Below are 57,671 nucleotides of genomic sequence, written 5' to 3'. Positions count from 1 at the left end.
ACTTCATTTTACCGGATTGCCACCATCCTGTTACCCAACTCACAGCACCAAAGGACATCAGAACCCAGGGTGCGCGCGGAGCGCCGGCAAGATAAAACAAGCTTGCACAGATAAATAAGGTTGCGCCGACACCGAGAGCAAAATTGACTTTCCGTTGTGTCGCCTGCTGTTGTTTCATCTGCTCAGTCAGCCGTTCAACGCCTGACAACAAACGGCGCTGCTGCCTGAGACTGTCATACACCAATTCAGGTAACTCAGGAAGTTTTTCAGCCCAGAAAGGCGCTTTCTCTTTTATCCCGCGGATCACTGCTTTGATACCAATCTGACTTTTCAGCCATGATTCCAGGAACGGTTTTGCTGTTTTCCACAAATCCAGCTGCGGATAAAGCTGACGTCCCAGACCTTCGACATACAGCAGTGTTTTCTGCAATAAAACCAGCTGCGGCTGTACTTCCATATTAAACCGGCGGGCAGTATTAAACAGGTTCAGCAGAACATGCCCGAATGAAATCTCCGCCAGCGGTTTTTCAAAAATAGGTTCACAGACAGTACGGATGGCAAATTCAAAATCTTCAACATTCGTATCCGGAGGAACCCAGCCGGAATCGACATGCAATTCAGCCACTTTCCGGTAATCGCGATTAAAAAAAGCGATAAAATTTTCAGCCAGATAGCGCTTATCTTCTTTATTCAGTGAGCCGACAATGCCACAGTCGATACCGATATACTGCGGATCGTCCGGATGCTCGCGGCTGACAAAAATATTGCCCGGATGCATATCCGCATGGAAAAAACTGTCACGGAATACCTGGGTAAAAAAGACCTGTACGCCACGTTCAGCTAACAGCTTCATATTAGTACCCTGCGCATTCAGTGCTGCAATATCAGATACCGGTATTCCGTAGATCCGCTCCATCACCAGCACATTTTCGCGGCAGAGATCCGGATACACTTCCGGAATATACAGCATCGGGCTGTTTTCAAAATTGCGCCGCAGCTGAATCGCATTTGCCGCTTCACGTTGCAGATTCAGTTCATCCAGCAGCGTTTTTTCATATTCACGCACCACTTCTTTCGGGCGCAGACGTCGTCCATCCGGTAACAGCGGGATCATACTTGCCAGCCGGTACATCAGATGAATATCTGCCTGAATAACCGGCAGAATATCAGGGCGGATAACTTTAAGGACAACTGCCTGCCCGTTTTCTTTCAGAACCGCAGTATGAACCTGTGCTATTGAAGCAGATGCCAGCGGAGTGATATCGAAATCATCAAACCAGGTTTCAACCGGCCCTTCCATCGCATCTTCAATCGTTTTCTTTGCCAGCGCACCATCAAAAGACGATACACGATCCTGCAACTGAGCCAGTTGGTCAGCAATGGCCGGTGGAAACAGATCCCGTCGGGTAGAAAGCATCTGCCCGAATTTAATCCAGACCGGTCCCAGTTCCTGTAACGCAAGGCGCAGGCGTTCACCTAATACTTTATCTTTATGCTTATTCGGCATCCAGAAAAGCGAGTGACGCCAGAGGCGGATAGCCCAACTCAGCCGGTTTTTCGGGATGAGTTCATCCAGACCGTAAGCGAGGAGAGTACGGATAATAAAATAAAGGCGTTTAATCTCACTCGGTCTCATGCCCTGTTCCTGCTCTCTTTTCCAGACGGGAAAGCCGCGCATCAAGTTCTGCTGCGGCTTGTGCCGCTGAGGACACTTCATCACAGAAATGAGCGGCTTCCAGTGCCGATGGCGCTAATGCCCATTCACGGGTCACCGCACCTGACAGATAATCTTTCTGACGATAAACTGCGTTGCGGATAAACTGCCCGCCTTTCGCGGCAATCTGTGTCAGTGTTTGTGCAGCAACATCACCCAGATACGGTGCAAGATAATGAGCAGGGTCCCACTCAGCCATATCCAGCAATGCTGAAAAATGCTGAATCACCTGCATATCTCCGTCAATAGTGACATCACCACTGCGGATCAACGCTGAAAGCTGTTGTTTATCTCTCAGTTTCAGAAGGGTCACAAACCGGGTTTGCAGCACACAGTCTGCCGAACCGTCCCAACGGGAGATAACATCCAGCTGTTTCTCACTGAAAATCAGTGTAAATTGCATTTCCGGCTCAGTCAGCCGGAGAGCCAGCGTTTTCCCGGTCAGCCGGACACGAGCCTGTTTCAGGACAGCTTCCCGGTAAAGAAGCTGATTCAGTACGGTTTCCAGAAAGCCGGCAATAACAGGATAAAGCGCGTGCGGACTGACGGAAGACGGTGCATTTTCAGCAAACGTATCAGTCATATCAGAATTTGAACCCTTTATGCAGTGCGACAATACCGCCGGTCATGTTGGTATAGGACACCTGTTCAAAACCGGCATTTTCCATCATCCCTTTCAGCGTGCCCTGATCGGGGTGCATGCGGATAGATTCTGCCAGATAACGATAGCTTTCGGCATCATTCACGACCGCCTGCCCGATGCGCGGCAGAATATGGAATGAGTAGGCGTCATACACTTTGCTCAGCGGCTCAATAACCGGCTTGGAAAATTCCAGCACCAGCAGACGTCCGCCCGGTTTTAATACGCGGAACATAGAACGCAGTGCTTTGTCTTTATCCGTGACATTGCGCAGCCCGAACGAGATGATAATGCAATTGAAGTAATCATCCGGGAACGGCAGCTCCTCCGCATTGGCCTGAACATAATTGACGTTACCGACAATTCCGTTATTACGCAGTTTTTCGCGCCCCATTTTCAGCATGGAATCGTTGATATCCGCGAGAACAACCTGTCCGGTTTCACCGACCATACGGGAGAATTTTGCAGTAAAATCACCAGTTCCCCCAGCTAAATCAAGCACCCGCTGACCACGGCGCACACCACTGGCATCAATAGTAAAACGCTTCCAGATACGATGGATGCCGAAAGACATCAGGTCATTCATCAGGTCATATTTTGCAGCAACAGAATGAAAGACGTTTGCCACCATACCTTCTTTTTCGCTCTTGTTAACAGTGCGAAAACCAAAATCGATTTTATCCCGGGATTGCTCTTCCATTCTCTATATTGCCTGTTTTGCCTGTGCACACGGTTTAATAATCGGAAAAGTGTATCAGCCTTTACCGCAAAACCCTATGCGCATTGTGTTGTTCTGCGAAATTAGCCGGATCTCCGGAGGACGCATACTGCTGCGTTTCCTGCTCTTCACTCAGCCGCGCTTTTTTTACCAGATTTTCATCCAGCGGGCGTTTTACTTCCACACCCAGTTCACGGAAACTTTCTGCCTGTAACAGCAGATTTCCTCTGCCGGTGGTCAGTTTTTTCATCGCGTCGTGATAGGTGCCCTGTGCTTTATCCAGGGCGCTGCCGATGCCTTCCATCTCGTCAACAAACAGCCGGAGCTTGTCATATAACCGGGCGGCACGCTGCGCGATAGCCTGACTGTTTTCATTCTGATGTTCATAGCGCCAGAGATTGGATATTGTCCGCAATGCCACCAGCAATGTCGACGGGCTGACTAACATAATGTTACTTCTCAGCGCATCATCCAACAGTGTGCTCTCCTGCCCGATCGCTGCCAGAAACGCGGGTTCGACAGGGATAAACATCAGTACATAATCCAGTGAATTTATCCCGTTCAAATCCTGGTAAGCTTTGTGGCTCAGCCCGCGAATGTGCTGGCGGACTGAGTTAATATGCTCGGTCAGGGCCGCCCTGCGGGCATCTTGTGTATCACTGTTAAAGTAGCGTTCGTAAGCAACCAGAGAGACTTTTGCATCCACAATAACCTGTTTATTCTGCGGCAGATAAATCACCACATCCGGCTGATAACGGTTTTGCTGCTCACTTTTCAGATTTACCTGGGTGGCAAATTCATGACCTTCGCGCAAACCGGAAGCTTCAAGGATACGGGCGAGAATGGTTTCCCCCCAGTTTCCCTGCATTTTATTGTCCCCTTTCAGGGCATTGGTGAGATTTACCGCTTCCTGTGCCATATGCAGGTTCAGCTGTTGCAGGCGCTGGATCTCATGAGTCAGTGTATGCCGTTCACGGCTTTCCTGGCTGTAGCTCTCCTGTACCTGACGATTGAAATTATCCAGCTGTTCCCGAAAAGGGTGCAGAAGCAGAGAGAGGCTCTGCCGGTTCAGTTCATCTGTCCGGCGGCCGTTTTGTTCAAAAATGCGGGCGGCAAGATTTTCAAATTGGGTATTCAGGCGTTGTTCACTGTTCAGCAGCAGGCGCTGTTTTTCTTCTGCCGCCAGACGGCTCTCTTCCAGGCGGGTGCTCAGCTCACGAATTTCAGCTTCCTGTTGCGCACTGATATTGCGGGCATTTTGTAATGCCTGTTCACTTTGTTCATGCGAGTGCTGCCAGTACACAGCCTGACGCCGGGTTTCTTCCAGTACCGCAAGCTGTCCGGTATTTTCATTCAGCATACGGTTTTTTTCTGCCAGCCGCTGTTGCAGGCTGAACCAGACAATACCGCCGCCCAGCAGAACACCACTTAAAATACCGATAAAACCATAAAGCCACTGAATATCCACGATGGCTGTCTCCTCTGCGTATGACTTACGCCGCTTACGGTAAAATACCACTGTACAGATGTCCACCCTCTTTTATCCGGCGGACTATTTTTTCGGCGCATCACGCAAAAACAGATGTAAACCGGTGAAAACGAAAAATTATACACCCATCAATTTTGCTATCCAGTGCAGCCCGAATGCCCCGGGGGCTAATAATCCGAACGCCCAGACCATGGCAGACAGCAAATTGGCTATCTGAAAATAGCGCTGAGGCATAGCGCAAATTCCCGCCACCAGCGGGATCACGGCACGGAGAGGACCAAAAAACCGGCCGATGAATACGCCCCATATCCCCCATTTTTCAAAGAACTGATGCCCTTTGACCAATGTTTGCGGGGAGCGGGAAATCGGCCACATTTTACGGACACCATCTTTATAATAGTAACCGACGTAATAGGAGATCCAGTCGCCGAAAAACGCACCGGAGGCCGCTATCAGCCAGACTGACCAGAAGCTCAGCCCGCCTTCACCAATCAGCGCGCCGACCCCCAGCAGGATCACGGTTGCCGGAAAAAGCAGAGAGAGAAACGCGAGAGATTCACCGAACGCCAGCACAAAAATGACCGGTAACGCCCAGTACTCGTGCTCACGGACAAACGCGGTCACAACAGTGATAATGTCAGTCAGTGTCAGAAAATCCCCCTTACCATGCAGATATTATTCGAGGAAGTGATTGCGGATGTTGTCGCGAGCCGCCGTCGTCAGACCGATGTCTTTCGCCAGCCAGCTATCAATGCTGCCATAATGTGAGTGAATGCTTTTGAGAGCCGTATTCAGGAAATCAGTCTGAACAGAGTACACATAGGCAAATTTTTCCACCACATCATCCGGCATGGTTTTTGCGTGCTCAGATAACAGCTCATCACGATACGGCGCCAGAGTGTCATTAGTCAGCAGATAATCTTCCATCACCATGTCCGTATCCGCCCCCAGCGCAAACAGTACCAGCGCGGAACCGACACCTGTTCTGTCTTTACCGACCGCACAGTGCTGCACAATGCCGCCTTTTTCCGGCTGACACAGCATGTTGCCGAGTGCATGGTAAGCCGGATTGTTCAGCGGCAGCAGCTCATACAGGCGCAGCATAAAGGCTTTCGGGTCAAATTCGGTCAGTGCATCGTCACCGAGTTTCTCGAGGTTAGCATCCACTTCTTTTGACATCGGATTTGCCGGGGCATTAGTGTACAGCGCGCCATTCCACAGGCGATCCGGTTTATCAGTGATTTCACCGCGATCACGGTAATCGAGGATCTGAAATAAATTTTGTTCAGTCAGGCGGGTTAAGTCATTGTCACTCAGGCGATCCAGAGCCCCTGCGCGATACAGCAGTCCCGGTTTAATTTTGCTGCCGTCCGGCAGAACTTTGCCACCCAAATCACGGAAATTGATCCCGCCGTCAAGCGGCAGTACCGACGGATGCAGTGTTTGTCTGGTCATTAATTCCTCTTTATCATTATTATCAGTGTGATCAGAGCAATTACTTTATCAGATTTGCATTATGAAAGATGAATAAAAAACCGCAGCCCCGGAAAGACCGGAGATGCGGCAGATTGACTGAAAGCAGGTTGATTAAATAAGATGACGGGCGGCTGCCACCACGATATCCAGTGTATTTGCTTCCGTTTTCTTCATCCGTGCTTCATCAGGAATTTCCTGCTGAGTGCGGTTAACGATAACCCCTGCGACCATCCCGGCGCGCAGCCCCTGGCTGGCACACATGGTCAGCAGTGTGGCTGATTCCATTTCAAAATTCATCACGCCCATTTCCTGCCACTCTTGCATCGAGCCTTTGAAACGGCGGGTGACACGACCACTGAAGGTGTCATAACGCTCCTGACCCGGATAGAAAGTATCAGAGGAGGCAGTTACGCCGATATGTACAGTTGCTTTTGCTGCTTTCGCAGCATTGACCAGCGCGGTGGTACATTCAAAGTCCGCCACCGCAGGAAATTCCATCGGTGCAAAGTGCAGGCTCGCGCCATCAAGGCGCACAGCGGCTGTCGTGACCAGTACATCACCGACATTAATATTTTCCTGAATCGCCCCGGTGGTGCCGATACGCAGGAAGGTGCGGATCCCCAGTTGCGCCAGTTCTTCTACCGCAATAGAGGTTGAAGGACCGCCGATACCGGTTGAGCAGACAATCACTGCTTTGCCGTCAATCTCACCGCGCCATGAGGTAAATTCACGCAGGGAAGCGAGGTGAACAGGCTTGTCCATCAGACGGGCAATTTTTTCGACCCGGTTAGGATCGCCCGGCACGATAGCCAGTGTTGCACCTTGTAAGTCACCTTTGGTCAAACCTAAATGAAACACATCAGCCATCCTGAACTCCTTATCGAAAAAATGATTATTAAAGACACTGTAACGTGCTGTCATATGTAATTTAGTGATTATTATCACCACTTTGAAATTCAAAAATGAATCAATTACATAAAAATGTGACATAAATCACTTAATTGCAGTGTGTAACCTACCATTAAGCATAATCGGAATTTACTGATGAGCAATAAAAAGCCGGTCAGGCGATAAACCTGATCAGCTTTTTTCTTCTGTTACGGTATCAGCGGGAGCTGAGCGGATTTGCCCGCAGGCGGTGTGCCGCTTCCACCATGTTTGCCAGGGCTTTGCGGGTTTCATCCCAGCCACGGGTTTTCAGACCACAGTCCGGGTTGACCCACAACCGCTCAACAGCAATTTTATCCGCCGCTTTGCGCAGCAATGCTTCTATCCATTCCACTTCCGGGACATTCGGTGAGTGAATGTCATAAACACCCGGTCCAATCTCATTCGGATAGTCAAAATCTTCAAATACTTCCAGCAGTTCCATATCGGAGCGTGATGTTTCGATAGTGATCACATCGGCATCCAGCGCAGCAATTGACTCCATGATGTCATTGAATTCGCAGTAACACATGTGGGTGTGGATCTGAGTGTCATTATCTGCAACTGAGGCATTCAGACGGAATGCATCCACTGCCCACGTCAGATAATCCGCCCATTCCGCGCGACGCAGCGGCAAACCTTCGCGCAGTGCCGGTTCATCTATCTGAATAATGCCGATCCCCGCTTTCTGCAGGTCATCCACTTCATCACGCAGTGCCAGCGCAATCTGTTTAGTAATAGTTTCGCGGCTGATATCTTCACGCGGGAACGACCAGCACAGAATGGTGACAGGCCCGGTTAACATGCCTTTTACCGGCTTGCCGGTAAGGGATTGTGCATACGTCGCCCATTCGACAGTAATTGGCTCCGGACGACTGATATCGCCGATGATTACCGGTGGTTTAACACAACGTGAGCCGTAGCTCTGTACCCAGCCGTTTTGGGTGAAAACGTAGCCGTCGAGATGCTCACCGAAGTATTCCACCATGTCATTGCGCTCCGCTTCACCGTGTACCAACACATCCAGCCCGAGTCGTTCCTGCTCATTAATTGCCTGCTTAATATGTTCTGAGATATTAGTGCGGTAGAACGCTTTATCGATATTCCCTTTTTTGAAATTCAGCCGCAGCCCGCGAATTTCCGTAGTTTGCGGGAAAGAGCCGATGGTGGTTGTCGGCCACAGCGGCAGATTGAAACGACTACGCTGGGCTTTTGCCCGCACTTCATACGGTGCATCACGCTCACTGTCCCGGGCGGTGATGGCTGCCAGACGTGCCGCCACATCCGCATTATGCACACGTTTTGAGTGACGCCGCGCGGTGATTGGCGCACTGTACGTATCCAGTGCGCCAATATCATTCGCTGAACCACTGTTGACCGCCCGGGTCAGCAGCGCCAGTTCCTCGCATTTTTGCTGTGCGAATGCAAACCAGCTTTTTACTTCCTCATCTAATTTTGTCTCTTCGCGCAGGTCAATCGGGCTGTGCAGGAGAGAGCAGGAGGTTCCGATCCACAAATTGCGCTTGCCGGCGATCGCCTGTACTGAATCATATTTGGCACGGAGATCCGTACGCCATACATTGCGCCCGTTGATAAGCCCCAGAGAAAGCAGCCAGTCTGCCGGTAATGCATTATGAATTTCCTGAATATCATCATTGCCCGCAATGAAATCGACATGCAGCCCCTGCACCGGCAGTTCGCGGATCAGCGGTAAATGATGACTCACACTGTCAAAATAGGTGGTCAGGAGTAATTTGCTGTGTCCCTGTAATGCATCGTATGCCGTGCGATAAGCATCCTGCCACTCTTTTGGCAGATCCAGCACCAGCGCGGGCTCATCAATCTGGACCCATTCAATGCCGCGCTCTGCCAGTTTTACCAGCACTGTTTTATAGGCTGCTAACAGTGATGGCAGTAATGATAAGCGGTCAAATAATGCGCCTTTCACTTTACCAAGCCACAGATAGGTTACCGGTCCGAGCAGTACCGGCTTGATATTAAAGCCCTGCGCCAGTGCTTCATCCACTTCGTCAAACAGTTGCTGCCAACTGACACTGAAGGTTTGCCCGCGCTGAAATTCCGGCACAATATAGTGGTAATTGGTGTTAAACCATTTGGTCATTTCAGATGCGGCAGCCGGTTTGCCGGTTGGCGCACGACCACGGGCGATACGGAACAGGGTATCAAGGTCAATCTGACCATCGGCATTAGCATGACGCGGCGGTACATTGCCGAACAGCAGGCTGGTGCCCAGCACATGGTCATACCATGCGAAATCACCCACAGGCAATAATTCAACTCCTGCCTCTTTTTGCTGCAACCAGTGACGCAGACGCAGTTCCCGCCCGGTTTCGTGTAATTCGTCCTGTGAAATTTTTCCTGCCCAATAACTCTCAAGTGCTTTTTTCAGCTCTCTTTTCAAACCGATACGCGGAAAACCCAGTGTGTGATTATGTGTTGTCATAAAAAATCCCCGTCATTTAGCCATCCAGATGTTTACACATCCATAATCAGCGGGTACTGTATAAGAAACAAGCGCAGATTCTTCATTGCTAACCTGAAGGTTTCTCATGATAGAAATAAAACACTTAAAAACGATTCAGGCTCTGAATCAGTCCGGCTCACTGGCGGGTGCGGCAAATACGCTGCATCAGACACAATCCGCCCTTTCTCATCAGTTCAGTGAACTGGAGCACCGGCTGGGCTTCCGGATTTTTATCCGCAAAACACAACCACTACAATTTACGCCGCAGGGACAGGTACTGTTGCAACTTGCAGGGCAGATACTGCCGCTGGTTAAAGATGCTATCCGTGAATGCAATGAACCGGGGCTGACCGCACTTCGGGTCGCAATTGAGTGTCACAGTTGTATTCAGTGGCTGACCCCGGCACTGGCAAATTTCCGTGAGAACTGGCCGCAGATCAATGTGGATTTCACCTCAGGAGTCAGTTTTGATCCGCAGCCGGAACTGCTCAAACGGGAGCTGGATGTGGTGCTCACCTCTGATATTGATGAGCAGCACAACGGCAAACTGACTTATACGCCGCTGTTTGATTATGAAGTGAAACTGGTGGTCGCACCGGAGCACCCGCTGGCACAGCGCCTGATTATCCAGCCACAGGATCTGAGCAGTGACACGCTGCTGATATACCCGGTACAGCGCCAGCGCTTTGATATCTGGCGGCGCTTCCTGCAACCGGCGGGTGTATCCCCGCAGGTGAAAACGGTGGATAACACACTGTTGCTGATTCAGATGGTTGCCGCAAGGATGGGGATCGCCGCACTGCCTCACTGGGCGGTAGAGAATTTTGAAAAACAGGGATTGGTGGTGACAAAAAGCTTAGGGAACGGATTATGGAGCCGGCTGTATGCCGCAAACCGCAGCGGAGAACAGCGCCAGCCGGCTATTGAGTCATTTATTCGTTGTGCGCGTCAGCACGCGGTGGACAATCTGCCTTTTGTAAAGACGGCTTCAGTATCCATACCCGGTGTACCCACAGCGATGCAACAATCAGGCTTGCACCTATGCTGAATGTGAGCCAGTCAGGATGCTGCTGCCAGATGGCAAAGTTAACCAATAGCCCCGCCGGAACCATCATGTTATTCATGATAGCGAGTGTTCCGGCGTCAACCTGAGTGGCACCATAGTTCCACATAAAGTAACCAACACCGGATGCGCCGATCCCCAGCCACAACAGAACACCCCACTGTAACTGTGTTGACGGCATTTTGGCGAAATTACCAAACAGCAACCAGCCCGCCAGCGCCACCACACACGCGCCGAGATAGAACCACGAAAACGCCGTGCGCTGTACCAGCGGATGGGTTTCCATCAGTCGTTTATACCCCACCTGCCCGATAGCAAAGAAAATATTTGCCAGCTGAACCAGGATCAGTCCTTTCCAGAACGAGTCACTCAGATGGTCATAGCGGATAACCGCCGCACCAATCACCGCCAGCAGTGAGCTGAATACATAGCCCCAGCGCAGCCCGCGCCGCTCAAGCAGATCGTAAATCAGCGTCACATAGAGCGGAGTCAGTACAGTGAACAGCAGAAATTCCGCTACTGTCAGATAATTATAGGCATGAAAAACAAACAGATACATAATGCCGAGCTGACACGCACCCACGGCCATATAGAGCAGAATGACTTTCGGGGCAATCCCGCGCCAGCGCAGAAACGGCAGAAAAATCAGTGCCGCCAGTGATACACGGACTAATACAGAGAACCAGCTGTCAACCTGACCGGCGAGATATTCGCCAATCAGGCTGAATGATGCGGCCCATAAAATGGTGGTAATAATCAGTAACGGCATCGGTTATGTTTCTTTCTCGACAAGCAGGGCTTCCAGTAAATCCAGATCATGCAACAGCAGTTGCAGTGTTTCATTACTGATATTACGGGTCGCGCGCTGGTGATACAGCTCCCCGCGCTCGGCACGCAGCGCGGTCAGCCGGAAGCGCCGCTCCAGGTCTTCCACTTTCAGGTTATATTCCATTTCATCATCATTGGCGGTACGCCGCCGCAGATGACCGGCAACCCTCGATGCCACCTCACTGATGGCTTCCGCATCCAGCGCTTCATCAGAACTGGCTGACAAACGCTCTTCCATTTTACCGATACTGACAATCGCGACTTCGGCCATTGCCGCTCTTGCGACGCGGATTTCATTAGCATCAGCGGCTTTATCTCCGACATGAACACCTTTGAGCAGGAACGGCAGGGAAACCACGCCCATAAACAGTGACAACAAAATGACACCGGCGGCGATAAATATCATCTGATAACGCGCCGGGAATGGTGTGCCGTCAGGCAGAAACAGCGGGATAGAAAGCACACCGGCAAGGGTTATCGCCCCGCGCACACCGGCAAATGATGCCAGCCACAGTTCACGGGTTGTATAGTGACTGAAATCCAGCGGTTTGCGTTTTAAGGTCAGGCGGCTGACGGTTTTCATCATCCATAACCAGCAGAAACGCAGCACCAGCAGAGCAAAATAGATAACAAAAACGGCGGTAAACAGCATCCAGGTTTCAACCGTCGGGTCTAGTTCTGCTTCAATAACAGATACCTGCCAGATCCCCGGCAGTTGCAGCCCGAGCATGATAAAGACCAGTCCGTTAAAGACAAACTCCAGCATGCCCCAGACATTATCTGCCCGCAGGCGCATTGCCAGTGGTGCATTACGGATAACACCGGATTTACTGATGGTCATCCCGGCGGCAACCGCGGCGAGGATACCGGAAAAACCGATGTGTTCCGCAATCAGATAAGAGGCGAACGGCAGCAGTAACATAAAGACGATTTGTGTTGCAGGGTCATCCCCGCTCCAGCGGCTCATCAGGCGCAGGGATTTACTGTACAGCCAGGTGACCGCGATCCCCGCCAGTAACCCGCCAATCGCAACTTTAAAGAATTCTATCGTGACGCCGGTGACAGTGAACACCATGGTACCCATGACGATTGCCACAGCAAACTTCAGTGCAACCAGACCGGAGGCGTCGTTCATCAGCGCCTCACCTTCCAGTATCCCCATCATCTGTTTCGGGATACGCCCTTTACCAACAATGGAAGAGAGCGCCACCGCATCTGTCGGTGACAAAACTGCTGCCAGCGCAAAGGCAGGTATCAGCTCAATCCCCGGCATCAGCCAGTAGATAAGATAGCCAATCCCGATAACCGTCACCAGCACCAGGAACAGCACAAGAATAGAGATTTCCCGCCCCTTTTGCATAAATTCCCGGGTCGGGGTTTTCCAGCCGTCAACAAACAGCAAAGGCGGGATCAGCAGAACAAGGAACAGTTCAGGGTCAAAGGTGACATGCAGACCAAATTGCGGGAAGGCAAGCAAAGCTCCCATCGCTATCTGAATGATAGGTAACGGAATGCGATACGGGATCATTTTGGTGAGAACACCTGACACCGACACCATCAGAATCAAAATAAGAATCGTAAAGAATATTTCCATATTGCCCTTACTGAACTGAGGGCAATGTGCCCGCTGACCAAAGAAAGATACCTATACCCTTATTCATTCAAACCGTAGGTTCGTTGGCGGTACTCAGCCCGCCGGGTCACATACTAATGTATGCTCCCCGGCGGTCGGAGCTTGCCGCCTGCCTGCATCTTGAATGACGTTGGGTATAATAACGACACAAAAAGCCGTAATAAGATGCCAAAGGAGAAAAATATTACCGTCTTCTGTCACTATCATACAAAAAAAACAGCGACGAATGCGTTATCCGTCGCTGCTATTTTATCTTCTCATGCCATCAGGGCGGGCAATTAATTAACATTTTAAGATAAATCGTACAAATACAGTGCATCGTCACCACCAGTCAATGTTCAGTGGCGGCTTATCACTCAGATGGACCAACCACCAGCATAAAATGCTACTAATGCAATCGCGATCAGAACAGTGCCGACATTCAGCTTGCGCCATTCCCCGCCGACAATCCGGCCAATCACTAATGATGCAAAGCCCAGCATGATCCCGGTCACAATGTTCCCGGTCAGAACAATAAAGACCGCACACAGTAATCCGGACATTGCGCCGACGAAATCACCAAAATCCAGTTTGCTGACATTGCTTAACATCAGCAGACCAACATACATCAGTGCCGGTGCGGTTGCATAAGCAGGGACCAGGTAAGAGAGTGGCGAGAGAAACAGGATAAGCAGAAACATGACGCCGACCACTGTCGCCGTAAGCCCGGTACGACCACCAGCTGCGGCACCGGCAGCTGATTCAATATACACCGCCGCAGGTGCAGCTCCGACCATACCAGCCAGAATGCTACTGACGGAGTCTGTCGTCAGTGCGCGCCCGCCGCTGATAATCTGATTGTCTTTATCCAGCAGATTCGCCTGACCGGCAACCGCACGGATTGTCCCGGTAGCATCAAATACCGCTGTCATTACCAATGCCAGCACGGTCGGCAGAACAACCGGCTGCAAGGCACCTTTAATATCCATACTGAAGAAAAGAGACAGACCATCATCCCCGAGAGAAGGAAGCTTAAAGAAGCCCTGATATTTAACTGACGGATCAAAAATCAACCCGATAACGGAAATGGCGATAATCACCAGTAATACCGCGCCCGGCACTTTCAGTTTTTCCAGACCAAAAATAACCGCCAGACCCGCCAGCGCCATAATGACCGGAAATGAGGTGAAATCACCCAGGACAACCGGCATTCCGGCGAACGGGTTTTTAATGACTAAATTAATATTAGTTGCCGCGATCAGCAGCAGGAACAGGCCGATACCGATCCCCGTGCCGTGAGCTATTCCCAGGGGAATATTGCGCAGGATCCAGGTGCGGATGCCGGTCACGGAAATCAGGGTAAACAACACCCCCATCAGGAAAACAGCGCCGAGAACAACCGGAATAGAAATATTCTGTCCGATAACCATACTGAATGCGGTAAATGCAGTCAGGGAAATGGCACAGCCGATAGCCATCGGCAAATTAGCCCATAACCCCATCAGCAGAGAGCCTAATCCCGCGACCAGACAAGTTGCGATAAAAACAGCCGTATGCGGGAAACCCGCCTGACCTAACATCCCCGGTACAACAATAACGGAGTAAACCATCGCAAGAAATGTGGTCATCCCGGCTAATACTTCCCGGCGGACAGTTGTGCCGCGCTCGGTTAATTTAAAGAAACTGTCTAATTTGCACCCACTCTCTGGCTGTGTCGCGGACATGTAATCACCTGTGTTAATGAATTCGTTTCACATCAGCGTAAACGATTGCGTTTTACTGAAAACTGACATGTGCCGGATAAAAACAGAACCGGACAGACAGGACGCAAACGTTTGGCTTTTAACTGACAAAAAGATGTGATTTTTGAAGCAAACGATTATCTTAGGAAAAATCACTATAATCAAGGCTCAAACCGGGAATTTTTTCATATAGAATCGCCCCGCGCGGTACTATCGTGTTTTCCGGTTACTGACAGCAGGTTTAATAATGAAACTGATAATCATAAAACTGAGTACATCGTTCTTACCTGCTTTTTTACTGTTTGCCGGGCTGAAGGCTGCACAGGCGGCGATCACCCCACTCAGCCCGGATACCTGCCGCGCCCTGAGCGCGCTCAGTATTATTGCGCCGGACAACCCGGTGCCTTGTAAACGTCTGGTCAATGTGGATGTGAAATTTATTAATTTTCAGGGCGAAACACAGACCGGAACCATCACTGTGCTGGATGTGACAGCACCCGAAACACAGGCGCTGTTTGCGGATTTGTACCGGAAAAAATTCCCGCTGCACACGGTACAGCCCATTGATGTCTTCGGCGGGGATGACGAAGCGTCTATGGCGGCAAATAATACCTCTGCGTTTAACGGACGCCGCCAGGTCAACCAGAAAGCCTGGTCAAAACACGCTTACGGCGTGGCAATTGATATCAATCCGCAACAAAATCCTTACCGCTTCCGGGACAAGAACGGACACATCACCCTCAGCCCGCCGGGGTCTGCCGGCGCACTGAATAACAGAGAAAATATAAGCAAAGGCAGGATTGAAGCTGTTTTACCGCTGATTTTCAGTCATGGTTTTCTGCGCTGGGGTGGTGAATGGAAAAACCCGGTGGATTTTCAGCATGCCGAGATTGGCAGTTTTACCTTTATTAATCATCTTATTGCACAACCGCTGCCCGCAGCACAAGCTGAATATGCCGCGTATGCGGCCCGTTACCGCGACTGTTTCAGTAAAAGCCGGGTAACGGATGAACTGCAACGCGCCCGGCAATGTGCTAAAAAAAATCTGCGCTGAACATCTGTGGTGCGCCGAACATCAGCGCACCAGATTACTGATAAGCAAAGTCAGCCCCGCCAGCAGAATCACAATATTCAGGAAGCGGAAAAACGCCTCTTTCGGGATGCGCATGGTAATGTGCCGCCCCAGTACAATACCGGCAATCATCGCGGGCAGAAACATCAGAGCCGTAATCGCGATTTCACTGTTCCAATAGATCCCCATAATCAGGAAAATAATCACGCGGGTTAATGTACTGAAGCCAATCAATGTCGTCTGCGTGATACGAAAGCGGTTTTTGTCCTCGATCCTTCCGGCGAAATAGATGGCATACACAAACCCGCCCGCACCGAACAATGCACTTAAAATCCCCCCGCCTATCCCGAACGGAACAATATATTTCTGCGAATAATGCCGAGCGCCCTTCTTAATAAAGAGGGAATACAGGGCATACAGCACAATAAACCCGCCGAGGAACACCGCGAGCATATCCGGATGCGTTTTCAGTAATATCGCCGCGCCTATCAGACTCCCGCCTATCATCAGCGGTACCATCCACTTCAGTTCACTGAAATCCGCTTTGCGCCCGTCGCGGGTGACATTAATCACTGCTGCGCCCAAATCCATCAGCGCCAGCATCGGCACAATATGAGAGACCGGGATAAAAAAAGCCAGAACCGGGCTGGCTATCAGCGCCGAGCCGAACCCGACCATGCCAAAAACCCAATAACCAAAAAAGAGTGTGACAAAACAAATCAGAAAATCTGCCCATGGCAGGGTGTAGATCATAGTGGGAGTCCGTTTATTAACATATATTAATTATACCCATACCGGATTTCTTCATCCGATAAAATCACTATCTGATACATTTTCTCCGGATAATCGCGGCTTACCGTCGTATAGCAAGTATGCAATACTAACAGGATTATCCTGCTGACTTCATTGGTATCCATTCAATTATGCATAAAACCAGTGCCCATATCGGCCAGAAAGTGAAATTACTGCGCCAGGCGCGTAACCTGTCGCTTAATGACCTTTCAAAACTCTCCGGCATCTCGAAAGCCGCATTATCCAAACTGGAATCCGGTGATTCCAATCCGCGCATTGATACCCTGGAAGCCATCGCCGTTGCTCTGCGTTTTCCGCTGGGTGATTTGTTTACCGCCAGTAATGAAGGTTATCCCCGCTATGAACAAAACAAAACGTTCAAAGGGGAGTATGCAGAAGATTTTAAATTCCGTGTCGGAATGGGGAATATTTCTGAGATCTGGCACCTGAAAATGATCCGTGGCGCGATTATTAACAGCCCGGCGCACAGTACCGGCACTCACGAACACATCCTCATCCATCAGGGCACACTGATGATGCGCTTTAATGAGGATCTGACTGTTCTGCTGGAACCGGGTGATTTCTATGCCTTTTCCTGTGATATTCCCCACTCCTATATCTGCATGGAAGGGGAACTGAGCGGCACGCTGGTTATGTCCTATTCACATATCGGACAAACATCACCTTAGTAACATTCTATACCCAACGTCATTCAGGATGCAGGGAGGCGGCAAGCTCCGATTGCCGGGGAGCATACCCCGGCTAGCGGAGTACGGCCAACGAACCTGCAGTTTGAATGAATAAGAGTATAAAAGAAAAAAACCGGGCGGGTCAGCGTCCGGTATTATCACTCTGCGGAATGTATTTGCTTAGTTGCTCGAAAATACTGATATCTTCGTTGTACTTCACACCCTGCACATCTTCCAGTTTTTCCACCTGACTGACCATCTGGCTCAGACGATCATCAGATTTCACCAACAGCCAGATATGGCTTTCATCCTGTCCCGGCAAAGGCAGACAGAGAATTCCGTCTACGTTGAATGCTCTGCGGGCAAAGAGTCCGCAAATGTGAGTCATGACGCCGGGATGGTTGCGTACAACCAGTTCCAGCGCGATTGGCTGATTATTTTTTTCCATTATTTTATTCTCCGTCATCAGGCACTGACCATATCGATATTGGCATCACCGGGCAATACCATCGGCCACACTTTTTCACAGACATCGATTAACGCGTGGATCAGACACGGACCGGGGCGGGAAATCGCCGCCTGCAATGCCGCCGTCGGGTCATTCTCTTTGTTCAGATCACAGGTCTGCAACCCGAATCCTTTCGCTATCGTAATAAAATCAGTCTGATATGGATAGGCAGACGCAACAATATGCTCATTAAACATCAGTGTCTGCTGCTGGTGAACCATTCCCAGCGCCTGGTTGTTCATCAGAATAATTTTGATATCCAGATTATGCTCTGCGGCAGTCGCCAGCTCCTGAATATTCATCATAATACTGCCATCCCCGGTAAAGCAGATAATTTTACGGGAAGGCTCTGCCAGTGCCGCACCAATAGCGGCGGGTAATCCGAACCCCATAGTGCCCAACCCGCCGGAGGTTAACCACTGACGCGGACGGCATAACGGATACGCCTGCGCCACCCACATCTGATGCTGCCCCACATCCGTGGTAATAATGGCATCATTGTCAACCGCGTCGGCTACGGCGGCGATCAGCCCGAAATGCGATAACGGATCCTCATGATTTACCTTAATCAACGGAAACTCATGTTTGATCTGTGCAATATGGTCGTTCCACTCCTGACGCGGATTAACCTCAATCTGTGGCAGCAGCATTGCCAGCACCTGTCCGGCATCCGCATTCACCGAGAGATCCGGTTGCTTGATCTTGCTTATTTCCGCCCGATCAATATCCACATGAATAATTTTGGCATCAGGACAAAACTGCTCTGCCTTGCCGATAGCGCGATCATCAAACCGCGCGCCGATCACAATCAGTAAATCGGATTCCTGCAAAATCATATTGGTATAACGCGCGCCGTGCATGCCCAGCATACCGAGATACAACGGATGCTTCTGCGGGATGGTTCCCAGACCCATCAGAGTCATGGTGACCGGCAACCCGGCACGCTCAGCAAAGCTCTGAACCATCTGCTGAGATTGCGATGCCACAATACCGCCGCCGATGTAGAGGATCGGGCGCTTAGCCTGATTAATCATCGCCGCTGCTTCAGTGACTTTTTCAGCATCAAACAACGGCAGCGGATCTTTCGGCATGATTGGCGGTAATTCATCAATTTCAATGATAGCTGACTGAACATCTTTCGGTACGTCAACCCACACCGGTCCCGGACGCCCTGATTCCGCGATCCGGAAAGCATCAGCAATAATTCCCGGCAAATCCTGTACGTTACGAACCAGATAGTTGTGTTTAGTGATAGGGATGGACATACCGTAAGTGTCCACTTCCTGGAACGCATCAGTGCCTATCATCGGAGAAGAGACCTGAGCTGTGATACAGACCAGCGGAACAGAATCCAGCTTGGCATCGGCAATTGCCGTCATCAGGTTCGTCGCACCCGGCCCGCTGGAAGAGATACACACCGCTGCTTTCCCGCTCGTTCTGGCTATCCCCTGTGCGATAAACCCGGCACCCTGCTCATGACGCGCCAAAATATGCCGGATACGGCTTTTCCCCAGTGCATCATACAGTGGCAGCGCCGCTCCCCCCGGGATACCGGACACCGTCGTGATGCCGTGTTGTTCTAACATGCGGATAATTAATTCCGCACCCGTCATCCGGGTTTTAGCCTGAGTGTCTTGCGAAGCTCCCATAACATAATCCTTCTCTTACAACCGGTTCAGTTTCGCGGAGCCTGATATAAAAAAACCCCGCTCGGTTTACGCCGGCGGGGTTAGTGATCTTCTTGCTGATCCCAGCCCGTTACGGCGCGTTGCCGACCACCACCACTACCACACGCACGACGACAACCGCGTCTGATAGCGCGGTTGTTAGTAGTACATTTTGTGGACGGATGAATGGTTTCACGGGGTATCTCTCAACAGTAATTGTGTATGAATAAATATCGTTGTGTATCTTAAAAAAACATAAGATCGAAAGCGGTACAAGCCTTTTCTGATTTATTTTGTAATCCGATGCTAAATTGTGATGAGCATCACATGTAAATCACTGCTGATAAATTGAAAAATAAATAACACATTGATTTATAATAACATTACAAAAAACAGGCTATTGAGTAACAGATGAAAATAGTATCAATCACACAGAAAAGCAGAGGTAAAAAAGGATATACGTTCCATTATCCGGAATAAAAATGGCATGTTTATAGAAATAGCAGAATTATCGGTTAGTACTCAGGAGAAAAAATCAGCATCCGATCACAAAATCATCTTTAGTGACTAAAAAATTATATTTTATTACTTTTACTGCTCATCCTGCTAAAAACAGCAGTTTACTCATACGATGAGCGGAGTAACTTAACCATTATCAGTTTGTGGTATTTTTGTTATATTTGGCATAATAAGTTACATTTAAGTTACAAATAACGTTTGAGTAGCCATATTTTCGTGATACAAATCACAAAAAATAAATACAATGATTGCCACCTTAAACTATTACCGGTAAAACGGAATCCGACACATGCTCTTTTAAACCTCTTATCATACTTTAATAATAAACAGATACCATAATGCATAATTACCCAATGATTTCATTGGGTTTTCTTTTAAAAAAATAAAAAACATCAGATAACACTATATTAAAAATACCCGTTACGATTAAAGAATAGGGCTGACAGGATAAAAAAGGTAGTTAAAAGATAGTTAAAAGGTAGTTTCGATATCAAAAGTAAAATAATGCACCCGTTAACCCGGGCTCCTCATGTATTCATCCAACGGCATGAGATATTACCCCTTAATTTATCACCCGATAAATAAGGGGTATTCTTTTAGCAATCAAAAGTTTTAGCTGTCAAAAAACAGAACGAAGCGGGTGTATACCCAACGTCATTCAAGATGCAGGCAGGCGGCAAGCTCAGCCCGCCGGGGAGCATACATAAGTATGTGACCCGGCGGTCGTCGTTCCGCCAACGAACCTGCAGTTTGAATGAATAAGGGTATAGCGTGATTGCGTATGTTCAGATTGTCCTGATATCCCGGCGGCAAAACACTTGTTATATTTTATTCACCCACAAAAAACACCTACGTGATATTACGCAGAAAAATCGTACTGATGCTGGTTTCATTAATTCTGAAAAAGAGTCTATTTCATATTTAAATTCATGTGTAACGCATCAGATGATGAAATTCCGGCAGAAAAATACAAAGGATCCACATTAAGACTAATCATTATTTATCTGCCTATATAAAGGAATATATTCATTACTCATTCAGAACAAGGAGCGTTTTCATGTTAAAAGTCTATGTTTGGTTACCGACAAAGAAATCGGCGGGTCATACCTCTATTTCATTTCGCAATAGTTATGTCAGTATCCGCACCACAGAAGGTGCCGGTGTCAGCGACGTAAATATTCAGGCCAGCCATCAGGGCTCGTTTATCGGCGCACTGAAAGAAGATGTCACTGCTGAAGGCGGCCGCCAGCCACAAGTTATTACTATCAACGAAATCAATACTGAAAAACTCGCATTCTTTATCGCGAATATCAGTAACCATATCCCGCAATATCAGTTCTCACGTTATAATAACGCACACGTTGTAGCGGATTGCTTAACGGTTGCATGTAATTCAGGCTCCGGTGCCGCAGGTCAGTATTCAAAAACGGCCGGTGGCGCGCTGGGTAAAGGCGTTTGGACATCAACAGATGTTCTGCGTTATGCAACAGAGCTGTCTCTGAAGGCGTGATGTAATTTGCCTGCGGGCAGAATATCGTATTAATTAATAAAAACACCCCGTGAATATTATATATTCCGGGGTGTTTTTTTAGGTTTCATTTAAATACAATATAATAAGAATATATTATTCAGACAAAAAAAATACCCTGCATAAACAGGGTATTTTCAATGATGCCGAATCAGAACGGAATATCGTCATCGAAATCCATTGGTGGTTCATTGCTCTGTGGTGCAGCCGGTTGCTGCTGAGCCTGCGGGCGCGGAGCACTGCCGCCGCCGCTGAACTGCTGAGATTGCTGCGGCTGCTGTGGTTGTCCCCAGCTTCCGCCCTGCGATGGATTGTCACCACCGCCACTGTTACGTCCGCCCAGCATCTGCATGCTGCCGCCGATATTGACCACAACTTCTGTCGTATAACGTTCCTGGCCGCCCTGATCCTGCCATTTACGGGTCTGGAGTGAGCCTTCGATATAAACCTGTGAGCCTTTTTTCAGGTATTCGCCGGCGATCTCTGCCAGTTTGCCGAAAATCACCACACGGTGCCATTCGGTTTTTTCTTTCATCTCATTGGTTTGTTTATCACGCCATGATTCTGATGTCGCCAGTGTGATGTTAGTAACCGCACCGCCGTTAGGCATGTAACGCACTTCCGGATCCTGACCCAGGTTCCCGATAAGAATGACTTTGTTGACGCCTCTGCTGGCCATGAAATGCTCCCGATGAAATTGTTTAGAACGTATAAGGATCCAGTCTAACACGTCTGAGTGATATTTTTGAAACGCTAATCCCCTGCCACGATCCGCTTTTCAGATTTGCGACTCCTCTCTGAAATCCACCGCACAAATTGCAATCATCTGACAGGGAAATTCTGCTGAGATTATACACAGATTTCTTCCGGTACTGGATATCCATTCAGTAAATTGTATGTAATAATGTCAGGCTGAATTAATTAGTCGCTATCTGAAACTCCCGGGAAATGGTACATGGATAATATCGATATACGGGGCGCTCGCACCCACAATCTGAAAAACATCAACCTTATTATTCCGCGTGATAAACTGATTGTTATCACGGGGTTATCCGGATCCGGGAAGTCGTCCCTGGCCTTCGATACACTGTATGCCGAGGGGCAGCGCCGCTATGTGGAGTCACTCTCCGCTTATGCACGTCAGTTTTTATCACTGATGGAAAAACCGGATGTCGATCACATCGAAGGGCTATCCCCTGCGATTTCTATTGAGCAGAAATCCACATCCCATAACCCGCGTTCTACAGTCGGGACAATTACTGAAATTCATGACTATCTGCGCCTGCTGTTTGCCCGGGTGGGTGAGCCGCGCTGTCCGGATCATGGTGTTCCGCTGGCGGCACAAACTGTCAGTCAGATGGTCGATAATGTCCTGAAATTACCGGAGGGTCAGCGCCTGATGCTGCTGGCGCCGGTAGTTAAAGATCGTAAAGGCGAACACACTAAGCTGCTCGACAGCCTGGCGGCACAAGGATATATCCGCGCGCGGATCGACGGGGAGATTTGCGATCTGTCTGATCCGCCGACACTGGAACTTCAAATCAAACACACCATTGAAGTGGTGGTAGATCGCTTTAAAGTCCGTGATGACCTGGCTCAGCGCCTGGCGGAATCATTTGAAACCGCACTGACGCTCTCAGGCGGCACCGTTGTGATCGCCGATATGGAAGACAAAACCGCAGAAGAACTGGTGTTCTCAGCAAACTTTGCCTGTCCGGCATGTGGTTACAGCATGAGCGAGCTGGAGCCGCGCCTGTTCTCCTTTAATAACCCGGCAGGAGCTTGCCCGACCTGTGACGGTCTGGGTGTTCAGCAGTTTTTTGACCCTGAACGCGTGGTACAGAACCCGAATTTATCCCTTGGCGGCGGTGCTATCCGTGGCTGGGATCGCCGTAATTTTTATTATTATCAGATGCTGATGTCCCTGGCTTCTCATTATAAGTTTGATATTGAGTCGCCTTATTCTGAGCTGCCCGCGAAAGTACAGAAAGCGATCCTGAATGGTTCAGGTCGTGAATCAATCGAATTCAAATATTCAAATGACCGGGGTGATGTCACTGTCCGCCATCATCCGTTTGAAGGTGTGCTGCACAATATGGAGCGCCGTTATAAAGAGACGGAATCCATGGCGGTGCGCGAAGAGCTGGCCAAATATATCAGTAACCGCCCGTGTATTTCCTGCGGCGGAACACGCCTGAAAAAAGAAGCGCGTTTTGTATTTGTGGAAGACACCACGCTGCCGCAGATTTCTGATTTCAGCATCGGGCATTCACTGGAATTCTTTAATAACCTGAAATTCAGCGGGCAGCGCGAGAAAATCGCCGAAAAAATCCTGAAAGAGATTCAGGATCGCCTGAAATTTCTGGTGAATGTCGGGCTGAATTATCTGACACTTTCCCGCTCAGCCGAAACCCTGTCAGGCGGTGAAGCGCAGCGTATCCGTCTCGCCAGCCAGATTGGTGCGGGGCTGGTCGGCGTAATGTATGTGCTGGATGAGCCGTCAATCGGGCTGCATCAGCGCGATAATGATCGCCTGCTGGAAACCCTGGTGCATTTACGTGACCTCGGTAATACCGTGATTGTTGTTGAGCATGATGAAGATGCTATCCGCGCCGCAGATCATATTATTGATATCGGACCGGGTGCCGGTATTCACGGCGGGGAAGTTGTCGCGCAGGGTTCGCTGGACGATATCATCAATACGCCGGAATCACTGACCGGTAAGTTTCTCAGCGGCGAGCGCCGGATTGAGATCCCGGAGAAACGCAATGTGGCAAACCCGGAAAAAATGCTGACCATCACCGGCGCATGCGGTAATAATCTGAAAGATGTCACACTGAATCTGCCGGTCGGGCTGTTCACCTGCATTACCGGGGTTTCCGGCTCGGGTAAGTCCACACTGATTAACGACACCCTGTTCCCGATCGCACAAACTCAGCTGAATGGTGCAACAACGGTTACCCCCGCGCCATTCAAATCGGTGGAAGGTCTGGAACATTTCGATAAAGTGATCGATATCGACCAGAGCCCTATCGGGCGCACACCGCGCTCGAACCCGGCGACCTACACCGGTATTTTCACCCCAATCCGCGAACTGTTTTCCGGCGTTCCGGAATCCCGTTCACGCGGTTATACGCCGGGACGGTTCAGTTTTAACGTTAAAGGCGGGCGCTGTGAAGCCTGCCAGGGTGACGGCGTACTAAAAGTGGAAATGCACTTTCTGCCGGATGTGTATGTGCCGTGCGATCAGTGCAAAGGCAAACGCTATAACCGCGAAACCCTGGAAGTGAAATACAAAGGCAAAAGTATTCACGAAGTGCTGGATATGACGATTGAAGAAGCCCGTGAATTCTTTGATGCGGTTCCTGCGCTGGCGCGTAAATTGCAGACACTGATGGATGTGGGATTATCCTATATCCGCCTGGGTCAGTCCGCGACCACGCTGTCCGGCGGTGAAGCGCAGCGCGTGAAACTGGCGCGTGAATTATCCAAACGCGGCACAGGTCAAACTCTGTATATCCTTGATGAGCCGACAACCGGTCTGCACTTTGCGGATATTCAGCAATTACTGACCGTACTCCACCAGTTGCGCGACCAGGGCAACAGTATTGTGGTTATTGAACATAACCTTGATGTGATCAAAACCGCAGACTGGATTGTGGACTTAGGTCCGGAAGGCGGCAGCGGTGGCGGCGAGATCCTGATTGCCGGTACGCCGGAAGAGGTCGCAGAGTGTGAGCGCTCACATACAGCCCGCTTCCTGAAAACTATTCTGGAAAGAGGCTATTAATCTTTCGAAGATCTGAACATACCGCAGCCTGTCTGCGGTATTTTTTTGTCCGCATTCTTTGCTGATTGAATTTTGAGCACCCGGTGGTAATCTTTAAAGATATGCAACACGACTCAGTACAGGAGGCAATAATGGCAAGCGGCTGGGCAAATGACTCCGCAGTGCAGGAACAAATTGATGCCACACTGGATGATGCCGTTGCACGGGTGCGCAGCCAGTTAACACACGGAGAAAGTGCGCTGTTTTGTGAAGAGTGCGGTGACCCGATCCCACCCGCCAGGCGGCAGGCAATTCCGGGTGTGCAGTTATGTGTGAAGTGTCAGACGGAGTCTGATAAAAAGCAGGCGGTATACAGCGGATATAACCGCCGTGGCAGCAAAGACAGTCAGTTACGTTGAAATTATTCAGGAAGCCATGCCAAAAAAATTGTGAGGACGCCACAGTACCGCGAACAGTACAGCATACAGTGACTACCGGCGCCATCAGGAGCCACTTTGCCTGTGCGGTTTTTTGTATCAGCTGGTTAAAGTAGCCCCCCGGAACAGATTAACGAATAGTGAGTAAACACATACAGCAAAATGTGTATATCGCACGATTTAACCCGGTAATACGTTATAACGGTCTGAATCACACTATTTCAGTCATATTTGTGAAGCGCAGGAAGCCACAATAAAATAGTTATGGCATTATAACTATAAGCATCAATATGTGGTGCTAGATGATATTGCCAATATAAAACTTGGATAAACTGACATCACCATACTGAAAACATTGCTAAAAATAAGGGGCAACCCTAAAGATAGAGTAAATTTTAATGTGGATTCAGATGTCTCATGGGATGAAAGCACTGCTTCTGCCTAACTAACCAGGTTGACATAATGGGTCTTATCAGAAGTCAAAATGTAGCACCAATATTGGGATTATTTTTAATGCAGAGGGTCAGAAATGCCGGAAAACAGATACATCGGAAGTGCAACTGGTAAATCAAATTTAGGATCATCAATAACGCCCGTTTATGTTACCGTACCAAAGTTGCGTTTTTTTATGGAGCCGAGAGCATTATCATTGGCACCCGCGCAATCTATACCTGTCACCTCATCCCAGATAGCCGTACCAAAGCCCGTACCATCCACTTATCCGAAGGAAACCGCAGAGATTTTATCTCAGGTAGTTAAAGTCCCCAACCCGATAACCGTATTGTTCATGGGGATGTTTTATTCTCCGGCTGTAGCCGATGCGACACTCGATCGGATTGTTATTGGTCGTCCATTCGAAAAACGGTCGATTGTGGGCGGTTTTTCCCGGTCTGCATCGACCGTGTCCACGTATGATTATACGTCAGAAGCATTTCTCAGAGAAATTGCAGAAGCCGAAAGCACGGTGACAACACGCGTTCGTTTTCGGGTAGTTGAAGATGAAAACAGCGGAAATCCGAAAATTGTCGGATATGCGGTGGATGAGCAGAGCGGGTTAGATCGCGTTCGGGTACGTTTTGCTGAACGTCATGATGATGGAACTGTAACCTTTTCTGATCCGAATTTTACCGGTCAGTTTGTTTGGGATACCCATAACAATACCGCAGAGTACAACGATTATACGGCTCAGGATGTCGCTAAAAATCCGGATTTAGCGTTTCAGTCGGTGAAATTCAGCCTTGATAGCGGAAAGCGAGGCTCCATTATTCATGATGGCGGCGGGATTGGCAGCTATCTTCCGCCTACGCCGCTTCCTGAACCACAAAAAATCTGGAGTCTACCTACCCCGATTATAGAGCAACACGGCGCCTGGAGTTTACCGGGGCAACCGATAGAGCCAGCTACTGGCTGGACAGAATCGCTGCCTATTCATGAAACCGATTTTAATGATTACATCATTGTCGATCCGTTAGGAGAAGTATCGGCGATCTATGTTTTTTTTCAAAAAGAGCCGGTGACTGATTTGGAGGTGGATTATTACGAAAATTTTAAAGGGCGCTCCCGAAAAGGTCTGTATGAAATAGATCATATTCCCTCTAAAGCGGCTGTCAGACTATATTTAAAAAATAAATATCCAACTTTAACTGAAACACAATTAGAAAAAATAATTAGTCAGGTTGCATCAATTGCCATTCCTAAAGAAATTCATCAAAAATGCAGTGAAACTTATGGTGGTCGTAATAATGGTTGGGTTGACTTTGAGGGAGAAACACCTTTACGACGTAAGGAATTCGATGCTACAAATTTAAGGGAAGCCGTTGATCGAAACTGGGAAGCCAACAGGAAATGCCTGAGAAACGAAGGATATTCTGACGAATTACTGGATGAGAAACTGGCTAAAATTCATGAATTAAACGAAGCAATAGGATTATACAAATGAGTGTCAATATTGAAGCACTGGTACAGCGTTTAGGTGATACCTATGATGAACTTTATAAAGATGGATTAATCCCTTATAAAACTAAGCCACAAGGAAATTCTGGCGATGATGTTTTAAGTCTTAGAATGACTAAAGAGTATGTTTTTTTATCATTTGATAACCCATCTAAAAAATTATCACAAATCACAATTACTGTCATTCCGGATAATGTACGAAACGGATGGGTTTTTCCTAATAAAATTCCATTCGGACTAGAACAGGTTATGACTGACCGTTGGTTGTATAAGCATATAGGTAACCCAATAAGGCAAGCACCGGAAGATATAATTTTGAATATTCCTATAGGTAAAACAGAAGTTTTCAAAATAAAGTGCACGACTAATTCAGGTAAAGAACTCGCTATGATCATTAGTTTTCATCCAGAAATGAAACATTTTGCTCAGGATGTGACTTTTGAGTTATTAGAAGATCTGGAAGAACGTTGGAAAATATAGACTTATAGATGATGCTATCATTATCTATACAAATAACTTCCTATAGTTTTTTTAAAATCCGGATATGGTTATTAAAACCAAAAATCAGATAGAGAATTAGCGAAATGAAGCAAGGGGATTATACAAATGAGTGTGAATATTCAAGCGTTAGTGCAACGTTTAGGGGATACCTACGATGAACTTTATAACGACGGACTGATCCCTTACAAAACCAAGCCTCAAGGAAACTCAGGGAATGATGTTGTCACGTTAGATATGAAAAAAGAGTATGTTTTTTTGGCATTTGATAATCCCTCGAAGAAGTTAAGAGAAATCACAATAACAGTTATTCCTGATGATATGCGAAATGGCTGGCGATTTCCTAACGATATTCCTTTTGGACTAGAGCAAGTAATGACCAAATGGTCGTTGCGTGAACATTTGGGTTCTCCTATTCGCACTGCTAATGAAAAAATAGTTATGGGTATACCTTTAGGGAAAATGGAAGTTTTTAAGTTTAAAAATGATTCCTTAAGTCAGGATATTGCTATTTCTTGTCGTTATGGTTTTAAAAAGGTTAACGTAAAAGAAATTACTTTTGAATCTCTTGAACAACTAAATAATGAATGGAAGCAATAGAAGCACTAATGCCCCGTGGCAGCAAAGACAGTCAGTTACGTTGAAAGTGCGCGGAACCATATTATCCCGCGCATAACGGTTTTCTGTGCAGGATCAGCGGCTGACCGCTGCAAATGCCTGTGCGATCACATCCACATTATGACGATTCACCCCCGCCATACAAACGCGACCCGAGCCGACCAGATAAACCCCGTGCTGCTCCTTCAGGGCGGTAACCTGCGCCTGACTGAACCCGGTGTAACTGAACATGCCGCGCTGATGCAGAAGATGATCAAAATTTCTCTCCGGCAGTGTCCCTTTCAGGGTTTCCACCAGCACAGTGCGCATATCGGCTATCCGGCGGCGCATGGTCTCCACTTCTGTTAACCACTCCGCTTTCAGTGCTGAATCATTCAGCACTTCAGATACCAGTTTTGCACCATAAGACGGCGCACTGGAGTAGACACGGCGAACACCGGCTTTCAGTTGTCCCAGCACACACTCTGCTTCCTGCTGTGTCGGGCAAAGGACTGACAGCCCGCCGACGCGCTCGCCATACAGGGAGAAAATTTTCGAGAAGGAGTTACTGATAAAACACGGGATACCGGCTGCCGCCATGGCGCGGATAGCATACGCATCTTCTTCCATGCCTGCCCCGAAGCCCTGATAGGCAATATCCAGGAAGGGGATCAGCCCGCGTTTTTTCACGACCGCAGTCACTTTATCCCACTGTTCAGGCGTCAGGTCAGAGCCGGTCGGGTTATGGCAGCACGGATGCAGTAAAATGATGCTTTTTTCCGGCAATGTTTCAAACGTTGCCAGCATTTCATCAAATTTTACGCCTTTGGTCTGCGGATCAAAATACGGATAATAATGGGTTTTAAATCCGGCACCGGCAAAGATCGCCTGATGGTTTTCCCATGTTGGATCACTGAGCCAGACATCTGATCCCGGAAAATAACGATGCAGAAAATCAGCGCCGATCTTCAGTGCGCCTGATCCGCCGAGAGTTTGGATCGTCACTACCCGCCCTTCGCGGATCAGCGGACTCTCATCACCGAGAAGCAACGCCTGAATAGCGCTGCGATAAGATGCCAGCCCTTCCATCGGCAGATAAAGTGATGCGCCGTTGTCCTGCGCGATATAGCGCTGTTTCGCCAGTGCAATGCTGTTGAGTTGCGGAGTTACCCCGGATTCATCGTAATACAGACCAATACTGAGATTGACCTTATCTTTCCGGGGATCCTGTTTAAAATGCTCGACAAGCGTTAAGATCGGGTCGCCGCCGTAGGCGTCTACATGTTCAAACACAAGCGATACTCCTGATAGTTATTTTTCTCACTTCAGACCATATCGCGTCGTATTTTATTCGTCCAGATATTCCATCGCCACACGCGATGTCAGCTTGGTGATAAGCTCATAGGCGCTGATACCACTGACATCTGCAATATGCTCAACCGGCAGCGAATCCCCCCATAAAATCACTTCATCACCGGCTTTATCACTGCAATCCGGACCTAAGTCGATAGTAATCATATCCATGGAAACCCGTCCGGCGATCGGCACATTGCGCCCGTTAATCACCACCGGTGTACCTGACGGTGCACTGCGCGGATAGCCGTCACCGTAACCGACCGCGATCACACCGAGGCAAGTATCGCGTTCACTGACCCAGGTGCCGCCGTAACCTACCGGTTCGCCCGCTTTGTGTTTGCGAACGGCAATCAGGCGGGATTTCAGCGTCATCACCGGTTTCAGTCCGTACTCTGATGCATCGGTGCCGGTTTTCGGGGAAACACCGTAAAGAATGATCCCGGGGCGTACCCAGTCAAGATGCGCCTGCGGCCAGTAAAGGATCCCGCCGGAGGCAGAAATGGATTTTTCACCTGGTTTGCCATCGGCAAAAGCCATAAAGCGGGCAATCTGTGCTTCTGTCGGTTGAGGATCGTCTTCATCTGCCCGGCTGAAGTGGCTGATGAGATTCACCGGCTGCTTCACATTTTTGCACTGACAAAGGCGCTGATAAAATGCTTCGGCTTCTTCAGGACGCACACCCAGGCGGTGCATCCCGGTATCTATTTTCATCCAGACTTTTACCGGGTCTGATAATTCTGCCTGCTCCAGCGCCTGTAACTGCTCTTCAAAGTGAACCGCGACTTCCAGACGACTCGCAACAATAACCGGTAAATCTGATGCATCGAAAAAACCTTCCAGCAAAATGATAGGTTTTACAATGCCACCCGCGCGTAATGCATGTGCTTCACTTAACCGCGCCACGGCAAATGCATCGGCATCAGTGAGTTCACGGGCAATTTCGACTAATCCGTGACCATACGCATTTGCTTTGACCACGGCAACATGGCGGCTATCAGGTGCAAGCGCCCGGATCTGCTGCCAGTTGTGGCGCAGCGCACCACGGTCAATGACGGCTGTTGCCGCTTTCATAGGGGTTCCTTGGTTATGTGTGTTTGCTGTTGGTTTTATTGTCCGGGGTAATAATCCGCCTGCACTGTATTCAGGTGGATTATTCATCGTCATAACTCGGTCCGGCGTAGTTATCAAAGCGCGACCACTGCCCGTTAAACGCCAGGCGGACGCTCCCGATAGGACCATTACGCTGCTTACCGATGATAATTTCAGCAACGCCTTTTAAATCACTGTTTTCGTTATAAACTTCATCACGATAGATAAACATAATAAGGTCGGCATCCTGCTCGATAGAACCGGACTCACGTAAGTCTGAGTTTACCGGACGTTTTTCAGCGCGCTGCTCCAGACTACGGTTTAACTGAGAGAGAGCCACCACCGGCACCTGTAACTCTTTTGCCAGTGCTTTCAGGGAGCGGGAGATTTCCGCAATTTCCAGGGTTCGGTTATCGGACAGAGACGGCACCCGCATCAGTTGCAGGTAGTCGATCATAATCATACTCAATCCGCCGTGCTCGCGGAAAACCCGCCGGGCGCGGGAGCGCACATCGGTCGGCGTCAGGCCGGAAGAGTCATCAATATACATATTGCGCTTTTCAAGCAGAATACCCATGGTGCTGGAGATCCGCGCCCAATCCTCATCATCAAGCTGCCCGGTACGAATCCGGGTCTGGTCAACGCGGGAAAGAGAGGCGAGCATACGCATCATGATCTGATTGCCGGGCATCTCAAGGCTGAAAATCAGCACCGGCTTATCTTCTGTCATCGCCGCATTTTCACATAAGTTCATGGCGAATGTTGTTTTCCCCATGGATGGACGCGCTGCAACAATAATTAAATCCGAGGGTTGTAAGCCGGCCGTTTTTTTATCCAGGTCATGATAACCGGAAGAAACCCCGGTCACGCCGTCATGCGGCTGCTGATACAACTTTTCAATTCTCTCAACAGTTTCTTCGAGAATCGCATCGATCCCTTTCGGCCCTTCATTTTTATTGGCACGATTTTCGGCGATCTGAAACACGCGGGATTCAGCCAGATCGAGCAGATCTTCACTTGAGCGCCCCTGCGGATCATATCCGGCGTCGGCTATCTCATTGGCGACTGAAATCATATCGCGGATAACAGCACGTTCGCGGACGATATCTGCATAAGCGTTGATATTCGCGGCACTTGGCGTATTTTTTGATAATTCTGCCAGATACGCAAAACCACCGACATTATCCAGCTCGCCGCTCGTATCCAGTGCTTCAGACAGCGTGATCAGGTCAATCGGGCGGCTCTGCTCCAGCAGGCGCTGCATCTGGCTGAAAATAGTCCGGTGCGGGCGGCTGAAAAAGTCCTCGCTGGTCACACGCTCAGAGACATTATCCCAACGTTCGTTATCCAGCATCAGTCCGCCGAGAACAGACTGCTCAGCCTCCAGGGAATGCGGCGGTAATTTCAGCCCTTCCATCTGATGGTCGCGGGGTTTGTCGTTCTTGGTGTCCTTGGGATATCTGGCCATGAAACTCTCTTACTTGTCGATACGTCAGTCGGGGAGAATAGTCTGGTCCCGGAAGGGGGACTGAATGGGCTAGTATAGCCCTCATTTGCCGCCGATTGCACGAAGCTTGAGAAATTTTCAGTGACATGCAATTATGCAAAATACAATAAATCATCTGATTATCTCTTCTGCTTACTGTTTCCGCGGGATCCCGCAGTCAACCTGCATGTAATCCGCATGTAAGTAGCCAGTTTCTTTTCCGAATGAGGTTCCCTCCATGGCTAAACGTATTGAATTTGATGCTCCCGGCGGCGCTGATGTACTCGTATACCGCGATTTCACCCCGGCAGATCCTGCACCGGGTGACGTTCAGGTCGAAAATAAAGCGATCGGTGTGAATTATATTGATACCTATTTTCGCAGCGGACTATATCCGGCACCGGTTTCGCCATCAGGTGTTGGTTCAGAAGCCGCAGGTGTTGTGGTAAAAATTGGTGCCGGTGTTAAGTACATTAAAGTGGGGGATCGCGTGGTATACGGGCAATCTCCGCTGGGTGCATACAGTGAAATTCATAATGTACCGGAAGAAAAACTGGCTGTTCTGCCTGACGGGATAAGCTTTGAAACAGCTGCGGCCTGCTTTATGAAAGGCATGACCGCCTTTTACCTGCTGCGCAAAACCTATGAAGTAAAAGCCGGAGAAATTTTCCTGTTCCATGCCGCCGCCGGTGGTGTCGGACAAATTGCCTGCCAGTGGGCGAAAGCACTGGGCGCCAAAATGATTGGTACGGTCGGCTCTGATGAAAAAGCGCAGAAAGCAAAAGCCGCCGGAGCATGGGAAACCATTAACTATAATAAAGAAGATATTACTGAGCGCGTGCTGGCACTGACTAACGGCGAAAAAGTGGGTGTCGTTTATGACTCTGTCGGGAAAGATACCTGGCTGCCCTCTCTCGACTGCCTGAAACGTCGCGGTCTGATGGTCAGTTACGGTAATGCATCCGGCCCGGTAACAGGTGTTGATTTGGGCATTTTAAATAAAAAAGGTTCACTGTATGTGACCCGCCCTTCTGTCTTTGGTTATATCACTAACCGTGAAGAATTAAATGAAGCCAGCAAAGCCATTTTTGACCTGATCCTGAGCGGCAAACTGACTATTTCCATTCCGGTGGATCAGGTTTATCCGCTGAAAGACGCAAAATCAGCTCATCAGCGCCTGGAAAGCCGCGCAACAACCGGTTCCAGTATTTTAATTCCGTAATTACATTATCTGATAATCAAAAATGCCCGGCGCTTCAGTGAAAAGCCAGGCATTTTTTTAATGAATGATTTGCACGAAGGTATTCTGTGTTGTTATTCCGCGTTATCTTTTCGCGTAACAAATGCCAGCGCCGCTTCAATGACTTTCACATCCGCTCCCGCTTTATGTGCATTTTCACTCAGATGACGCCGCCACTGACGCGCGCCGGGAATGCCCTGGAAAATACCCAGCATATGACGGGTGACATGACCCAGATACATCCCCTTCGCCAGTTCTTCTTCAATATACGGGTACATGGATTCAATCGCCGCGATAGTATCAGTGACCGGCAACGCATCATCAAATAACGCATTATCCACCTGCGCCAGAATCGACGGGTTCTGATACGCTTCACGTCCGACCATTACCCCATCCATATATTGCAGATGAATTTTTGCTTCTTCTAAGGTTTTAACCCCGCCGTTCAGCGCCATTGTCAGGTGCGGAAAATCTTTTTTCAGCTGATAAACACGCGAATAATCCAGCGGCGGGATCTCGCGGTTCTCTTTCGGGCTGAGTCCGGAGAGCCAGGCTTTGCGGGCATGGATAATAAACATCTCACATCCCCCGCGATCCGCGACTGTACCGACAAAATCACAGAGAAACTCATAGCTGTCCTGATCGTCGATACCAATCCTGGTTTTCACTGTCACCGGGATATTCGTCACATCACGCATCGCGGCGACACAATCTGCAACCAGCCCGGCATTTCCCATCAGACACGCACCAAACATGCCATTTTGCACACGATCAGAAGGACAACCCACATTCAGATTGATTTCATCATATCCGCGCGCCTGTGCAAGCTTCGCACATTCAGCGAGTGCTGCCGGGTCACTGCCGCCCAATTGCAGAGCAACCGGATGTTCTGCCTCGTTATACGCCAGATAATCACCTTTACCGAACAAGATAGCCCCGGTCGTCACCATTTCTGTATACAAAAGGGCATGGCGACTGAGTTTACGGTGGAAATACCGGCAATGACGGTCAGTCCAGTCCAGCATCGGTGCAACGGAAAAGCGGTTGAGGTTCTTATAGCCGCTGATGGCGCGTGGTTGCTGGTTTTCGGTGGTTTTTTCTGTTGGCGTATTTTGGTGCATATTGGGTCTTTTATGTAAGTTTGCTTTATTGGCCCCCTGTCAGCCCCCGGAGAGACGGAATACAAATAAGGAAGCACATAACTGATGAGTGATTGTATCACAGAGCATGAGCTGCACACTGATCTGCAATCAGGACCGGATGCACAGTATATCCAGACACAATACATCACTCCGGGCGGAGGTGCCGGGCGGATATAACCCCGGATAATAAACGTGATGAATTTACCTGATAAATCGGATGACATCAGACTGATTACAGTAATGATGCTGCACGCGTTGGTCTGAGTTATTCTTATTCATGGGTAACAGTGGCTTGTAAAAAAACAAGCCCCGGAATTTTTCAGTGGCTTGTTTTTCTGGTTTGAAACTAATTAACCTATTAATATTATAAAATTATTCTTCTCTCTTTTTTATCTGCTCATTTTTACTGACCCGGTATGCATTCCACGCCAGCAATCCGCCGCACAGCATAACAATCGCCAGCGCTGATTTTGGCGGTAACGACGATACTATTGCGAGGAGTGCGAAAAATGCCCCGCCCGCCATCTGAATAAATCCGACTAATGCCGAAGCAACACCGGCTGTCTCTGAATAAGGTTCCAGTGCATAACTGGTTGCCGGACCCATAATAAACGCCAGTCCTGAACATGAAATAACCACAGGTAACATATACACCAACCAGTGGCGCTGAATATCAGCGGGCATCAGAAATAAACTTATTACCAGCACGGCACAGCCTGCAATCATCATTCCTCCGCCGGTAAACAGACAAACAGGACGGCCGGCTTTTTGAATAATACGGTTAGCAACCATACTGACAGCCATAATCCAGAATCCGTTAAAACCAAAAACAACTGAAAATAGCAGCGGACTAAGCCCTGCATCTCCCATTAATACTGTTGGTGCCAGGGAGACATACGTTAAAGCCATTCCCATAGTACCGGCATTTACCAGTGAGAATATTAAAAACCGCTTATTACATAAAATTGAAATCATAATTTTAAGCGGTTTTTCTTTTACCTCATTTTTATTTACAGGTCTGGTTTCAGGAAGATATTTAGTTATAAGAACCAGAACCACGACTGCATATAATGTCAGGAATCCGAAAGGTGCCCGCCATCCGTAATATTCAGCTAATATCCCACCCAATAACGGTGCTAACGCAGGAACAATATTTAGCGTTCCGTTTAAAAAACCAAAGGCACGAGCCGCTTCATTGCCGTTAAAACAATCACGTACACTGCTGAATGCAACAACAGACGTACAACAAACAGCAAGTCCCTGTAATAAACGGGAAATAATAAACATCGCGGGTGTGACAGAAAATACGGCTGTCAGAGAGCCGGATATATACAGAATAATACCGATGACAGCCATCGGCCTGCGTCCGAACCGATCAACAAGATACCCGGTTACCAACTGTCCAAGGCCTAATACAAGAATAAATAAGGATATTGTTGACTGGATCAGTGACTCGCTGCTGCCTAATCCTTTTGCTATCGCGGGGATAGTCGGCAGGTACAGATCGATACCTAATGGTCCGAGCAAAACCATAACAAGTAATAAAGGTAATAGATTTCGCATATAATAAATAATTCGCTAATTCTTTGACAAACATGAAGAATACACTAAACACTGCTTTTTTCAACAGTTTCACTTTCCGGACGTTATTACCAATAACCAAGTGAATACGACATTATCACACAGGAATATTATTTTCGTTTCATTTTATTTGTTTTTTACAAAATATGATGATCACCATAAAATAACACGTGCATGATGTACAAATAAAATAACAACCAATCAAGCCAAGATAATTAAATAGGATAACCTGTCAATATTACATTAATATATCCACATATTTACAAGCAGATATATTTATATGTTATTTCTGATAAACCGAAGCATAATGAAATTATTATTACAATTTATGGAAATTTTTTATATTATTTTATCTATTATCTATACCGGTATCCGCTCAATGGATTTAACAAATCTGCGTATACGCTGTGATGTATCCGGTATTTGTACCTCACTACATCAACCATGATGGCAAAGCCTGTCGCAGTAGTTTAATCACCCATTATGCACACATATCCAGCATCAATATCTTTATATTAGGTATAATCCCGAGTAAATATCAGAATATTCCCCTTACCCGTCATTCATGTAAGATGTTAAAACCCATGGATTATCCATAACAATATGAAATAGTTGAGGTTACCGTGTTCATACCTAGTTACGCCCGGGTGGATGTTTATATTTTGTTGATTTTTTGTATATATTACATATTAAAATGGTATCGATTATACTTTTTAAAGACCCCTTTTGAGGAAACAAATCCGTCAAGTTAAATTTCAATATTATTAATGACAACCGTTTATCTAAAATAATTTATGACAACATATGATAAATATGAGTTGGCGATGTTTATTGGCAAAAAAATAAAGTGTCAGCGTATTTCCCGATGCCTGACAGGAAGAGAACTGTCAATGAAAATTAATATCTCACAGCAACAGCTATCCCGATATGAAACGGGAGCGAGTTTAATTCCTCTTGATAAGCTATTAATGCTCGCTGACGTCCTGAATATTAATGTTAATTATTTTTTTGATGATACCCGTTGTGATGAAGAATAGGCTTTAATTTGACAAACATTAATATGTAATTAACCAGACTGACAGATGATAATGAGTAATAAAACAGATAATAACCTGAACATCAGCATCAGCGAGATGTACAAAATGGTCGGCGGACAGATTCGCAAGATACGTAAACTCACCGGTATCACCTCAACCGAACTTGCCGGGATGATTGGCGTATCACAACAGCAAATATCCCGCTATGAAAACGGCAGTACCAAAATTTCATTAGATATTATTCTGAGGATCTCACGGGTATTAAATACCTCTCCCTACTATTTTATTGACGATGGTCTGCTCTTTTTTATCCACCATCACCTTCCGGAGGAAAGTACTGTTCTGCACGACACAGATACCCTGCTGCCCGTAATAATAATATAGTCACCCCCGGATACCCGCTGCAATAACACAGCTCAGTGTTATTGCGGCCTTTAATTATGCCGGCAGTGTCGTGACATCAATCCACTTTGCATCAGTCAGTTCCGCCAGACGGGCAGGAGCAAGCCGTACTGCTGAATTAGCCGATCCCGCTGCCGGTAAAATAACCTCATACTGTTTCAGAGAATGATCCGCATAAACCACCAGCGGTGCGGGTAACCCGAAAGGACACGCACCGCCGACCGGATGCCCGGTAAAGAGAACAACATCATCAGCAGTCAGCATTTTAGCTTTGCAGCCAAACTGTAGTTTAAATTTTTTATTATCCAGACGGGCATCTCCTGCCATAACCACCAGGATAGCGCTCTCATCCGTCAGTTTAAATGAAAGCGTTTTACAAATTTGTCCGGGAGTCACACCATGAACCTCTGCGGCCTGTACCACTGTTGCGGTAGGCTGTGCGGTTTCAATAATCGTTATCTCCGGGGCGTGTGTGTTAAACCAGGTACGGACAGCATCAATACTCATTCAGGAACTCCTTTTGATTATTATTTGTTTTATTGTGTCTGCCCCTGAAAGCTCAACATAATTCGCCCTGAATTGGCAGCAGTTTTTTCGACAAAATAGTACCGGTTCCGGTTATTCTGCCGGAATTCATGCTAGAGTGAGTCGTTTATCTATTTATTGGTTAACGGAAGGCAATGTCATGCAACCTGTTGATATAACATCTTTATTAAAAAAAGCAGAAGCACTGTGTCAATCACGCAGTGTGCGCATGACCTCTCAGCGTAAAGCTATCTTACAACTGATTGCCGGGCAGCACGGCGCCATCAGTGCGTATGAATTACTGGATTTACTGCGGGAAACAGAGCCGCAGGCAAAACCGCCGACCATTTACCGCGGGCTGGAATTTCTGCTGGAACAAGGGTTTATCCACAAAATTGAATCAACAAACAGCTTTGTCATGTGTCCGCATTTTGATAAACCCAGCCACACCTCTGTTTTATTTATCTGTGATCGCTGCAATAGTGTGACTGAGCGGGATGGTGAACAGATTGATTCACAAATTAATCTGCTGGCAGATGCCGCACAGTTTCATATCCGCCATAGTGTGATTGAAGCGCACGGCTATTGCCGTCCCTGCTATGATATCGAATCCTGCACACACAGAGATAAATGTCTGCACGACCACGAAGAGCCGCATAAACGCGGGCGCTGAATAACAAAAAACCACAGGACCCGTCTCCGGCGCACTGTGGTTTTTTAAGCGATTTTACGTATTAACTCATTTCTGTCACTGAATCAGTTCCAGTCGCTGTTACGGATAACCCCGACAGCCAGACCTTCAACAATAAAGCTTTGTTCCCGTAAATCGACAACAATCGGGCTGAACTCTGCATTTTCAGCGTGAAGCTCAATTTTATTGCCTACTTTCTTAAACCGCTTAACGGTAACTTCATCTTCAATGCGGGCAACCACAACCTGGCCGTTATGCACGTCCTGGGTTTTATGCACCGCAAGTAAATCACCATCCATAATACCGATATCTTTCATTGACATGCCATTTACCCGTAGCAAAAAATCGGCGCTGGGTTTAAAGAGTGACGGGTCAACCTGATAATAGCTTTCGATATGTTCCTGCGCTAATAAAGGTTCACCTGCAGCCACGCGGCCAATCAGAGGTAAACCTGCATCGTCTTCTTCTTCCATAAGCAGACGGATCCCCCGGGATGCACCCGAGATAATTTCAATTACGCCTTTACGCGCCAGTGCTTTCAGATGCTCTTCCGCCGCATTCGGAGAGCGAAAACCCAGGCGGGCCGCAATCTCTGCACGCGTTGGTGGCATGCCCGTCTGCGCAATATGGTCACGTACCAGGTCATATACCTGTTGTTGCCGTGCCGTCAGTGCTTTCATTCCGCCCCCTGTTTGTTTATACAGTCAAGCTGTGAGTATATACAGGTATTTCAGGATTGGGAACCACAACATGAGGGAAATACGCGCACAACTGCATGTTTCATAAAAAATAGTCTGTCACAGTCGCTGAAAATAGCCGATAAACAGCATAATCCAGATAAACAACCCCAGTAATGACGCAACAAACACCGCCGCCGATCCCATATCTTTCGCCCGACCGGAAAGCGCATGGTATTCTGTACCGATCCTGTCAACAACGGCTTCAATCGCACTGTTAAGCAGCTCAATCACCACCACCAGCACCACGGACCCGACCAGTAAAATCCGCTCAATGGCTGAGAAGGATAATGAAAACGCAATAATCACAGCAGGAACAAGTGCCAGCAACTCCTGACGGATTGCTGCTTCATGCTGCCATCCTGCTTTCAGCCCTTTCCAGGAATAACCTGCTGCTTTAATTACACGTATAAAACCGGTATTTTTCTTCATTTTGGTCACTGTTTATTCATTGATTATCTGAAAATTTGCCGCTGATTTTTCACTGCGTTATTATTGGTGTAACACAGACCCGGCTTCGCCTTTCTGGTATGCTGAGCGTGAATTATCAACAAGAGGCTTCATACATTTATGTCACTCTGGCGTAAAATATACTATAACGCATTGAGTTTACCATTGAAATTATTGGTAAAAAGCAAGCCGATCCCGACGGATCCGGTCAACGAACTGGGGCTGGATACACAACATCCTACACTCTATGTTCTCCCTTATCATTCTAAGGCAGACTTACTCGCGCTGCGCCGCCAATGCCTCGCACAAGGTCTGCCTGATCCGCTGGAAGATAATACCATTGGTAATACCACATTACCGGGGTATGTCTTTATCGATGACGGCCCGCGGGTATTCCGTTATTACGCCCTGAATCCACGTAAAGATTCGGTCAATATTTTCCATTCGTATCTGGATCTGCACCGCAATAATCCGGCGCTGGATATTCAGATGCTGCCGGTTTCTGTGATGTTCGGCCGCTCTCCCGGACGCGAAGGACACAACGGCGTACCGCACCTGCGCTTATTAAACGGTATTCAGAAATTTTTCGCCGTTATCTGGCTAGGACGTGACAGCTTTGTGCGCTTTTCTCAGCCGGTTTCCATGGGTGCGATGGCATCTGAGCACGGCACTGACACTATTATTGCTAATAAACTGGCCCGTGTCGCCCGTATTCACTTTTCACGCCAGCGCATGGCGGCAATCGGTCCGAAACTGCCGGTTCGTCAGGAATTATTTAATAAACTGCTGAAATCCAAAGTGATTGAAAAAGCAGTTGAAGATGAAGCAAAAACCAAAAAAATCACCCCTGAAAAAGCCCGGCAAAACGCAGTATCGATGATGAATGAAGTGGCAGCCAACTTCACTTATGATGCTCTGCGTGTTGCCGACCGGGTGTTGCGCTGGACATGGAACCGCCTGTATCAGGGATTAAATGTTCATAACGCCGAGCGGGTACGCCAACTGGCGCAGGATGGTCATGAAATAGTGTATGTTCCCTGCCACCGCAGCCACATGGACTATCTGCTGCTCTCTTATGTGCTTTATCATCAGGGGCTGGTGCCGCCGCATATCGCAGCAGGGATTAACCTCAATTTCTGGCCTGCCGGTCCGATTTTCCGCCGTCTCGGGGCATTCTTTATCCGCCGGAGCTTCAAAGGTAATAAACTCTACTCCACGGTTTTCCGCGAGTATCTGAGTGAATTATTCTCACGCGGCTACTCGATTGAGTACTTTGTCGAAGGCGGACGCTCACGGACAGGTCGTCTGCTAGAGCCGAAAACCGGTACGCTTTCCATGACTCTCCAGGCGATGCTGCGCGGTGACTCCCGCCCTATCACGCTGGTGCCGGTATATATCGGCTATGAGCATGTGATGGAGGTGGGTACTTACGCAAAAGAGCTGCGTGGTGCCACCAAGCAGAAAGAAGGTTTTATGCAGATGGTGCGCGGACTGCGCAAACTGCGTAATCTCGGTCAGGGTTATGTGAACTTCGGGCAGCCAATTCCGCTGTCCCAGTATCTGACCCGCCGGGTACCTGACTGGCGCGATGCGATTGACCCTGTCGAGCCACAGCGCCCGTCCTGGCTGACGCCGACAGCAACCGCGCTGGCAGGCAATATTATGGTTAACATCAATAATGCCGCCGCCGCAAATGCCATCAATCTGTGTACCACAGCCCTGCTCGCATCACGTCAGCGCTCACTGACCCGCGAACAGCTGCTTGAACAGCTTGATTGCTATCTGCAACTGCTGCGCAATGTGCCTTACTCACCGGACAGTACCACGCCGGACAAAACAGCGGAAGCACTGCTGGAACACGCATTGCAGATGAATAAGTTTGAGGTTGAGAAAGACAGCCTCGGCGATATTATCGTTCTCCCGCGTGAAACTGCCGTTCTGATGACATATTACCGGAACAACATCTTGCACATGCTGGTACTGCCGTCGCTTATCGCCAGTATTCTTATTCATCACCGCCGTATCAGCATTGATACAATCCGTGAACATATCGCCATGATCTATCCGCTGCTGAAAGCAGAATTGTTTATGCGCTACAGCCGGGAAGAGCTGCCGGATATTCTCGACACCATTATTGATGAACTGTGCCGTCAGAAGCTAATCTGTCGTAAAGACGATAACATGCTGGTGATTAACCCGGCGCGTATCCGTCCGTTACAGCTGCTGGCCGCCGGTATACGTGAAACGCTGCAACGTTATGCGATCACACTGTCGCTGCTGAATGCCACACCGGAAATCAGCCGCTCAACACTGGAAAGGGAGAGCCGGACTCTGGCACAGCGCCTGTCTGTCCTGCACGGGATCAATGCACCTGAATTCTTCGATAAAGCCGTGTTCGCCACTCTGGTCGGCACACTGCGCGAAGAAGGTTACATCAATGACAGCGATGACATCATTGAGGCCAATGCACAGGAGTTCTACAACGTGCTGGCGGAGCTGATGTCACCGGAAGTACGTCTGACCATTGAGAGTGTCAGTCTGGAAGCGGAGCACGACGAAACAGCACCACAAGAGCCTGATGCGCCATTACCGGCAGATGATGCCGATGATAATGACGATAAAACACCTCAGGGCTGATCAGTTCTGAGAACAAAAAAAGGTGGCCGGGTATCCCGTCCACCTTTTTTATTACCCGCTATACCCTTATTCATTCAAACCGCTGGTTCGTTGGCTGCGCTCAGCTAGCCGGGTCACATACTTATGTATGCTCCCCGTCTATCTTCTCTTGCCGCCTGCCTGCATCTTGAATGACGTTGGGTATATACTCTGTTACAGATAACTGACCAACATGCCGAGAAACAAAATAAACCCGACATAGTTATTATTCATAAATGCCTGGAAACACGGGTCGCGTTCGCGATCAGCCATCAATCTCTGCTGATACACAAATAGAGCACCCGCCAGCAGCAACGACCAATAGAAAATCCCTGAGAGATTAACCATCACTCCAATCCATAGCAACATTAAAATCATCACCAGCTGTAATACTCCGATGATCATTTTATCAAAGCGCCCGAACAGAATTGCTGTCGATTTCACGCCAATTTTTATATCGTCGTTGCGATCCACCATTGCATACTGCGTATCATAAATCAGTGACCAGACAATGTTGGCAGCAAACAACAGCCAGCACACCGCCGGCAGGGATTCACTGACGGCGGCAAACGCCATCGGGATAGACCAGCCGAATGCCGCGCCCAGTACCACCTGCGGCAGATGGCTGACCCGTTTGACAAACGGATACACCCAGGCCAGTGCCAGCCCTGCGACAGAAAGCCAGATAGTCATGGTATTGAGTGTCAGCACCAGCCCGAACGACGCAATGACCAGAACCACAAATAAAATCTTGGCTTCTTTTTCAGTAACATCGCCACTCGGCAGCGGTCTTTTTTTTGTCCGCTCCACTGCGCCGTCAAATTTCCGGTCAGCGAAATCATTAATCACACAACCGGCAGCACGCATACTGAATACGCCAATCGTAAAAATAAGCAGGATCCGCCAGTCAGGAATGCCTTTGGCAGCAATCCACAGGGCCCAGTACGTCGGCCAGAGCAATAAAAGGGCGCCGATAGGTTTATCTATCCGCATCAGGCGGCTGTATGCCTGCCATTTGCGATGCACCATGCTTTGTTCCACGTTAATCTTCTCCATGATGTTCGCTTACAGAATATGCCGGGGACGCCGGCAAAAAAATTTCAGTCAGTAACAGTGGCTTACCGGCAAGCCGCAACCGCGAGCAGCGCGCCCAGTTATGTTCTGACTGCCCGAAGCGGATATAATCCCGGGTCAGGCAACCACTGGTAAATAAATAGCGACCGAGAGGCACATTGCCCATCTGCAATAATTGCCGCTCCTCACCTGTCAGTGTCTCTTCCGGTACGACTGTCCTGCCGGTCAGCCAGGCAATCCCGTCGCCGTACAACACCACTTCCCGCAGCCAGTAACGCGCACTATCGGGCAGATTCATCTGCTCTTCTTCCGTCAGCGCATCGCGGGAAATATATTTTTCACAATACGGCATAGCCGTCACTTCGGTACAGTGCTGTTCAAAACGCCCGGTCATCGATCCTAATTCTACCAGCCAATCCAGTACTATTGCGGGGATCGTATCCGCATTATCAAGCCAGAGGATCGGCGGCGTGGGTATTATTTTTGTTTCCACTCATGAAACTCCGTGGTGTCGATCCGCCTTTTGTTCCCGTATTTGCAGATGAAATTACGTGTTTTGGTCATACTAACCATTATTTATCCGGTGAACAGGAAGCACGATAAGTGTCCGGATATACTTTAACAAAATCAGGGATGAAATGAGTGAGTTGATGAAAATATTTTGTCATAAATAAAGCCGCGCTGCACAACGGCAGAGCGGCTTTGTTCAGAAATTGATATACCCGGGATACCGGTTACAAGAAAACTCAGTTCTGACGCCAGTCTTTGAACCGGTTAATTAATCCGTTCGTTGAGCCATCATGACTATCCACCGGCGAGCTGTCCGCCAGTTCAGGCAGAATACGATTTGCCAACTGTTTACCCAGTTCAACGCCCCATTGGTCGAACGAGTAAATATTCATGATCGTGCCCTGAACAAAAATTTTGTGCTCGTACATGGCGATAAGCGCCCCCAGACTGAACGGCGTAATCGATTTCAGCAAAATAGAGTTTGTCGGACGGTTGCCTTCAAACACTTTAAAGGGCGCGACATAATCCATGTCTGCCGGGTTTTTGCCTTGCGCGGCAAACTCCGCATCCACCTGCTCACGGGTTTTACCGAATGCCAGCGCCTGCGTCTGAGCAAAGAAATTCGACAGTAGTTTGTTGTGATGATCCCCCAGCGGATTATGGCTCTGCGCCGGTGCGATGAAATCACACGGAATAAGCTTGGTTCCCTGATGGATCAACTGATAAAACGCATGCTGCCCGTTAGTTCCGGGTTCACCCCAGATAACCGGTCCTGTCTGTTGTGTCACTGCGTTTCCGTTGCGATCAACAGATTTCCCGTTGGACTCCATATTGCCCTGCTGGAAATACGCGGCAAACCGGTGCATGTATTGGTCATACGGCAGAATCGCTTCTGTCTCTGAACCAAAGAAATTGTTGTACCACAGACCAATCAGCGCCAGCAGTACGGGGATATTCTGTGAGAACTCTGTCTCCGTGAAATGTGTATCCATGGCATACGCGCCATCCAGCAGTGCCGTAAAATTGTCATAACCGACAGACAGCACAATGGACAGGCCAATCGCCGACCATAAAGAATAACGCCCGCCGACCCAGTCCCAGAACTCAAACATGTTGTCAGTATCAATGCCGAATTTTGCGACCTCTTCCGCATTCGTGGAGAGCGCCACAAAATGTTTTGCAACCTCCGATTCATCTTTCGCTTTTGCCAGGAACCAATCACGCGCAGAATGGGCGTTGGTCATGGTTTCCTGTGTGGTAAAGGTTTTCGAGGCAATAAGAAACAGTGTGGTTTCCGGGTTCAGTGTTTTCAGGGTTTCTGCGATATGTGTTCCGTCAACATTTGAGACAAAATGCATACCAAGATGATTTTTATACGGTTTCAGAGCTTCTGTTACCATATACGGACCCAGATCTGAACCGCCGATACCGATATTGACCACATCGGTAATCGCTTTGCCGGTATAACCTTTCCAGCTGCCTCCGATGATCCGCTCACTGAACAAACGCATTTTTTCAAGCACGGCCCGGACCTGCGGCATCACATCCTGCCCGTCCGCCATGACCGGTGTATTATCCCGGTGGCGCAGCGCGGTATGTAACACGGCACGGTTTTCTGTCCGGTTAATATTCTCACCGGAAAACATGCTGCGGATTGCCCCGCGCACATCACACTCTTCAGCCAGTGAAAGCAGTTTATCCAATGTTTCCTGCGTGATGCGGTTTTTCGAGTAATCCACCAGCATCTCTTCACCAAATGCAGCCGAAAAACGGCTGAACCGGTTATCATCCTGCGCAAACAAATCACGCATGTGCACAGATTTGATTTCGCTGTAATGTTGTTCAAGCGCCTTCCAGGCCGCAGTATCGACGGGGTTAATATTTTTCATTGCAGCTCTCTTTTTATTGAAAAACTGAATCGTGTCAACAAAGTGTACTCTGTCCTGACGATAAAGGTGTTATGCGTCTGTCATTCCGTGATATTGCTCAAAAAACGGAGCCAAATCCTGTGCTGAACCGACTATCGCAAAAAACGATAATTCAGCCGCCATTATGAAAGATATTGATTATCCGCTAATCAATATTGACTCATTAAGGCAATACAGATAATTCTATCAGTGTAACACAGCTCACATTTTTCATTTTACGGGATAAGGAATTCATTATGGCGTCGGCATCTTCCTCACCTGCTACGCAGGTTATCGCAAAATTCGGTGGTACGAGCGTGGCAAATTATGAAGCCATGCGCAAAAGTGCCGGGGTCGTTATGCAAAGTCCCGGTGTGGCGCTGGTTGTTTTATCAGCCTCAGCAGGTATCACGAATGCACTCATCGAACTCGCTCAGGGATGCTCCCGCACACAGCGGGAAAAATACCTGCAACAGATAAGCGATGTGCAATACGCCATTTTGTCACAACTCCCTGAAAATGAGTCTCTGCAAACAGAAATTGCCCGCCTGCTGAGTAATATTGCAACCTTATCTGATGCGGCGGCACTGGCAACATCCAGCGCTTTGGTAGATGAAATTGTCAGCCACGGCGAAATAATGTCGACTCTGCTGTTTACTGACGTACTCCGTGAACAGGGAGCGTCGGCACAATGGTTTGATGTCAGGGATGTCATGCTGACAGATGATTGCTTCGGACGCGCAGAACCGGATACCGCCGTGCTCCGTACCCGGTGTGATCAGATACTTGCGCCTCTGCTGGCGGGCGGCGTAGTGGTCACTCAGGGATTTATCGGACGGGAGAGCCGGGATCGCACCACCACACTCGGACGCGGCGGCAGCGATTATACCGCCGCACTTCTGGCAGAGGCCCTCAACTGTCAGCGGGTGGATATCTGGACAGATGTGCCGGGAATTTATACCACAGACCCGCGCATTGTGCCGGATGCCTATCCTATTGATCATATTACCTTTGATGAAGCCGCAGAAATGGCAAACTTCGGTGCGAAAATTCTGCACCCGGCCACATTACTACCGGCGGTACGCAGCGGTATCCCGGTGTTTGTCGGCTCCAGTAAAGAGAGCGGCGCGGGCGGCACACTGGTATGTGACAATGATCCGAACCCGCCATTGTTCCGTGCGCTGACGTTGCGCCGCCAGCAAACCCTGCTGACACTGCACAGTCTGAAGATGCTTCATGCACGTGGGTTTCTGGCAGAGATCTTCACCCTTCTCTCACGCCATAATATTTCTGTGGATGTCATTACGACTTCGGAAGTCAGCATTGCGTTAACACTGGATACGGTCGGTTCCACTCACACGAACGGCGCATTGCTGAGTGAAGAGTTAACCGCAGAATTATCATCACTGTGCCGTATTGAAGTTGAGCAAAATCTGGCGTTGGTCGCGGTGATTGGTAATGAACTGACGCGGGCACACGGGCTGGGAAAAACGATTTTCAGTGCGCTGGAGCCGTTTAATATCCGGATGATAAGCTATGGCGCAAGCGGACATAACATGTGTCTGCTGGTACCGGGCAATGATGCTGAAAATATTATCCGCGCCCTGCACCGTGATTTGTTCCGAAAATCCGGTCAGTAATTTGCAGATGGCAAAAAAACAAAAAAAAACGCCTGACGATATTAACGTCAGGCAATTAATTCACACGAATAGAGATTAATCAACAGAGAACAAAAGTGACAAGTATTGTCGATACATAGCATATCGTTTACTGTCCCTGTCATCACGATATTGACCGCTCCAAAATATGAAGAAGAGTAAGACGATCACGGAAGGAAATATAAATGATAATGAACTGTTTCTCGCTATCAGCCATATCCCTAAGTACGAATTATAAGGAAAGAGGATAATCTTTCCATCAATTAAAATCATATTTTCACAAAACAATATAAATATATTTAATATATCAGCGACGAAGTGATTTATACTAACTAAGACAAGGCGCTATGAATAACTGCTTCCATTATCATTAATTTAATTTACTTATTTAGCATAATAATACCGCTGTTTCATATTGCCCGCAGAAAAGCGGGCATACGCTCTGTCAGCAGACCTTATAACCGCCATGTTTTGCAGCAAATTCATTAAACCCGCGCCAGCCTTTCAGGGCGTGCTCCAGGGTTTTATGTGTGATGTGGCACAGTGACGCAATATTTTTGACCACTTCATTATGATCATCCAGTAAATGATCATTGAGCATGTCCACAATCAACTGACACTCTTGCGGAACTATCCGCCACGCATCCTGTGTGGCAAATTTATGCACAGGAATACACCCGTCTTTCGTGCTGCGCAGACTCAGCAACGCAATTTCATCTTCCCGCGCCTGTTTAAAAGCCGCAATTTCATCCGGTGACGGAATGGGATCAACAAGCTGTTGTTTTGACAGAAAATGATAGACTTCTGATGCACGCGCAGGGGTTAATTCACTTTTCAGCCAGATGCGGTTAAAACAGTCGTCATCCAGCAGATCGTCCGTATCCAGAACATCCGTTATCTGCATAATGTTCAGCACAGCATTCAGGATATTTTCATCCAATTCATAATAGTGAGGCTGATCCGGTTTAGGCAGCGTATAAATGGGCAGGCACCCGGCAGGTAAAGCATCCTGAATATAGAAGCGGTACATTATATTTTATCACTCCCGTTATGATTGAATCTGATGTGCCCGACCGCGGCAGATAACTGCCATAGTACGGCATAATTCCTTGTTTATAAATGGGGATGAAAAAGACAATCACAAGACCCGGGTCATCACATTACATGATCATTACCGACAGAGAATAAGGAGAATGAAAACAGATCCGCTACAAAAGGATACCGGCCGGTTATCCTGAAGAATATCACATCATTGTACAGTGTCCGGTTTCACTGCAACCGGAAGGGTCAGTTCACATCGCTCAGGGATCGATACTACTTTGTTAATAACGGTCTTTCTACCAGATGGATCGCCTTCTTTTATGCAAGAAAAACGAATCGACCTATCACGACTCCTTACCGGATGACATATTTCAGTACATGCCGGAACAGACACCTGACTGAAACATATATTATCCTCAAAATTATATGTTAAATGCCTCAAAACCATAGGGCACAATATGTCAGTTTCAGCACGGCAACTGCCGGTAAATACACCGCACGTTATCAGGGCAGCAAAAATCACCAACCGGTAATACAAAAACGATTTCATATTATATTATCTCCTTTTGTGCTGATAGCAGAGCAACTGAATGTTGCACTATCCACTATACACAGAGCATCTCCGGGCGATTAACGCAAACCAGAACAGAAGACTGATAAGGCTTATGTATCCGGAAAATCAGCAAAAAAAAGCCCCTTTCGGGGCTGTGATATCAATCTTCCGGGTCATAACCCAGGTTCGGTGACAGCCAGCGCTCAAGCTCTTTAACCGGCATATTTTTACGCGCGGCATAATCTTCAATCTGATCTTTCTGAATCTGTGCGACAGCAAAATATTTACTTTGCGGATGGCTGAAATACCAACCGGAAACTGACGCGCCCGGCCACATAGCATAAGACTCCGTCAGGCGCATGCCGGTACAGGCTTCAACATCCAGCAGATCCCATATTTTACTTTTTTCCGTATGCTCAGGACATGCCGGATAACCCGGTGCCGGGCGGATCCCCTGATAATTTTCACGGATCATTGCATCATTATCCAGGTCTTCATCCGGGCTGTAACCCCAGATTGTTTTACGCACCTGCTCATGCAGATATTCAGCAAACGCTTCCGCCAGACGGTCTGACAGCGCTTTTACCATAATTTTATTGTAATCATCATGAGCCGCTTCAAACCCGGCCGCTAATTCATCCTCCTCAAGCCCGCCGGTCACCGCAAAAGCGCCGAGGTAATCGGGTGTTCCTTCAGGCGCGACAAAATCTGCCAGACAGGCATTAGGGAAGTTATCTTTCTTTTGTGTCTGCTGGCGCAGATGACAACTGTACAGCAGGATTTCCTCACGTAATTCATCCCGGTACACTGCGATATCATCACCAATGCGGTTTGCCGGGAAGATCCCGACAACGCCACGCGGAGTCAGTGTGCCGGAGCGGTCAAGCTCATCCAGCATGGCGTTTGCATCCTGAAATAAACGTGTCGCTTCTTCCCCGACCACCTCATCTTCCAGGATACGCGGGTATTTTCCGGCAAGTGACCAGGTCATAAAGAACGGCGTCCAGTCAATATAACGGCGCAAAACAGAGATCGGGGCACTAACCGTTTTCACCCCGGTAAATTGCGGATGCGGCGGAATATAATTATTCCAGTCAACCGCCACCGAATTTTCCCGTGCCTGTGCCAGTGTTACCGGCGCTGAACGCGGCTGACGGCGGGCATACTGGTCGCGGACCACTTCATACTCTCTGCGGGTACGGGCAACAAATTCATCCCGCTGTTTATCTGACAGTAATGCCGCCACCACACCCACGGTGCGTGAAGCGTTCTGGACATAGGTCACTGCGCCGCTGTAATTCGGTTCAATCTTTACGGCGGTGTGTGCTTTGGATGTCGTCGCCCCGCCAATCAGCAACGGCAGTGTGAAGCCCTGACGCTCCATCTCTTTTGCCACATGTACCATTTCATCAAGAGACGGCGTGATAAGCCCTGACAAGCCAATAATATCGACTTTCTTTTCAATCGCTGTCCGCAGAATGGTTTCGCACGGCACCATAACGCCAAGGTCAATAATTTCATAGTTATTGCACTGCAACACCACACCAACGATATTTTTGCCGATGTCATGAACATCGCCTTTCACGGTCGCCAGCAGTACCTTACCGGCACTGCTGCCGCTGGCTTTCGATGCCTTAATATACGGCTCCAGCCAGGCTACCGCCTGTTTCATCACCCGGGCTGATTTCACCACCTGCGGCAGAAACATTTTACCTTCGCTGAACAGGTCACCGACCACATTCATGCCGTTCATCAGGGGACCTTCTATCACTTCCACCGGGGTTGCCACGCGCTGACGACTCTCTTCGGTATCCTCAATAATAAATTCGGTGATCCCTTTTACCAACGCATATTCCAGCCGTTTTTCCACTTCCCATCCGCGCCATTCTGCCAGTTGCGGTGCGATTTCATCCCCTTTGCTGTCGCGGAATTCCTCTGCCAGCGCCAGCAGACGCTCTGTCGCCTCATCATTGCGGTTCAGAACAACATCTTCGACGGCATCACGCAGTGCAGGCGGTAAATCATCATAAATAGCCAGTTGTCCGGCATTGACTATCCCCATATCCATTCCGTTGCGGATGGCGTAATAGAGGAATACGGCGTGGATAGCTTCACGTACCGGGTCGTTACCGCGAAAAGAGAAAGAGACATTCGATACCCCGCCGGAAATCATGGCGTGGGGCAATGTGGCTTTGATTTCCTTACAGGCTTCAATAAAATCAACCGCATAGTTATTGTGCTCGGGGATACCCGTTGCCACTGCGAAAATATTAGGATCAAAAATAATATCTTCCGGCGGAAAACCGACCTTCTCTGTCAGGATGCGGTAGGCGCGCTGACAAATTTCCACTTTGCGCTGACGGGTATCCGCCTGCCCGGTTTCATCAAATGCCATCACAATCACAGCCGCGCCATAGCGCAGCACTTTTTTGGCGTGATCAATAAAAACGGCTTCTCCCTCTTTAAGGGAGATGGAATTCACAATGCCTTTGCCCTGGACGCATTTCAGTCCCGCCTCAATCACCTCCCATTTAGAGGAGTCAATCATAACCGGTACACGGGCAATATCCGGTTCACCGGACACCATATTGAGAAAGCGCACCATCGCCGCCTGCGAATCCAGCATGCCCTCATCCATATTGATATCAATGATCTGTGCGCCGTTTTCCACCTGACTGCGCGCAACAGCCAGCGCTTCCTGATAATCACCGGCTTTAATCAGCCGCTTGAAACGTGCAGAGCCGGTAATATTTGTTCGCTCACCCACATTCACAAACAGCGAATTTTTATCAATTGTCAGCGGTTCAAGCCCCGCAAGGCGGCAGGCGACAGGACGTTCCGGCAGAACACGCGGCGCGATATCCGCAACGGCCTGCGCAATCGCGCGGATATGCTCCGGGGTTGTTCCGCAACAGCCACCGACAATATTCAGTAACCCGGACTGTGCCCATTCGCGAATATACCCCGCCATGTTTGCCGCATCCAGGTCGTACCCGCCGAACGCATTCGGCAGACCGGCATTGGGATGCGTACTGACACAACACTCAGAAATCCGCGAAAGCTCCGCAACATACTGGCGCAGCTCTGCCGGACCCAGGGCACAGTTAAGCCCGAAAGAGAGCGGGCGAATATGACGCATAGAGTTGTAAAATGCTTCGGTTGTCTGCCCGGTCAGTGTCCGCCCGGAGGCATCCGTAATAGTGCCGGAAAGCATCACCGGCAGTGTGATGCCTAACGCTTCAAACTCAGTTTCTACCGCATAAATTGCCGCTTTGGCATTAAGTGTATCGAAAATAGTTTCGATCATAATGATGTCAGCACCGCCATGAACTAACGCCCGCACGGAGCTGCGATAGGCTTCGACCAGTGCATCATAGGAAACATTGCGGTAAGCGGGATCATTCACATCAGGGGAAAGAGAGGCAGTTCTGTTTGTCGGCCCCAGGATACCTGCAACATAACGGGGTTTCTCCGGCGTTTTTCGCGTCCATTCGTCGGCACACTCACGCGCCAGTTTTGCCGCCGCTTCATTGATTTCATCAGACAGGGATTCCATCTGATAATCCGCCATTGAAATAACAGTGGAGTTAAAACTATTGGTTTCAATGATATCTGCACCAGCCTCAAGGTAGGCAAGATGGATTTCACGGATAATATCCGGCTGAGTGATGGATAAAAGATCATTATTGCCTTTCAGATCCACAGGCCAGTCAGCGAAACGTTCCCCCCGGTAACCGGCTTCATTCAGTGTATAGCGCTGGATCATTGTCCCCATTGCACCATCCAGAATAAGGATCCGCCTGGTGAGTATTTCTTTTAATTCGCTGAATTTATTATCCATGTTCTGGCTCCACTCCGTATTACCCTGATTTAAACAGACGTCTGAACGTCTATACTAACACAGCTTTTACTGAGTATATCAAAGACCAACCTGAGCGTTTTTCATGTTGATGCCTGCAACAAACCCGCACAACCGGATTTTCCCGGTTATTCGATCTGCGCCGAAAGCTTTCTCGTTTCAGCTAAAATTTGAGGTTGATCATACTTCCTGGTATGAATTGTGGCGAATAGTTGCAAGACCCCTTTGGTCTGTGTAAATGTTACCGGTAACAATGCATATTAATGATACTGCCGACTTTGAAACAGTACAGCAGACACCCAGCCGGGAGCCAACATCATGACACATTCTGCTTATCCGCCGGTTCATCAGCGCCTTTCAGACATCACCACCCGTATTATTGAGCGCTCGCGATTATCCCGCGCCCGCTATCTGAAAAAAATCAGTACCGCTCGCAGTAAAACCGTTCACCGTGCTCAGTTAGCCTGCGGAAATCTGGCTCATGGTTTTGCCGCCTGCCAGCCGGAAGAGAAACAACAGCTTCGCAATATGGCACACAGCGATATTGCAATCATCACTGCCTATAATGATATGTTGTCGGCACATAAGCCGTATGAACAGTATCCGGAGCAAATCAGGGCAGCACTGCACCGTGCCGGTGCAATTGGTCAGGTGGCAGGTGGTGTTCCGGCAATGTGTGATGGTGTGACTCAGGGTCAGGATGGCATGGAGCTGTCGCTGTTGAGCCGCGATGTGATTGCAATGTCAGCCGCCATCGGTTTATCTCATAATATGTTTGATGGCGCACTGTACTTAGGGATCTGCGACAAAATTGTCCCGGGGATGATGATGGCAGCACTCTCTTTCGGGCATCTGCCGTCTGTTTTTATTCCTGCCGGCCCGATGACCAGTGGTCTGCCGAATAAAGAGAAAGTACGGGTGCGCCAGTTATTTGCTGAAGGAAAAGTCGATCGCCGGGCGTTGCTTGATGCCGAAGCGGCGTCTTATCATTCAGCCGGAACCTGTACCTTTTATGGCACAGCCAATTCTAATCAGATGATGATGGAAATCATGGGGCTGCATCTGCCGGGATCATCCTTTATCCAGCCGGATTCGCCGCTACGTAATGCCCTGACTGACGCAGCAGCACAGCAGGTTGTCCGCTTTACAGAGAACAGCGGCAATTATCTGCCCGTTGGTCAGTTGGTAAATGAGAAAGTAATCATAAACGGTATTATTGGTCTGCTGGCTACCGGCGGGTCGACCAATCTGACAATGCATCTGGTCGCTGTCGCCGCCGCTGCCGGTATCATTATTAACTGGGATGATTTTTCTGAGCTGTCAGATATTGTGCCGCTGCTCAGTCGCATCTACCCGAATGGCCCGGCAGATATTAACCAATTCCATGCCGCCGGCGGATTGCAACTGATTATCCGCGAATTACTCAGTCTGGGGCTGCTGCATGAAGATGTCCATACTGTCGCCGGATATGGTTTATCCCGTTATACACAGGAGCCGTGGCTGGATAACGGGGAACTGAAATGGCGCGAAGGCGCGATTAATTCCCTGGATAATAATGTCATCGCACAGGGTCACACTCCATTTTCTTCTCATGGCGGCACAAAAGTACTGAACGGAAACCTCGGGCGCGCAGTAATGAAAACATCGGCGGTGCCGGTGGGTAATCAGGTGATTGAAGCACCCGCCATGGTTTTTAACAGCCAGCATGACATCGTTCCCGCCTTTGAAGCCGGGCTGCTGAACAAGGATTGTGTTGTGGTGGTTCGTTTTCAGGGTCCGCAGGCAAACGGAATGCCGGAGCTGCACAAGCTGATGCCGCCGCTGGGTGTGCTGATGGACAAAGGCTATAACGTGGCGCTTGTTACTGACGGGCGTTTATCCGGTGCATCCGGCAAAGTACCTTCTGCTATCCATGTTACCCCGGAAGCCTGTACGGGCGGGTTACTGGCAAAAGTCTGCGAAGGTGATCTTATCCGGGTCAACGGGCAGACCGGCGAGCTGACACTGCTTGTCGATGAGACTATTTTAGCCAACCGGGAAGCAGAACAGCCCGATCTCAGTGCTGAACACGAAGGAACCGGCCGTGAGTTATTCAGCGCACTGCGCACGCAACTGTCGGGTGCAGAAGAAGGTGCCTGCTGTATCCGTTTCTGAACCTTTTTAGATTTGATGATCAAAGTGAGAGTAATAATGAATAACTGGAAAATAAGTGCAAACTCAATCTTAACCGCAGGACCCGTTGTGCCTGTTATTGTGATCGATGAACTGCACCAGGCAGTGCCGCTGGCACGCGCGCTGATAGCTGGGGGAGTGCGTGTTCTTGAAGTGACATTGCGTACCAGCTGCGCTGTTGATGCCATCAGGGCTATCGCACAGGAAGTACCCGAAGCGATTATCGGCGCAGGTACAGTGACTAATCCGGAACAATTAAAAGTGGTTACAGAAGCGGGTGCGCAGTTTGCTATCAGTCCGGGTCTGACTGATGCCCTGCTGCAAGCGGCTGTGAACGGACCTATTCCGTTGATCCCGGGAATTTCGACAGTATCCGAATTAATGACAGGCATGAATTATGGGCTGGATAACTTTAAATTTTTCCCGGCAGAGGCTAACGGCGGCGTCAGCACCCTGAAAGCAATCGCAGGTCCGTTTTCGCATATCCGGTTCTGCCCGACAGGCGGGATCAGTCTGAGTAACTATCGTGATTATCTCGCGCTCAGCAGTGTGCTGTGTGTCGGCGGATCCTGGCTGGTGCCTGCGGATGCTATCCGTGACGGTGATTATGCACGTATCACAACTCTGGCAGCACAAGCCGTTGCCGGTGCAACAGCCTGATTATTCAAACTCAATCTGTTTTTTGCCACCGCAATGGTGGCAATTTCAGTTTAGTCCCGGCTGGGGTTCATGACACTCAGATCAAATGGCGTTATCTGATAAACACAATAATTCAGCCAGTTAGAGTAGAGAAGATGCCCGTGTCCGCGCCAACTGGAGACGGGCATTTGTTGCGGGTCGTCTCCCGGGAAATAATTTACCGGCAGTGCAGGCGCTAGTCCGGCACCCGCATCCCGCCAATATTCATTCGCTAATGTATCGGCATCATATTCTGCATGCCCGGTAACATAAACCTGTCGCTTGTCTTTACTGGCAAACAAATATGCCCCTGCGTCTTCTGACGCGGCAAGAATATCAAGATCCGTGTGATCACGGATCATCGATTCCGGAAAATCAGCATTACGGGAGTGCGGAGCAAAAAATTGCCCGTCAAACCCACGGGTCAGCAACGCATGCGGCATCAGCGTCGTATGGCGGTATACGCCTGAGAGTTTTTCACTCAATGTCTGTTTGGGAATATTGTATAAGGTATTCAGTCCCGCCTGCACAGCCCAGCAAACGAAAAGTGTCGATGTAACATGTGATTGCGACCAGCGAATTATTTCATCAAGTTCCGGCCAGTAATTGACATCATCGAAATCAACCAATCCGAGTGGAGCGCCTGTGATAACTAATCCGTCAAAATTCTGCTCCCTGATCTCCTCAAAATCACAATAAAAGGCATCCAAATGCGCTTTTGGTGTATTTTTGGACTCATGATGACTGATACGGAGCAGTTGAATATCCACCTGAAGCGGCGTATTTGACAGTAACCGCAGAAATTGCAGCTCTGTTTCTATTTTTTTCGGCATCAGATTTAAAAACAAGACTTTCAGCGGCCGGATATCCTGAAACTGCGCCCGTGAAGACGTCATTACAAAGATATTTTCATCACGAAGATCAGTCACTGCGGGGAGTTCATCAGGGATACGGATTGGCATGGCGGGTCATTCTCCTTGTTTTTGGACATCCGGACATCTAAAAATAACGAAAAACCGTCATGATGTCGAGAGTAAAACCTCAAGGTGAATTTATTTCATACAAAACATAAAACCCCGATAGTTTCCTATCGGGGTTAATGTTT

Annotated in this window: 47 protein-coding genes (1 of these 47 running past the window's edge); 17 read left to right on the top strand and 30 right to left on the bottom strand. The window is 48.6% G+C overall.

The features are described 5' to 3' along the window. The 8 genes from ubiB to metE all read right to left on the bottom strand — a co-directional run. Positions 1 to 1,636, bottom strand: the 5' portion of a protein-coding gene (gene ubiB / locus ACMHKJ_RS18110) for a ubiquinone biosynthesis regulatory protein kinase UbiB (protein WP_413496128.1). The gene continues 2 nt to the left of window position 1, outside the view; 1,636 of the gene's 1,638 nt are visible here — the first part of the coding sequence; its start codon is at positions 1,634 to 1,636; only part of the stop codon is in view: it crosses the left edge, with 1 base visible at position 1. Then, entirely contained in the window at positions 1,623 to 2,297 is a 675-nt protein-coding gene (locus ACMHKJ_RS18105) for a ubiquinone biosynthesis accessory factor UbiJ (RefSeq protein WP_413496126.1), read from the bottom strand. Before ACMHKJ_RS18105 ends, ubiB begins: the two co-directional genes overlap by 14 nt. 1 nt (position 2,298) lies before the next feature. After that, positions 2,299 to 3,054 (bottom strand): bifunctional demethylmenaquinone methyltransferase/2-methoxy-6-polyprenyl-1,4-benzoquinol methylase UbiE, encoded by a 756-nt coding sequence (gene ubiE / locus ACMHKJ_RS18100; protein ID WP_413496124.1) that lies wholly within the window; start codon positions 3,052 to 3,054, stop codon positions 2,299 to 2,301. A gap of 61 nt (positions 3,055 to 3,115) precedes the next feature. Then, entirely contained in the window at positions 3,116 to 4,540 is a 1,425-nt protein-coding gene (rmuC, locus tag ACMHKJ_RS18095; RefSeq protein ID WP_413496156.1) for a DNA recombination protein RmuC, read from the bottom strand. A gap of 138 nt (positions 4,541 to 4,678) precedes the next feature. Next, complete coding sequence (locus tag ACMHKJ_RS18090; RefSeq protein ID WP_413496154.1) at positions 4,679 to 5,212, bottom strand: DedA family protein; 534 nt, start codon at positions 5,210 to 5,212, stop codon at positions 4,679 to 4,681. 24 nt (positions 5,213 to 5,236) lie between these two features. Further along, positions 5,237 to 6,016: a tyrosine-protein phosphatase gene (locus ACMHKJ_RS18085; RefSeq protein ID WP_413496122.1), complete on the bottom strand. Its 780-nt coding sequence runs from the start codon at positions 6,014 to 6,016 to the stop codon at positions 5,237 to 5,239. Between the two features lie 132 nt (positions 6,017 to 6,148). Next, positions 6,149 to 6,904 (bottom strand): uridine phosphorylase, encoded by a 756-nt coding sequence (udp, locus tag ACMHKJ_RS18080; RefSeq protein ID WP_067422630.1) that lies wholly within the window; start codon positions 6,902 to 6,904, stop codon positions 6,149 to 6,151. 238 nt (positions 6,905 to 7,142) lie between these two features. Next, positions 7,143 to 9,428 carry a 5-methyltetrahydropteroyltriglutamate--homocysteine S-methyltransferase gene (metE, locus tag ACMHKJ_RS18075; protein WP_413496120.1) on the bottom strand — a complete coding sequence of 762 codons (2,286 nt, stop codon included), beginning with the start codon at positions 9,426 to 9,428 and terminating at the stop codon, positions 7,143 to 7,145. A gap of 106 nt (positions 9,429 to 9,534) precedes the next feature. Between metE and metR the strand changes: the two genes are divergently transcribed. After that, on the top strand, positions 9,535 to 10,497 hold the full coding sequence (metR, locus tag ACMHKJ_RS18070; protein ID WP_413496118.1) for an HTH-type transcriptional regulator MetR: 963 nt from the start codon (positions 9,535 to 9,537) through the stop codon (positions 10,495 to 10,497). Here metR and ACMHKJ_RS18065 read toward each other — a convergent pair. The 3 genes from ACMHKJ_RS18065 to ACMHKJ_RS18055 form a co-directional block, all read right to left on the bottom strand. Further along, complete coding sequence (locus tag ACMHKJ_RS18065) at positions 10,382 to 11,281, bottom strand: carboxylate/amino acid/amine transporter (RefSeq protein ID WP_413496116.1); 900 nt, start codon at positions 11,279 to 11,281, stop codon at positions 10,382 to 10,384. The genes metR and ACMHKJ_RS18065 overlap by 116 nt on opposite strands. Positions 11,282 to 11,284: 3 nt before the next feature. Beyond that, positions 11,285 to 12,934 (bottom strand): Na+/H+ antiporter, encoded by a 1,650-nt coding sequence (locus ACMHKJ_RS18060; protein WP_413496114.1) that lies wholly within the window; start codon positions 12,932 to 12,934, stop codon positions 11,285 to 11,287. Positions 12,935 to 13,329: 395 nt separating this feature from the next. Continuing rightward, on the bottom strand, positions 13,330 to 14,676 hold the full coding sequence (locus tag ACMHKJ_RS18055; RefSeq protein WP_413496112.1) for an NCS2 family permease: 1,347 nt from the start codon (positions 14,674 to 14,676) through the stop codon (positions 13,330 to 13,332). Positions 14,677 to 14,941: 265 nt separating this feature from the next. Here ACMHKJ_RS18055 and ACMHKJ_RS18050 point away from each other — a divergent pair, with 265 nt between their 5' ends. Then, entirely contained in the window at positions 14,942 to 15,748 is an 807-nt protein-coding gene (locus tag ACMHKJ_RS18050; RefSeq protein WP_413496110.1) for a M15 family metallopeptidase, read from the top strand. A 21-nt stretch (positions 15,749 to 15,769) separates the two neighbouring features. Here the strand turns inward: ACMHKJ_RS18050 and ACMHKJ_RS18045 are convergent, their stop codons facing one another. Further along, positions 15,770 to 16,519 (bottom strand): sulfite exporter TauE/SafE family protein, encoded by a 750-nt coding sequence (locus ACMHKJ_RS18045; protein ID WP_413496108.1) that lies wholly within the window; start codon positions 16,517 to 16,519, stop codon positions 15,770 to 15,772. A gap of 170 nt (positions 16,520 to 16,689) precedes the next feature. Between ACMHKJ_RS18045 and ACMHKJ_RS18040 the strand changes: the two genes are divergently transcribed. After that, on the top strand, positions 16,690 to 17,247 hold the full coding sequence (locus tag ACMHKJ_RS18040; protein ID WP_067365227.1) for a helix-turn-helix domain-containing protein: 558 nt from the start codon (positions 16,690 to 16,692) through the stop codon (positions 17,245 to 17,247). 142 nt (positions 17,248 to 17,389) lie between these two features. Here ACMHKJ_RS18040 and ilvN read toward each other — a convergent pair whose 3' ends face one another. The 3 genes from ilvN to ivbL all read right to left on the bottom strand — a co-directional run bounded on the left by ilvN (position 17,390) and on the right by ivbL (position 19,618). Continuing rightward, the gene (ilvN, locus tag ACMHKJ_RS18035) at positions 17,390 to 17,695 is read right to left on the bottom strand and encodes an acetolactate synthase small subunit (RefSeq protein ID WP_413496106.1); all 306 of its coding nucleotides are present in this window, start codon (positions 17,693 to 17,695) and stop codon (positions 17,390 to 17,392) included. A gap of 17 nt (positions 17,696 to 17,712) precedes the next feature. Then, positions 17,713 to 19,404, bottom strand: a complete 1,692-nt coding sequence (gene ilvB / locus ACMHKJ_RS18030) for an acetolactate synthase large subunit (protein ID WP_413496104.1) — start codon at positions 19,402 to 19,404, stop codon at positions 17,713 to 17,715. A gap of 109 nt (positions 19,405 to 19,513) precedes the next feature. Continuing rightward, the gene (gene ivbL, locus ACMHKJ_RS18025; RefSeq protein ID WP_150385191.1) at positions 19,514 to 19,618 is read right to left on the bottom strand and encodes an ilvB operon leader peptide IvbL; all 105 of its coding nucleotides are present in this window, start codon (positions 19,616 to 19,618) and stop codon (positions 19,514 to 19,516) included. A 1,380-nt stretch (positions 19,619 to 20,998) separates the two neighbouring features. On the opposite strand from ivbL, the gene ACMHKJ_RS18020 reads away from it, so the two are divergent. After that, positions 20,999 to 21,451, top strand: a complete 453-nt coding sequence (locus ACMHKJ_RS18020; RefSeq protein WP_067365232.1) for a hypothetical protein — start codon at positions 20,999 to 21,001, stop codon at positions 21,449 to 21,451. 169 nt (positions 21,452 to 21,620) lie between these two features. On the opposite strand, the gene ACMHKJ_RS18015 is transcribed toward ACMHKJ_RS18020, so the two are convergent. After that, positions 21,621 to 22,148 carry a single-stranded DNA-binding protein gene (locus ACMHKJ_RS18015; RefSeq protein WP_413496102.1) on the bottom strand — a complete coding sequence of 176 codons (528 nt, stop codon included), beginning with the start codon at positions 22,146 to 22,148 and terminating at the stop codon, positions 21,621 to 21,623. Positions 22,149 to 22,424: 276 nt separating this feature from the next. On the opposite strand from ACMHKJ_RS18015, the gene uvrA reads away from it, so the two are divergent. From uvrA to ACMHKJ_RS17990, 5 genes are all read left to right on the top strand, one after another. Further along, on the top strand, positions 22,425 to 25,259 hold the full coding sequence (uvrA, locus tag ACMHKJ_RS18010; RefSeq protein WP_413496100.1) for an excinuclease ABC subunit UvrA: 2,835 nt from the start codon (positions 22,425 to 22,427) through the stop codon (positions 25,257 to 25,259). 131 nt (positions 25,260 to 25,390) lie between these two features. Beyond that, on the top strand, positions 25,391 to 25,657 hold the full coding sequence (locus tag ACMHKJ_RS18005) for a DksA/TraR family C4-type zinc finger protein (RefSeq protein WP_413496098.1): 267 nt from the start codon (positions 25,391 to 25,393) through the stop codon (positions 25,655 to 25,657). A 547-nt stretch (positions 25,658 to 26,204) separates the two neighbouring features. After that, on the top strand, positions 26,205 to 27,614 hold the full coding sequence (locus ACMHKJ_RS18000; RefSeq protein WP_413496096.1) for an S-type pyocin domain-containing protein: 1,410 nt from the start codon (positions 26,205 to 26,207) through the stop codon (positions 27,612 to 27,614). Further along, entirely contained in the window at positions 27,611 to 28,108 is a 498-nt protein-coding gene (locus ACMHKJ_RS17995; RefSeq protein ID WP_413496094.1) for a DUF6392 family protein, read from the top strand. The genes ACMHKJ_RS18000 and ACMHKJ_RS17995 overlap by 4 nt, the downstream gene beginning before the upstream one ends. 126 nt (positions 28,109 to 28,234) lie before the next feature. Next, positions 28,235 to 28,726 (top strand): DUF6392 family protein, encoded by a 492-nt coding sequence (locus ACMHKJ_RS17990; RefSeq protein WP_413496092.1) that lies wholly within the window; start codon positions 28,235 to 28,237, stop codon positions 28,724 to 28,726. 93 nt (positions 28,727 to 28,819) lie between these two features. On the opposite strand, the gene ACMHKJ_RS17985 is transcribed toward ACMHKJ_RS17990, so the two are convergent. From ACMHKJ_RS17985 to dnaB, 3 genes are all read right to left on the bottom strand, one after another. Then, on the bottom strand, positions 28,820 to 30,016 hold the full coding sequence (locus tag ACMHKJ_RS17985) for an amino acid aminotransferase (RefSeq protein WP_413496090.1): 1,197 nt from the start codon (positions 30,014 to 30,016) through the stop codon (positions 28,820 to 28,822). 54 nt (positions 30,017 to 30,070) lie between these two features. Further along, positions 30,071 to 31,150 (bottom strand): alanine racemase, encoded by a 1,080-nt coding sequence (gene alr / locus ACMHKJ_RS17980; RefSeq protein ID WP_067400750.1) that lies wholly within the window; start codon positions 31,148 to 31,150, stop codon positions 30,071 to 30,073. 79 nt (positions 31,151 to 31,229) lie between these two features. Then, the gene (gene dnaB, locus ACMHKJ_RS17975) at positions 31,230 to 32,636 is read right to left on the bottom strand and encodes a replicative DNA helicase (RefSeq protein ID WP_150385192.1); all 1,407 of its coding nucleotides are present in this window, start codon (positions 32,634 to 32,636) and stop codon (positions 31,230 to 31,232) included. 256 nt (positions 32,637 to 32,892) lie between these two features. Between dnaB and ACMHKJ_RS17970 the strand changes: the two genes are divergently transcribed. Continuing rightward, on the top strand, positions 32,893 to 33,876 hold the full coding sequence (locus ACMHKJ_RS17970) for an NADPH:quinone reductase (protein ID WP_413496088.1): 984 nt from the start codon (positions 32,893 to 32,895) through the stop codon (positions 33,874 to 33,876). 92 nt (positions 33,877 to 33,968) lie between these two features. Here the strand turns inward: ACMHKJ_RS17970 and dusA are convergent, their stop codons facing one another. After that, positions 33,969 to 35,015: a tRNA dihydrouridine(20/20a) synthase DusA gene (gene dusA / locus ACMHKJ_RS17965; protein WP_413496087.1), complete on the bottom strand. Its 1,047-nt coding sequence runs from the start codon at positions 35,013 to 35,015 to the stop codon at positions 33,969 to 33,971. Positions 35,016 to 35,408: 393 nt separating this feature from the next. Next, on the bottom strand, positions 35,409 to 36,599 hold the full coding sequence (locus tag ACMHKJ_RS17960; RefSeq protein ID WP_413496085.1) for a multidrug effflux MFS transporter: 1,191 nt from the start codon (positions 36,597 to 36,599) through the stop codon (positions 35,409 to 35,411). An 812-nt stretch (positions 36,600 to 37,411) separates the two neighbouring features. Here ACMHKJ_RS17960 and ACMHKJ_RS17955 point away from each other — a divergent pair. Beyond that, the gene (locus ACMHKJ_RS17955; RefSeq protein WP_067400635.1) at positions 37,412 to 37,654 is read left to right on the top strand and encodes a helix-turn-helix domain-containing protein; all 243 of its coding nucleotides are present in this window, start codon (positions 37,412 to 37,414) and stop codon (positions 37,652 to 37,654) included. A 51-nt stretch (positions 37,655 to 37,705) separates the two neighbouring features. After that, on the top strand, positions 37,706 to 38,038 hold the full coding sequence (locus ACMHKJ_RS17950; protein WP_413496083.1) for a helix-turn-helix domain-containing protein: 333 nt from the start codon (positions 37,706 to 37,708) through the stop codon (positions 38,036 to 38,038). A 54-nt stretch (positions 38,039 to 38,092) separates the two neighbouring features. Here ACMHKJ_RS17950 and ACMHKJ_RS17945 read toward each other — a convergent pair whose 3' ends face one another. Beyond that, positions 38,093 to 38,563, bottom strand: a complete 471-nt coding sequence (locus ACMHKJ_RS17945) for a YbaK/EbsC family protein (protein WP_413496081.1) — start codon at positions 38,561 to 38,563, stop codon at positions 38,093 to 38,095. A gap of 178 nt (positions 38,564 to 38,741) precedes the next feature. Between ACMHKJ_RS17945 and zur the strand changes: the two genes are divergently transcribed. Continuing rightward, positions 38,742 to 39,254: a zinc uptake transcriptional repressor Zur gene (gene zur / locus ACMHKJ_RS17940; RefSeq protein WP_150385194.1), complete on the top strand. Its 513-nt coding sequence runs from the start codon at positions 38,742 to 38,744 to the stop codon at positions 39,252 to 39,254. Between the two features lie 83 nt (positions 39,255 to 39,337). On the opposite strand, the gene lexA is transcribed toward zur, so the two are convergent. Continuing rightward, positions 39,338 to 39,952 (bottom strand): transcriptional repressor LexA, encoded by a 615-nt coding sequence (gene lexA / locus ACMHKJ_RS17935; RefSeq protein ID WP_067365269.1) that lies wholly within the window; start codon positions 39,950 to 39,952, stop codon positions 39,338 to 39,340. A 117-nt stretch (positions 39,953 to 40,069) separates the two neighbouring features. Next, positions 40,070 to 40,441, bottom strand: coding sequence for a diacylglycerol kinase (locus ACMHKJ_RS17930; RefSeq protein WP_067365313.1), 372 nt, complete (start codon positions 40,439 to 40,441; stop codon positions 40,070 to 40,072). 138 nt (positions 40,442 to 40,579) lie between these two features. Here ACMHKJ_RS17930 and plsB point away from each other — a divergent pair, with 138 nt between their 5' ends. Further along, positions 40,580 to 43,096, top strand: coding sequence for a glycerol-3-phosphate 1-O-acyltransferase PlsB (plsB, locus tag ACMHKJ_RS17925; protein ID WP_413496079.1), 2,517 nt, complete (start codon positions 40,580 to 40,582; stop codon positions 43,094 to 43,096). A gap of 192 nt (positions 43,097 to 43,288) precedes the next feature. Here the strand turns inward: plsB and ubiA are convergent, their stop codons facing one another. The 3 genes from ubiA to pgi form a co-directional block, all read right to left on the bottom strand. Then, on the bottom strand, positions 43,289 to 44,143 hold the full coding sequence (gene ubiA / locus ACMHKJ_RS17920) for a 4-hydroxybenzoate octaprenyltransferase (RefSeq protein WP_413496152.1): 855 nt from the start codon (positions 44,141 to 44,143) through the stop codon (positions 43,289 to 43,291). Between the two features lie 13 nt (positions 44,144 to 44,156). After that, complete coding sequence (ubiC, locus tag ACMHKJ_RS17915; RefSeq protein WP_413496077.1) at positions 44,157 to 44,681, bottom strand: chorismate lyase; 525 nt, start codon at positions 44,679 to 44,681, stop codon at positions 44,157 to 44,159. Positions 44,682 to 44,934: 253 nt separating this feature from the next. After that, a complete protein-coding gene (gene pgi, locus ACMHKJ_RS17910) occupies positions 44,935 to 46,587 on the bottom strand; it encodes a glucose-6-phosphate isomerase (RefSeq protein WP_413496075.1) in 1,653 nt (550 codons plus the stop codon). Positions 46,588 to 46,862: 275 nt separating this feature from the next. Between pgi and lysC the strand changes: the two genes are divergently transcribed. Beyond that, positions 46,863 to 48,245 carry a lysine-sensitive aspartokinase 3 gene (gene lysC, locus ACMHKJ_RS17905; RefSeq protein WP_413496073.1) on the top strand — a complete coding sequence of 461 codons (1,383 nt, stop codon included), beginning with the start codon at positions 46,863 to 46,865 and terminating at the stop codon, positions 48,243 to 48,245. 463 nt (positions 48,246 to 48,708) lie between these two features. Here the strand turns inward: lysC and ACMHKJ_RS17900 are convergent, their stop codons facing one another. Beyond that, positions 48,709 to 49,293, bottom strand: a complete 585-nt coding sequence (locus tag ACMHKJ_RS17900; RefSeq protein ID WP_413496071.1) for a hypothetical protein — start codon at positions 49,291 to 49,293, stop codon at positions 48,709 to 48,711. 724 nt (positions 49,294 to 50,017) lie between these two features. Next, on the bottom strand, positions 50,018 to 53,698 hold the full coding sequence (gene metH / locus ACMHKJ_RS17895) for a methionine synthase (RefSeq protein WP_413496069.1): 3,681 nt from the start codon (positions 53,696 to 53,698) through the stop codon (positions 50,018 to 50,020). Between the two features lie 336 nt (positions 53,699 to 54,034). Between metH and edd the strand changes: the two genes are divergently transcribed. Together edd and ACMHKJ_RS17885 are read left to right on the top strand one after the other, a co-directional pair. Beyond that, positions 54,035 to 55,870 (top strand): phosphogluconate dehydratase, encoded by a 1,836-nt coding sequence (edd, locus tag ACMHKJ_RS17890; RefSeq protein WP_413496067.1) that lies wholly within the window; start codon positions 54,035 to 54,037, stop codon positions 55,868 to 55,870. A gap of 36 nt (positions 55,871 to 55,906) precedes the next feature. Beyond that, positions 55,907 to 56,548 carry a bifunctional 4-hydroxy-2-oxoglutarate aldolase/2-dehydro-3-deoxy-phosphogluconate aldolase gene (locus ACMHKJ_RS17885; RefSeq protein WP_413496066.1) on the top strand — a complete coding sequence of 214 codons (642 nt, stop codon included), beginning with the start codon at positions 55,907 to 55,909 and terminating at the stop codon, positions 56,546 to 56,548. A gap of 50 nt (positions 56,549 to 56,598) precedes the next feature. Here ACMHKJ_RS17885 and metA read toward each other — a convergent pair whose 3' ends face one another. Next, on the bottom strand, positions 56,599 to 57,528 hold the full coding sequence (metA, locus tag ACMHKJ_RS17880) for a homoserine O-succinyltransferase MetA (protein ID WP_413496064.1): 930 nt from the start codon (positions 57,526 to 57,528) through the stop codon (positions 56,599 to 56,601). Between the last annotated feature and the right edge of the window lie 143 nt (positions 57,529 to 57,671).

Source organism: Morganella psychrotolerans (assembly GCF_965118875.1).
GTDB classification, from domain to species: domain Bacteria; phylum Pseudomonadota; class Gammaproteobacteria; order Enterobacterales; family Enterobacteriaceae; genus Morganella; species Morganella psychrotolerans_C.
The sequence above is the reverse complement of the archived record's forward strand: the minus strand, read 5'-3'. Positions and strand labels throughout refer to the sequence as shown.

Coding starts and splice junctions, on each gene's coding strand:
- ACMHKJ_RS17900 (WP_413496071.1), bottom strand. CDS start 49,293: ATGTACCGCTTCTATATTCAGGATGCTTTACCTGCCGGGTGCCTGCCC.
- metH (WP_413496069.1), bottom strand. CDS start 53,698: ATGGATAATAAATTCAGCGAATTAAAAGAAATACTCACCAGGCGGATC.
- plsB (WP_413496079.1), top strand. CDS start 40,580: ATGTCACTCTGGCGTAAAATATACTATAACGCATTGAGTTTACCATTG.
- ACMHKJ_RS18015 (WP_413496102.1), bottom strand. CDS start 22,148: ATGGCCAGCAGAGGCGTCAACAAAGTCATTCTTATCGGGAACCTGGGT.
- dusA (WP_413496087.1), bottom strand. CDS start 35,015: ATGCACCAAAATACGCCAACAGAAAAAACCACCGAAAACCAGCAACCA.
- lysC (WP_413496073.1), top strand. CDS start 46,863: ATGGCGTCGGCATCTTCCTCACCTGCTACGCAGGTTATCGCAAAATTC.
- ubiA (WP_413496152.1), bottom strand. CDS start 44,143: ATGGTGCATCGCAAATGGCAGGCATACAGCCGCCTGATGCGGATAGAT.
- uvrA (WP_413496100.1), top strand. CDS start 22,425: ATGGATAATATCGATATACGGGGCGCTCGCACCCACAATCTGAAAAAC.
- ACMHKJ_RS18040 (WP_067365227.1), top strand. CDS start 16,690: ATGCATAAAACCAGTGCCCATATCGGCCAGAAAGTGAAATTACTGCGC.
- ACMHKJ_RS18060 (WP_413496114.1), bottom strand. CDS start 12,934: ATGGAAATATTCTTTACGATTCTTATTTTGATTCTGATGGTGTCGGTG.
- ACMHKJ_RS17990 (WP_413496092.1), top strand. CDS start 28,235: ATGAGTGTGAATATTCAAGCGTTAGTGCAACGTTTAGGGGATACCTAC.
- ACMHKJ_RS17955 (WP_067400635.1), top strand. CDS start 37,412: ATGACAACATATGATAAATATGAGTTGGCGATGTTTATTGGCAAAAAA.
- ilvB (WP_413496104.1), bottom strand. CDS start 19,404: ATGGGAGCTTCGCAAGACACTCAGGCTAAAACCCGGATGACGGGTGCG.
- metE (WP_413496120.1), bottom strand. CDS start 9,428: ATGACAACACATAATCACACACTGGGTTTTCCGCGTATCGGTTTGAAA.
- ACMHKJ_RS18005 (WP_413496098.1), top strand. CDS start 25,391: ATGGCAAGCGGCTGGGCAAATGACTCCGCAGTGCAGGAACAAATTGAT.
- edd (WP_413496067.1), top strand. CDS start 54,035: ATGACACATTCTGCTTATCCGCCGGTTCATCAGCGCCTTTCAGACATC.
- ACMHKJ_RS18020 (WP_067365232.1), top strand. CDS start 20,999: ATGTTAAAAGTCTATGTTTGGTTACCGACAAAGAAATCGGCGGGTCAT.
- ACMHKJ_RS18045 (WP_413496108.1), bottom strand. CDS start 16,519: ATGATCTACACCCTGCCATGGGCAGATTTTCTGATTTGTTTTGTCACA.
- metR (WP_413496118.1), top strand. CDS start 9,535: ATGATAGAAATAAAACACTTAAAAACGATTCAGGCTCTGAATCAGTCC.
- alr (WP_067400750.1), bottom strand. CDS start 31,150: ATGAAAGCGGCAACAGCCGTCATTGACCGTGGTGCGCTGCGCCACAAC.
- ACMHKJ_RS18000 (WP_413496096.1), top strand. CDS start 26,205: ATGCCGGAAAACAGATACATCGGAAGTGCAACTGGTAAATCAAATTTA.
- ACMHKJ_RS17885 (WP_413496066.1), top strand. CDS start 55,907: ATGAATAACTGGAAAATAAGTGCAAACTCAATCTTAACCGCAGGACCC.
- lexA (WP_067365269.1), bottom strand. CDS start 39,952: ATGAAAGCACTGACGGCACGGCAACAACAGGTATATGACCTGGTACGT.
- zur (WP_150385194.1), top strand. CDS start 38,742: ATGCAACCTGTTGATATAACATCTTTATTAAAAAAAGCAGAAGCACTG.
- ACMHKJ_RS18105 (WP_413496126.1), bottom strand. CDS start 2,297: ATGACTGATACGTTTGCTGAAAATGCACCGTCTTCCGTCAGTCCGCAC.
- ACMHKJ_RS17995 (WP_413496094.1), top strand. CDS start 27,611: ATGAGTGTCAATATTGAAGCACTGGTACAGCGTTTAGGTGATACCTAT.
- pgi (WP_413496075.1), bottom strand. CDS start 46,587: ATGAAAAATATTAACCCCGTCGATACTGCGGCCTGGAAGGCGCTTGAA.
- ACMHKJ_RS17945 (WP_413496081.1), bottom strand. CDS start 38,563: ATGAGTATTGATGCTGTCCGTACCTGGTTTAACACACACGCCCCGGAG.
- ACMHKJ_RS18085 (WP_413496122.1), bottom strand. CDS start 6,016: ATGACCAGACAAACACTGCATCCGTCGGTACTGCCGCTTGACGGCGGG.
- ACMHKJ_RS17930 (WP_067365313.1), bottom strand. CDS start 40,441: ATGAAGAAAAATACCGGTTTTATACGTGTAATTAAAGCAGCAGGTTAT.
- ACMHKJ_RS17960 (WP_413496085.1), bottom strand. CDS start 36,599: ATGCGAAATCTATTACCTTTATTACTTGTTATGGTTTTGCTCGGACCA.
- udp (WP_067422630.1), bottom strand. CDS start 6,904: ATGGCTGATGTGTTTCATTTAGGTTTGACCAAAGGTGACTTACAAGGT.
- ACMHKJ_RS17950 (WP_413496083.1), top strand. CDS start 37,706: ATGAGTAATAAAACAGATAATAACCTGAACATCAGCATCAGCGAGATG.
- ACMHKJ_RS17970 (WP_413496088.1), top strand. CDS start 32,893: ATGGCTAAACGTATTGAATTTGATGCTCCCGGCGGCGCTGATGTACTC.
- metA (WP_413496064.1), bottom strand. CDS start 57,528: ATGCCAATCCGTATCCCTGATGAACTCCCCGCAGTGACTGATCTTCGT.
- ubiE (WP_413496124.1), bottom strand. CDS start 3,054: ATGGAAGAGCAATCCCGGGATAAAATCGATTTTGGTTTTCGCACTGTT.
- ACMHKJ_RS18055 (WP_413496112.1), bottom strand. CDS start 14,676: ATGTCCGCGACACAGCCAGAGAGTGGGTGCAAATTAGACAGTTTCTTT.
- ACMHKJ_RS18065 (WP_413496116.1), bottom strand. CDS start 11,281: ATGCCGTTACTGATTATTACCACCATTTTATGGGCCGCATCATTCAGC.
- ACMHKJ_RS18050 (WP_413496110.1), top strand. CDS start 14,942: ATGAAACTGATAATCATAAAACTGAGTACATCGTTCTTACCTGCTTTT.
- dnaB (WP_150385192.1), bottom strand. CDS start 32,636: ATGGCCAGATATCCCAAGGACACCAAGAACGACAAACCCCGCGACCAT.
- ilvN (WP_413496106.1), bottom strand. CDS start 17,695: ATGGAAAAAAATAATCAGCCAATCGCGCTGGAACTGGTTGTACGCAAC.